At 44.9% G+C, this 57,141-nt stretch carries 57 protein-coding genes and 1 pseudogene (1 of these 58 only partly in view); 37 read left to right on the top strand and 21 right to left on the bottom strand.

The window, feature by feature from the left end; genetic code table 11:
* Positions 1 to 54: 54 nt before the first annotated feature.
* The gene (locus K5L93_RS05640; RefSeq protein WP_220718839.1) at positions 55 to 279 is read left to right on the top strand and encodes a DUF4115 domain-containing protein; all 225 of its coding nucleotides are present in this window, start codon (positions 55 to 57) and stop codon (positions 277 to 279) included.
* A 327-nt stretch (positions 280 to 606) separates the two neighbouring features.
* Here the strand turns inward: K5L93_RS05640 and K5L93_RS05635 are convergent, their stop codons facing one another.
* From K5L93_RS05635 to K5L93_RS05615, 5 genes are all read right to left on the bottom strand, one after another.
* Entirely contained in the window at positions 607 to 879 is a 273-nt protein-coding gene (locus K5L93_RS05635; protein ID WP_016401386.1) for an oxidative damage protection protein, read from the bottom strand.
* A gap of 46 nt (positions 880 to 925) precedes the next feature.
* Positions 926 to 1,984 carry an A/G-specific adenine glycosylase gene (gene mutY / locus K5L93_RS05630; RefSeq protein WP_220718838.1) on the bottom strand — a complete coding sequence of 353 codons (1,059 nt, stop codon included), beginning with the start codon at positions 1,982 to 1,984 and terminating at the stop codon, positions 926 to 928.
* A gap of 9 nt (positions 1,985 to 1,993) precedes the next feature.
* The gene (locus tag K5L93_RS05625) at positions 1,994 to 2,461 is read right to left on the bottom strand and encodes an Lrp/AsnC family transcriptional regulator (RefSeq protein ID WP_016401384.1); all 468 of its coding nucleotides are present in this window, start codon (positions 2,459 to 2,461) and stop codon (positions 1,994 to 1,996) included.
* Between the two features lie 68 nt (positions 2,462 to 2,529).
* Entirely contained in the window at positions 2,530 to 3,465 is a 936-nt protein-coding gene (locus K5L93_RS05620; protein ID WP_220718837.1) for a Gfo/Idh/MocA family oxidoreductase, read from the bottom strand.
* Between the two features lie 11 nt (positions 3,466 to 3,476).
* Complete coding sequence (locus K5L93_RS05615; RefSeq protein ID WP_220718836.1) at positions 3,477 to 3,968, bottom strand: cupin domain-containing protein; 492 nt, start codon at positions 3,966 to 3,968, stop codon at positions 3,477 to 3,479.
* Positions 3,969 to 4,091: 123 nt separating this feature from the next.
* Here K5L93_RS05615 and K5L93_RS05610 point away from each other — a divergent pair, with 123 nt between their 5' ends.
* Together K5L93_RS05610 and trmB are read left to right on the top strand one after the other, a co-directional pair.
* The gene (locus tag K5L93_RS05610) at positions 4,092 to 4,400 is read left to right on the top strand and encodes a DUF1272 domain-containing protein (RefSeq protein ID WP_220718835.1); all 309 of its coding nucleotides are present in this window, start codon (positions 4,092 to 4,094) and stop codon (positions 4,398 to 4,400) included.
* 144 nt (positions 4,401 to 4,544) lie between these two features.
* Positions 4,545 to 5,279 (top strand): tRNA (guanosine(46)-N7)-methyltransferase TrmB, encoded by a 735-nt coding sequence (gene trmB / locus K5L93_RS05605; protein WP_220718834.1) that lies wholly within the window; start codon positions 4,545 to 4,547, stop codon positions 5,277 to 5,279.
* A gap of 8 nt (positions 5,280 to 5,287) precedes the next feature.
* Here trmB and hemW read toward each other — a convergent pair whose 3' ends face one another.
* The 7 genes from hemW to K5L93_RS05570 all read right to left on the bottom strand — a co-directional run bounded on the left by hemW (position 5,288) and on the right by K5L93_RS05570 (position 10,452).
* A complete protein-coding gene (gene hemW, locus K5L93_RS05600; RefSeq protein ID WP_220718833.1) occupies positions 5,288 to 6,442 on the bottom strand; it encodes a radical SAM family heme chaperone HemW in 1,155 nt (384 codons plus the stop codon).
* On the bottom strand, positions 6,436 to 7,035 hold the full coding sequence (gene rdgB, locus K5L93_RS05595; RefSeq protein WP_220718832.1) for an RdgB/HAM1 family non-canonical purine NTP pyrophosphatase: 600 nt from the start codon (positions 7,033 to 7,035) through the stop codon (positions 6,436 to 6,438). The genes hemW and rdgB overlap by 7 nt, the downstream gene beginning before the upstream one ends.
* Positions 7,036 to 7,398: 363 nt before the next feature.
* Positions 7,399 to 7,833: a DUF4426 domain-containing protein gene (locus K5L93_RS05590; protein WP_220718831.1), complete on the bottom strand. Its 435-nt coding sequence runs from the start codon at positions 7,831 to 7,833 to the stop codon at positions 7,399 to 7,401.
* A gap of 58 nt (positions 7,834 to 7,891) precedes the next feature.
* Positions 7,892 to 8,182, bottom strand: a complete 291-nt coding sequence (gene yggU / locus K5L93_RS05585) for a DUF167 family protein YggU (protein ID WP_016401375.1) — start codon at positions 8,180 to 8,182, stop codon at positions 7,892 to 7,894.
* Entirely contained in the window at positions 8,183 to 8,728 is a 546-nt protein-coding gene (locus K5L93_RS05580) for a YggT family protein (protein WP_220718830.1), read from the bottom strand.
* A gap of 17 nt (positions 8,729 to 8,745) precedes the next feature.
* A complete protein-coding gene (proC, locus tag K5L93_RS05575; protein WP_220718829.1) occupies positions 8,746 to 9,567 on the bottom strand; it encodes a pyrroline-5-carboxylate reductase in 822 nt (273 codons plus the stop codon).
* Between the two features lie 186 nt (positions 9,568 to 9,753).
* Positions 9,754 to 10,452, bottom strand: coding sequence for a YggS family pyridoxal phosphate-dependent enzyme (locus K5L93_RS05570; RefSeq protein WP_220718828.1), 699 nt, complete (start codon positions 10,450 to 10,452; stop codon positions 9,754 to 9,756).
* 25 nt (positions 10,453 to 10,477) lie between these two features.
* Here K5L93_RS05570 and K5L93_RS05565 point away from each other — a divergent pair, with 25 nt between their 5' ends.
* The 4 genes from K5L93_RS05565 (at position 10,478) to K5L93_RS05550 (ending at position 15,030) form a co-directional block, all read left to right on the top strand.
* Positions 10,478 to 11,512, top strand: a complete 1,035-nt coding sequence (locus K5L93_RS05565; RefSeq protein WP_016401371.1) for a type IV pilus twitching motility protein PilT — start codon at positions 10,478 to 10,480, stop codon at positions 11,510 to 11,512.
* 8 nt (positions 11,513 to 11,520) lie between these two features.
* A complete protein-coding gene (locus K5L93_RS05560) occupies positions 11,521 to 12,639 on the top strand; it encodes a PilT/PilU family type 4a pilus ATPase (RefSeq protein WP_220718827.1) in 1,119 nt (372 codons plus the stop codon).
* A gap of 18 nt (positions 12,640 to 12,657) precedes the next feature.
* Entirely contained in the window at positions 12,658 to 13,434 is a 777-nt protein-coding gene (gene yaaA / locus K5L93_RS05555) for a peroxide stress protein YaaA (RefSeq protein ID WP_220718826.1), read from the top strand.
* 849 nt (positions 13,435 to 14,283) lie between these two features.
* Complete coding sequence (locus tag K5L93_RS05550; RefSeq protein WP_220718825.1) at positions 14,284 to 15,030, top strand: OmpA family protein; 747 nt, start codon at positions 14,284 to 14,286, stop codon at positions 15,028 to 15,030.
* 63 nt (positions 15,031 to 15,093) lie between these two features.
* Here the strand turns inward: K5L93_RS05550 and srmB are convergent, their stop codons facing one another.
* Complete coding sequence (srmB, locus tag K5L93_RS05545; RefSeq protein ID WP_220718824.1) at positions 15,094 to 16,350, bottom strand: ATP-dependent RNA helicase SrmB; 1,257 nt, start codon at positions 16,348 to 16,350, stop codon at positions 15,094 to 15,096.
* 97 nt (positions 16,351 to 16,447) lie between these two features.
* Between srmB and K5L93_RS05540 the strand changes: the two genes are divergently transcribed.
* Complete coding sequence (locus tag K5L93_RS05540) at positions 16,448 to 17,170, top strand: tRNA1(Val) (adenine(37)-N6)-methyltransferase (protein ID WP_220718823.1); 723 nt, start codon at positions 16,448 to 16,450, stop codon at positions 17,168 to 17,170.
* Positions 17,171 to 17,301: 131 nt separating this feature from the next.
* Positions 17,302 to 18,609 carry a branched-chain amino acid transport system II carrier protein gene (brnQ, locus tag K5L93_RS05535; RefSeq protein ID WP_246614994.1) on the top strand — a complete coding sequence of 436 codons (1,308 nt, stop codon included), beginning with the start codon at positions 17,302 to 17,304 and terminating at the stop codon, positions 18,607 to 18,609.
* Positions 18,610 to 18,642: 33 nt separating this feature from the next.
* On the opposite strand, the gene fldB is transcribed toward brnQ, so the two are convergent.
* The gene (gene fldB, locus K5L93_RS05530) at positions 18,643 to 19,167 is read right to left on the bottom strand and encodes a flavodoxin FldB (RefSeq protein ID WP_220718822.1); all 525 of its coding nucleotides are present in this window, start codon (positions 19,165 to 19,167) and stop codon (positions 18,643 to 18,645) included.
* A 100-nt stretch (positions 19,168 to 19,267) separates the two neighbouring features.
* Here fldB and xerD point away from each other — a divergent pair, with 100 nt between their 5' ends.
* The 5 genes from xerD to K5L93_RS05505 all read left to right on the top strand — a co-directional run bounded on the left by xerD (position 19,268) and on the right by K5L93_RS05505 (position 25,180).
* Positions 19,268 to 20,188, top strand: a complete 921-nt coding sequence (gene xerD / locus K5L93_RS05525; RefSeq protein WP_220718821.1) for a site-specific tyrosine recombinase XerD — start codon at positions 19,268 to 19,270, stop codon at positions 20,186 to 20,188.
* Positions 20,189 to 20,300: 112 nt separating this feature from the next.
* Positions 20,301 to 21,116 carry a bifunctional protein-disulfide isomerase/oxidoreductase DsbC gene (gene dsbC / locus K5L93_RS05520; RefSeq protein ID WP_220718820.1) on the top strand — a complete coding sequence of 272 codons (816 nt, stop codon included), beginning with the start codon at positions 20,301 to 20,303 and terminating at the stop codon, positions 21,114 to 21,116.
* 80 nt (positions 21,117 to 21,196) lie between these two features.
* Complete coding sequence (gene recJ, locus K5L93_RS05515; RefSeq protein ID WP_220718819.1) at positions 21,197 to 22,918, top strand: single-stranded-DNA-specific exonuclease RecJ; 1,722 nt, start codon at positions 21,197 to 21,199, stop codon at positions 22,916 to 22,918.
* 19 nt (positions 22,919 to 22,937) lie between these two features.
* Positions 22,938 to 23,369, top strand: coding sequence for a thioredoxin TrxC (gene trxC / locus K5L93_RS05510; protein ID WP_220718818.1), 432 nt, complete (start codon positions 22,938 to 22,940; stop codon positions 23,367 to 23,369).
* Positions 23,370 to 23,602: 233 nt separating this feature from the next.
* Positions 23,603 to 25,180 (top strand): PAS domain-containing methyl-accepting chemotaxis protein, encoded by a 1,578-nt coding sequence (locus K5L93_RS05505; RefSeq protein WP_220718817.1) that lies wholly within the window; start codon positions 23,603 to 23,605, stop codon positions 25,178 to 25,180.
* A 33-nt stretch (positions 25,181 to 25,213) separates the two neighbouring features.
* Here the strand turns inward: K5L93_RS05505 and K5L93_RS05500 are convergent, their stop codons facing one another.
* From K5L93_RS05500 to K5L93_RS05490, 3 genes and pseudogenes are all read right to left on the bottom strand, one after another.
* Entirely contained in the window at positions 25,214 to 25,441 is a 228-nt protein-coding gene (locus K5L93_RS05500) for a hypothetical protein (RefSeq protein WP_246614993.1), read from the bottom strand.
* 77 nt (positions 25,442 to 25,518) lie between these two features.
* The gene (locus K5L93_RS05495; RefSeq protein WP_220718816.1) at positions 25,519 to 25,896 is read right to left on the bottom strand and encodes a hypothetical protein; all 378 of its coding nucleotides are present in this window, start codon (positions 25,894 to 25,896) and stop codon (positions 25,519 to 25,521) included.
* Positions 25,897 to 25,942: 46 nt separating this feature from the next.
* Positions 25,943 to 26,679, bottom strand: a pseudogene (locus K5L93_RS05490) (SDR family oxidoreductase).
* 187 nt (positions 26,680 to 26,866) lie between these two features.
* Between K5L93_RS05490 and K5L93_RS05485 the strand changes: the two are divergent.
* From K5L93_RS05485 to K5L93_RS05475, 3 genes are all read left to right on the top strand, one after another.
* The gene (locus K5L93_RS05485; protein WP_220718815.1) at positions 26,867 to 27,262 is read left to right on the top strand and encodes a GlcG/HbpS family heme-binding protein; all 396 of its coding nucleotides are present in this window, start codon (positions 26,867 to 26,869) and stop codon (positions 27,260 to 27,262) included.
* A 367-nt stretch (positions 27,263 to 27,629) separates the two neighbouring features.
* On the top strand, positions 27,630 to 30,185 hold the full coding sequence (locus tag K5L93_RS05480; protein ID WP_220718814.1) for a DUF4962 domain-containing protein: 2,556 nt from the start codon (positions 27,630 to 27,632) through the stop codon (positions 30,183 to 30,185).
* A gap of 379 nt (positions 30,186 to 30,564) precedes the next feature.
* Positions 30,565 to 30,801 (top strand): ribosome alternative rescue factor ArfA, encoded by a 237-nt coding sequence (locus K5L93_RS05475; RefSeq protein ID WP_220718813.1) that lies wholly within the window; start codon positions 30,565 to 30,567, stop codon positions 30,799 to 30,801.
* On the opposite strand, the gene yjjG is transcribed toward K5L93_RS05475, so the two are convergent.
* Positions 30,767 to 31,444: a pyrimidine 5'-nucleotidase gene (yjjG, locus tag K5L93_RS05470; RefSeq protein WP_220718812.1), complete on the bottom strand. Its 678-nt coding sequence runs from the start codon at positions 31,442 to 31,444 to the stop codon at positions 30,767 to 30,769. The genes K5L93_RS05475 and yjjG overlap by 35 nt on opposite strands.
* Before the next feature lie 547 nt (positions 31,445 to 31,991).
* Here yjjG and rpsP point away from each other — a divergent pair.
* The 4 genes from rpsP to rplS are packed head-to-tail and all read left to right on the top strand — an operon-like array spanning position 31,992 to position 33,952.
* On the top strand, positions 31,992 to 32,237 hold the full coding sequence (gene rpsP, locus K5L93_RS05465) for a 30S ribosomal protein S16 (protein WP_016401327.1): 246 nt from the start codon (positions 31,992 to 31,994) through the stop codon (positions 32,235 to 32,237).
* Positions 32,238 to 32,261: 24 nt separating this feature from the next.
* Positions 32,262 to 32,792, top strand: coding sequence for a ribosome maturation factor RimM (gene rimM / locus K5L93_RS05460; protein ID WP_220718811.1), 531 nt, complete (start codon positions 32,262 to 32,264; stop codon positions 32,790 to 32,792).
* Between the two features lie 8 nt (positions 32,793 to 32,800).
* Positions 32,801 to 33,574 carry a tRNA (guanosine(37)-N1)-methyltransferase TrmD gene (gene trmD / locus K5L93_RS05455; RefSeq protein ID WP_373869967.1) on the top strand — a complete coding sequence of 258 codons (774 nt, stop codon included), beginning with the start codon at positions 32,801 to 32,803 and terminating at the stop codon, positions 33,572 to 33,574.
* A gap of 27 nt (positions 33,575 to 33,601) precedes the next feature.
* Positions 33,602 to 33,952: a 50S ribosomal protein L19 gene (gene rplS / locus K5L93_RS05450; RefSeq protein WP_220718810.1), complete on the top strand. Its 351-nt coding sequence runs from the start codon at positions 33,602 to 33,604 to the stop codon at positions 33,950 to 33,952.
* 58 nt (positions 33,953 to 34,010) lie between these two features.
* Here rplS and K5L93_RS05445 read toward each other — a convergent pair whose 3' ends face one another.
* Entirely contained in the window at positions 34,011 to 34,331 is a 321-nt protein-coding gene (locus tag K5L93_RS05445) for an isoamylase early set domain-containing protein (protein WP_220718809.1), read from the bottom strand.
* A 99-nt stretch (positions 34,332 to 34,430) separates the two neighbouring features.
* On the bottom strand, positions 34,431 to 35,099 hold the full coding sequence (mutH, locus tag K5L93_RS05440; RefSeq protein WP_220718808.1) for a DNA mismatch repair endonuclease MutH: 669 nt from the start codon (positions 35,097 to 35,099) through the stop codon (positions 34,431 to 34,433).
* Positions 35,100 to 35,737: 638 nt separating this feature from the next.
* Here mutH and rppH point away from each other — a divergent pair.
* The 8 genes from rppH to K5L93_RS05400 all read left to right on the top strand — a co-directional run bounded on the left by rppH (position 35,738) and on the right by K5L93_RS05400 (position 47,953).
* Positions 35,738 to 36,277: an RNA pyrophosphohydrolase gene (rppH, locus tag K5L93_RS05435; protein ID WP_220718807.1), complete on the top strand. Its 540-nt coding sequence runs from the start codon at positions 35,738 to 35,740 to the stop codon at positions 36,275 to 36,277.
* Positions 36,278 to 36,280: 3 nt separating this feature from the next.
* Positions 36,281 to 38,548: a phosphoenolpyruvate--protein phosphotransferase gene (gene ptsP / locus K5L93_RS05430; protein WP_220718806.1), complete on the top strand. Its 2,268-nt coding sequence runs from the start codon at positions 36,281 to 36,283 to the stop codon at positions 38,546 to 38,548.
* Positions 38,549 to 38,633: 85 nt separating this feature from the next.
* Positions 38,634 to 39,440, top strand: coding sequence for a prolipoprotein diacylglyceryl transferase (lgt, locus tag K5L93_RS05425; RefSeq protein WP_220721453.1), 807 nt, complete (start codon positions 38,634 to 38,636; stop codon positions 39,438 to 39,440).
* Entirely contained in the window at positions 39,437 to 40,288 is an 852-nt protein-coding gene (locus K5L93_RS05420) for a thymidylate synthase (RefSeq protein WP_220718805.1), read from the top strand. The genes lgt and K5L93_RS05420 overlap by 4 nt, the downstream gene beginning before the upstream one ends.
* A gap of 192 nt (positions 40,289 to 40,480) precedes the next feature.
* A complete protein-coding gene (gene nhaA / locus K5L93_RS05415) occupies positions 40,481 to 41,704 on the top strand; it encodes a Na+/H+ antiporter NhaA (RefSeq protein ID WP_220718804.1) in 1,224 nt (407 codons plus the stop codon).
* 65 nt (positions 41,705 to 41,769) lie between these two features.
* Positions 41,770 to 42,708 carry a transcriptional activator NhaR gene (gene nhaR / locus K5L93_RS05410; RefSeq protein ID WP_220718803.1) on the top strand — a complete coding sequence of 313 codons (939 nt, stop codon included), beginning with the start codon at positions 41,770 to 41,772 and terminating at the stop codon, positions 42,706 to 42,708.
* A gap of 555 nt (positions 42,709 to 43,263) precedes the next feature.
* Positions 43,264 to 47,520, top strand: coding sequence for a PKD domain-containing protein (locus K5L93_RS05405; RefSeq protein ID WP_220718802.1), 4,257 nt, complete (start codon positions 43,264 to 43,266; stop codon positions 47,518 to 47,520).
* A 139-nt stretch (positions 47,521 to 47,659) separates the two neighbouring features.
* Positions 47,660 to 47,953, top strand: coding sequence for an ArsR/SmtB family transcription factor (locus K5L93_RS05400; RefSeq protein ID WP_016401314.1), 294 nt, complete (start codon positions 47,660 to 47,662; stop codon positions 47,951 to 47,953).
* Positions 47,954 to 48,018: 65 nt separating this feature from the next.
* On the opposite strand, the gene rpsT is transcribed toward K5L93_RS05400, so the two are convergent.
* On the bottom strand, positions 48,019 to 48,279 hold the full coding sequence (rpsT, locus tag K5L93_RS05395; protein WP_152784499.1) for a 30S ribosomal protein S20: 261 nt from the start codon (positions 48,277 to 48,279) through the stop codon (positions 48,019 to 48,021).
* A 238-nt stretch (positions 48,280 to 48,517) separates the two neighbouring features.
* On the opposite strand from rpsT, the gene murJ reads away from it, so the two are divergent.
* The 8 genes from murJ to K5L93_RS05355 form a co-directional block, all read left to right on the top strand.
* A complete protein-coding gene (gene murJ / locus K5L93_RS05390) occupies positions 48,518 to 50,095 on the top strand; it encodes a murein biosynthesis integral membrane protein MurJ (protein WP_220718801.1) in 1,578 nt (525 codons plus the stop codon).
* Positions 50,096 to 50,137: 42 nt separating this feature from the next.
* Entirely contained in the window at positions 50,138 to 51,076 is a 939-nt protein-coding gene (ribF, locus tag K5L93_RS05385; RefSeq protein ID WP_220718800.1) for a bifunctional riboflavin kinase/FAD synthetase, read from the top strand.
* Positions 51,077 to 51,096: 20 nt separating this feature from the next.
* On the top strand, positions 51,097 to 53,928 hold the full coding sequence (gene ileS, locus K5L93_RS05380) for an isoleucine--tRNA ligase (protein WP_220718799.1): 2,832 nt from the start codon (positions 51,097 to 51,099) through the stop codon (positions 53,926 to 53,928).
* Positions 53,921 to 54,433 (top strand): signal peptidase II, encoded by a 513-nt coding sequence (lspA, locus tag K5L93_RS05375; RefSeq protein ID WP_220718798.1) that lies wholly within the window; start codon positions 53,921 to 53,923, stop codon positions 54,431 to 54,433. Before ileS ends, lspA begins: the two co-directional genes overlap by 8 nt.
* Positions 54,430 to 54,855 carry an FKBP-type peptidyl-prolyl cis-trans isomerase gene (gene fkpB / locus K5L93_RS05370; protein WP_220718797.1) on the top strand — a complete coding sequence of 142 codons (426 nt, stop codon included), beginning with the start codon at positions 54,430 to 54,432 and terminating at the stop codon, positions 54,853 to 54,855. Before lspA ends, fkpB begins: the two co-directional genes overlap by 4 nt.
* Positions 54,856 to 54,864: 9 nt before the next feature.
* The gene (gene ispH / locus K5L93_RS05365; RefSeq protein WP_220718796.1) at positions 54,865 to 55,809 is read left to right on the top strand and encodes a 4-hydroxy-3-methylbut-2-enyl diphosphate reductase; all 945 of its coding nucleotides are present in this window, start codon (positions 54,865 to 54,867) and stop codon (positions 55,807 to 55,809) included.
* 146 nt (positions 55,810 to 55,955) lie between these two features.
* Complete coding sequence (gene pilV, locus K5L93_RS05360; RefSeq protein ID WP_220718795.1) at positions 55,956 to 56,504, top strand: type IV pilus modification protein PilV; 549 nt, start codon at positions 55,956 to 55,958, stop codon at positions 56,502 to 56,504.
* Positions 56,501 to 57,141, top strand: the 5' portion of a protein-coding gene (locus K5L93_RS05355) for a PilW family protein (RefSeq protein ID WP_220718794.1). It continues 382 nt past the right edge of the window; 641 of the gene's 1,023 nt are visible here — the first part of the coding sequence; the start codon lies at positions 56,501 to 56,503; the stop codon falls past the right edge of the window. The genes pilV and K5L93_RS05355 overlap by 4 nt, the downstream gene beginning before the upstream one ends.

Below are 57,141 nucleotides of genomic sequence, written 5' to 3'. Positions count from 1 at the left end.
TATCCACATGACTATCCGCGCCATTACTATCGCCCGGCGACTATTAGCGTGCGGGTGAATGGTGAGCTTAAGCTACGTATTGTAGATAGCCAGCAGCGCACTTTAGTTAATCAAACCTTAGAAGCTGGCACTTACCAGCAATGGCAGGGACAAGCTCCATTTGCTGTCACTGTTAGTGAGCCGGCGCAGATAGCGCTGAGCTACCAAGGTAAAGAAGTGGATTTAAGCGCTTACCAAGACACTGAAAATGCCTATTTTCAAGTGCCGCCTAATCGTTAAACTGTAGGGTCTGTTGATCTTTGCTGATGGTTTTTGCAGCAATTTATTAGCCATTTAGGCAAGGCAGTGAGTGTGCAGTTAAGTGGGCTTAATAAACACACGCTAACGCTGAATAAATGGCTAAGAAATGCTGCCCGAAGGGTTCGGATATGCGAACTTTACTCTTTGTTAAGCACTTCTTGCTTAGCCCACTAGGCTTCTAAGTGCTCGCCGCGATTAAAGTGCGCTTATCTCGAGCAACATTTCAACACCAAAGATCAACAGACCCTAATTACTAGAAATAAAAAAACGAGCTGGTGCTCTGTTTTTTGGGTTCAACCTCGGCGTTTATTGGCTGGGTGGTGTGTAACCTTCAATATCCACTTCACCGTCTTCAAACAGGTACTTAACCATTTCTGCTTGCAATAGCTCGCGGTCATCTTGATTCATCAAGTTAAGTTTTTTCTCGTTGATGAACATGGTTTGTTTTTTTTGCCACTCGGTCCAGGCTTCTTTGCTGATGTTGTCAAAAACGCGCTTGCCCACATCACCAGGAATCAGTTGAAAATCTAAGCCTTCGGCTTCTTTTTTTAAACGTTGGCAAAATACGGTTCTAGCCATAATAGGTCCTTTTTGCTTGCTTTGCCTAAGGGAGGCAAAGGCTAAATTAAAGTGCTTGTTGCGCTATTTTTAACAGCTTTTCTGTAACGGCAGCTAAGCCAACTTTGGGTGCTTGTTGCATGTTATACCAAAGTTGTTGATTGTCTGCCATGACTTGTAAGTTAGGCGCTTCGCTAAGCTCGATGAGCGAAGGTTGAATGTCTAAATGGTAGTGGCTAAAGGTGTGCCTTAGCGGCGAGAGCTCATAAATGGCATCGGCGCTCATTTGCTGCTGATTTAGCCAATCACTAATGCTGTCTTCAATGTTAATTTCAGGGAAGCAATATAGGCCTCCCCAAAGCCCTTGCATGGGGCGTTGATAGAGCAAAAACTGCTGTTGCCAATGCAAAATCAGCATTTGAGTGGGTTTTTCTGGCAATACCTTTTTAGGCTTTTTGCCGGGGAAGTCGCCTTGACGCTGATACTTAAGCGCTTGGCAGTCTTCGGCTACAGGGCAAACCTCACAACGAGGTTTGCTGCGAGTGCAGACCATGGCGCCTAAATCCATCATTGCTTGATTGTATTCGGTGGTTTGTTGCTCTGGCGTATTGGCTTCGGCCAGTTCCCATAGTTGGTTTTCCACCGGCTTTTTACCTGGCCAACCTGCTATCGCTTGGTGACGAGCCAGTACTCGCTTTACGTTGCCATCTAAAATGGCATGGCGTTGTCCTAAGGATAAAGACAATACCGCGCCAGCGGTTGAACGACCAATGCCCGGTAGAGCGATAACTTGGTCGATATCTTCGGGAAATCGTCCATTATGTTGCTCGGCAATCACTTTAGCGGCTTTGTGTAAATTACGCGCTCGTGCGTAATAACCGAGGCCGGTCCAAAGGTGCAGCACTTCATCGGTATCGGCTTTAGCTAAGTCACTCACCGTAGGGAAACGTCGCATAAAACGTTCAAAGTAGGGAATAACTGTGGCCACTTGAGTCTGCTGCAGCATGATTTCCGACAACCAAACTTTGTAAGGTGTTTTGTCTTGCTGCCAAGGCAGGTGTTTACGCCCAGCTTGGTGATACCAAGTAACCACTCGGCTGGAAAAGTTTGCGAGATTGTTGGTCATTAAAAGTGCTTAGTTTAAATAGTGGGTTGGCAGCGAGGTGGTCGATTTCATGACTTCCATAGAAAAGGCAGAGCTTACATCGGTAAAGGCTAAGCGTTCGATCAGTTGCTTATATACTTTGTCGTAGTCGTCGATACTGGGCACTACAACCTGCAACAAGTAGTCGATACTGCCACTCATGCGGTGAGCTTCAATGATCTCCGGAATATCTTGAATGGCTTGCTTGAATTGATCCAACCATTGTTGGTCGTGCTGCGAGGTGCGCACACTGACAAACACGGTCACGCCTAAATTGAGCTTAGCCCTATCGAGTAAGGCGACCTTGTGGCGAATAAAGCCTGCTTGCTCTAGTTTTTGCACTCGACGCCAGCAAGGCGTTGCCGATAAACCTACCCGTTCGGCGATGTCGTTGAGCGGGATGCTTACGTCTCGTTGCAGCAAATCGAGTATTAACTTGTCTTTACTATCGAGTTTCATTTTTCACACTTTGCTCAAATAATGAAAGTTGCTGCTATTTTCCCGCGCTTAAGCTTAAGAAACAACCGCTATCTTTGTGTGGCTACTAGGCTTTGTTCTAACCAAAGCGCTTTGTTAGGGCTAAATCCGCCTGCAGCGAGTAGCTCCTGTTTACTTATGTGGCCACGTAAGTGCTCGATGATGGTAGATGTAGAGCGATGATTGGCTTGTAACCAACAATCCTGCGGATGATATTCCCCATTATTTTGCGCTACACCATTTAACAACACTGGCGCAAAACGCCAAGCTTGGCCGGGTACATATTCGCCTTGCAACTCAATGTTATTGTCGCCTTGGGTTAAGTTGATTTGATGAAAAATGCCGGGAGAACCTCCCAAACTAAAATCCACCTCAATCTGATGCTGCTTGCATGCCAGCTTTAAGCTCAAGTGTTGACTACCGTGCTGCCCCTGACGTGTTGTAGATGATAGCTGTTTGGGTTCGCCGAGTTGATGTAATAACCAAGATAGGGGATGGCTAGCTGTCTCTAAAAACCACTGTTCTAAGGTAAAGTTAAGCGGCAAGTTTACTTGTGAGCTTAAGCGAGCCTTAACTGGTTGTTCGGCCTCCAACAAGCTATTGATAAGCTGGGCGCTTGCTAAGTAATTAAAGGCATAGTTTACCCATAGGTTTTGTGGCCAGCTGGATAAGGGCTCAGCTGTGTTTAAGCCCATTAGCGGCTTTTCACAGATGATGGCAGTGTTTTTAAAATGCTCGATAAGTGCTAAATGCGAGGCTGCGGGGCTGGCAATAATCACTAAATCTACTGGAGGAATCTGCTCGATGTTGTTGCAAGCTGCAGCAATGCCATGTTGCTTTGCTAGGTGCTGGGCTTTGTTTATGTCTAAATCAAATAAAGCTTTAACCTCTACTTGGCTTTGCTGCAAAGCGCCTAAGTGCACTAAACCCCAGTTGCAGCCAATAATCGCTGCACTATTAATGGCGGGCGTGTTGTTAAAAAGCAATTTACGAAGTCCTAATTGTTAACTTTGGCGGCAACCACAATAAAGCGGGCGCCAGTAGAGCCAGCTTGCACAAAGTGACTTTGTCCAGGGTGAATACAGTGGGAGTCGCCAACTTTAAGGGTTTGGGTTTGCTGCTCTTCTCCTTCAACCACGGTAATAACAAGCTCGCCACTGAGCAGGTAATAAAGCTCTTCGGTATGAGTATGTTGATGCAAACCGATACTGCCATTGGCTTCTAGGCTTGAATCCATCACCAGCTCTATACCGCTGGCTAAAATACCTTCGGCTTTGTCTGGCTCTTCGCTATATATCCATGTGCCATCTAAACGTCCTTGCCCTTGCATGCCTGCGGGAGCTTGTGGGCTAAAATGGGCGGGTTGATAAATCACGGTGGCCATCGCTTGGGCTTGCTTAAAACTGTAGCCATCTCCGGTATATAGCGGGGCGTCTCCGCCATGGAATTCTTCATCGCTATATTGTCTAGAGCTGGGTTTGTGGGTCATTGCTATATCCTAGGCGTTTATTGGCAGTGTAATCTAGAGTTATTGTTAAGCTCAACTAGCCTAAGTGGTCAGTTTAGTTTCTTAAGCTGTCTTTATTATAGTGTAGTGATTGATGGAGTAATCATGTTAGAACTACGACCTTGTTGTGAGCACTGCGAAATACCCTTAGTAGCCAATGCAACCAACGCGATGATTTGTTCCTTTGAGTGCACTTTTTGTAAAGAATGTGTGGAAACAGTTTTAGCTAATGTTTGTCCAAATTGCGGTGGCGGGTTTTGCCCCAGGCCCATTAGGCCAGAAGCTGATTGGGTGAATGGTAATAACTTGAACCATTACCCGGCGGGTGAGCGAGTGGTGGCTAAAGCGGTAAACCTCAGGCAGCAACAAAGTTTAATTGAGCGAGTAGGCGGGCTAGCTCCAAATAAACGCTAGGGGCTGTTCACCTTTCGAGCTAATTTTTGCTGCAAAACATTGCAAGCTTTAGCGTGCAAAGCTTGCACAACGGCGAGATCTTTGGATAATGCCAGCCCTGTTCTACATTTAGAATGTCCCTGCAATATCTAGTCTGGAAATATCATGAGCGAGCAAGACCAAAACCAAGCACCTGAGGCTTCTCAAGAGCAAGTTGAAGATAAACGTCTTCGTAAAATTCGCAGCTTTGTTAAGCGCGAAGGTCGTTTAACTAAACGTCAAGAAAAGGCATTAACAGAGTTTTGGCCGCAAATGGGTCTAGACCACCAAGCCAGCAACTATTCACTGGCAGAGGTATTTGGTCGCGAAGCTAAAACCGTATTAGAAATTGGTTTTGGCATGGGTGCTTCTTTAGTAGAAATGGCCAAGGCTGCCCCAGAAACCAACTTTATTGGTATTGAAGTACACCGCCCTGGAGTTGGCGCGTGCATGGCAGATGCTGTTGAAGCGGGCATTTCAAACTTACGCGTATTTGAACACGACGCAGTAGAAATATTGAATGACAGTATTCCAGACAATAGTTTAGATACTGTTCAATTATTTTTCCCAGACCCATGGCACAAAGCGCGTCACCACAAACGCCGTATCGTGCAACTTGAGTTTGTTGAAGTGTTGCGTAAGAAGCTAAAGATTGGCGGCGTATTCCACATGGCGACAGACTGGGAAAACTACGCTGAGCACATGTTAGAAGTCATGCAAGCTGCACCGGGTTATAGCAATACCTCTGACACTAATGATTATGTGCCGCGTCCAGAATGGCGTCCATTAACTAAATTTGAAAACCGTGGCCATCGTTTAGGCCACGGTGTGTGGGATTTGATATTCGCTCGCGAGTCTTAATGACCCGCTTAATCAGTAAAGCAATTGAGAAGGTCGTTTAGAAATAAACGGCCTTTTTTTGTTACCGCCCAATGCTGATCATGTTCATCTAATAGCTCTTGTTGCCTTGCCTCTTTAAGCGATGACTCAAGCTTGCTAAGCGGCAAACCACTTAAGTTAATAAACTCAGCCTTGGGAATATCTTCAAACAAACGTAGGCGGTTTAAGAAATACTCAAAGGCTAAATCATCTTGCTCCACTGCCCAGTGCTTAAACATAAACTCGCGCTCGGGTGCTAAATAACCCTTAGGGTGTTTAACTTTTTCTGTTCGTATGATGGCTTGTTGAGTTAGGTCGCTTATTTTGCCGTGCGCGCCACAGCCAATGCCTAGGTAGTCGCCAAAACGCCAATAATTAAGATTGTGTTGTGAGCGGTCGCCATTTTTACAGTAGGCCGAGACTTCGTATTGCTCGAAGCCTGCTTGTTGCAGTAGCTGGTGGCCTTGCTCATAAATATCCCATAACAGATCCTCGTTGGGCAGTTTGGGAGGGCGAGAAGCAAAGGCGGTATTGGCTTCAATTGTTAGTTGATACCAAGATAAATGGCTTGGGCCAAGGGCAAACGCTTGTTGCAGGTCACTCATAGCTTGCTCGAGGCTTTGGTTTGGCAAGCCGTGCATTAAATCAAGGTTAATGCGCTTAAAACCGGCTTGCTGGGCAAACTCAAAGGCTTTGATGGCCTCGTCACCACTGTGAATGCGGCCAAGCTTGGTGAGGTGCTCAGCTTGAAAGCTTTGTACGCCAATGGATAAGCGGTTTACCCCTGCTTGAAAATAACCCGCGAAGCGCTCTGCCTCGGCGGTACCGGGATTGGCTTCCATGGTAACTTCGGTCTCAGGGCCTAAAACCAAGCGCTGTTTGATGCCTTGCAATAAATCGCTGATAGCTTGGGCAGATAGCAGGCTAGGGGTGCCTCCGCCAATAAAAATACTGTGCAAGGCGCGGCCATGTAAGGCAGGGAAGCGCGCTAAGTCGCCATCTAAATCGGCCAGCAGGGCTTGTATGTAGTCGGCTTCAGGTAAGTCTTGCTTAAGACCATGGGAGTTAAAATCGCAATAGGGGCATTTTTGCACGCACCAAGGCACGTGAACGTAAAGGCTAAGTGTTGGGCTAAGCCTTAGCATGCTTGCGCTTCCATTTGCGCTAACAACTGGCGTAACGCAATACCGCGATGGCTAAGGGCGTTTTTTTCTGCCTTGCTGATTTGAGCAGACGTTGCCTTATGTTGTTCAACCCAAAATACTGGGTCATAGCCAAAACCGCCTGCACCATGAATTTCTTCGGTAATGCTACCACGCCATTTACCGTGGCAAATTAGCGGTGCTGGGTCATCGGCATGGCGCAAGTAAACCAATACACAGTGAAACTCTGCGCCGCGCTGGGCTGGCGGTACCTGTTTCATTGCATCTAATAGTTTTAGCACGTTGTCGTGGTCATTCGCATCTTCGCCAGCGTAGCGAGACGAGTATAAACCGGGGGCACCATTTAAGTAGTCTACGGCTAAACCCGAGTCGTCAGCAATGGCAGCGAGCCCAGTAATTTGAGCCGCGTGGCGGGCTTTAATAATGGCATTTTCCACAAAGGTGGTGCCAGTCTCGGCGGCGTCTTCTATGGCAAATTCACTTTGGGCAATAATTTGCTTGTTTAGTGGTTTAAGTAATTCCGAAAGCTCGGCCACTTTGCCGGGGTTGCCGGTGGCAAGTACAACTTTTTGCATACTGAGTCCTAGAGTAACAAGAGGCTGGTGTAGTTTAATCGAAGGGGCTGTGCTGAAACAGCCTTAACTTAACAGCTAAGGCTGGGTATTTTAGATTGTTTAGGGGTTGTTGATCTTTGGTGTTGAAATTTTATTCGAGATAAGCGGGCTTTAATCGCGGCGAGCACTTAGAAGCCTAGTGGGCTAAGCGAGAAGTGTTCAACAAAGAGTAAAGTTCGCCTATCTGAACCCTTCGGGCAGCATTTCTTAGCCATTTATTGAGCGTTAGTGAGTGATTATTAAGCCCACTTAACTTCACACTCACTGCCTTGTTTAAATGGCTAATAAATTGCTGTAAAAACCATCAGCAAAGATTAACAGCCCCTAATCTACGTAGAACTTCTGTTGAAACTCTAGCAGCTGTTGGCTTTTGCCATCATCAATAGTGAGCTTGAAACGAAAGGTCTCTTCGTTGCTGTGGCGCAGTTCGGCAATGTAGTAAATCGACTCGCCTTCGCGAATTTCTTTAAACTCTAGGTTTTTTTGATTACCAATTAAGTTACGCGCTGTTCCTGATATGTTTACTGCAACTGGAGCCTTGTTAGCCGATTTGCTGTCGAGCACGGTGATGTTAATCAGGCCGTTATATCGGCTACGCTGCAAACCGTAAATTTTGGCGACTTCTGCTGGAATAAAGGTGGAGTTAAAAGCCACATAGTGCACTTCATAGTTACCCAGTTGAACTTTTTGTTCCGCCTGACTGGGTAGAGAAAATAGCATTATGCTGGCGATCAAGTTGACCAAGAAAAACTTACTCATGAGGACGACCTTTTTTACATGCATGGTTTAAGTATAGAAAGATTCTGCGCGATAAAAGTTACAGCAAACCAGCGATTATCTCAGGGATTTGTTTTGGCTGAGCAATGCTAATGGTTTTGTGGCGACCAAGTTCTCCGCGAAGGATAGAGATTTGGGATTTGGCCACCTTACATTGTTTCGCTAAAAACTTGCTCAAGTGCTGATTGGCTTTTCCATCAACCGGTGGAGCAGTAATGGCGATTTTAAGCTCTTCACCGTGCAGGCCAATAATCGCGTCGCGGCTGGCTTTGGGTTGCACGTAAACCTGCAACAGCAGGTTTACGTCATCAAAGCTAACCGGCTTAGGCAATTACAATGAGCTCCAGAATGGTACCCAGCCAGCGATTAACAAATTAAGAAAGTTAAGCGCAATAAATAGCACCAATACAGATAAATCCAATCCTCCCATGGAAGGAAGAATTCGGCGGATCGGTGAAAGTAGCGGTTCAGTTAATTGGCCTAATACATACTCTATTGGGCTGCGACCTTGGCTTACCCAGCTTAGGATAGCGCGCAGCAGTAATACCCAGAACAACAACATTCCTGCTTCTTTTAGCGTGCTAAACAAGGCCAGAATCGCTACCGCAGTTAAATCAAAACCGCCACGTAGCTGCATTAAAATAGCCCATTTGGCAAAGGATATGACTAATGCCAAGAACACTGCTGCCCAATCTATTCCAGCGAATCCTGGGATAACCCGGCGTAGCGGAACGACAATGGGGTTGGTTGCTTTAACCACAAATTGGCTAAGCGGGTTGTAAAAATCGGCGCGCGCCATTTGTAGCCACACACGCAGTAAAACCACCATCAAGTAGAGGTTGAATACAACTTCAATCAAGTAACTAAGCGCTTGCATAAGGTCCTCAGAATAAATTAAAACAAACTTTCCATTTCGCGTCCGCGTTCAACGGCGGCGTCCATGGCGTTGGCGACTACTTTACGTAAGCCTTGTTCTTCAAAAACACGAATCGCCTCGGCAGTCGTGCCTCCCTTAGAAGTAACATTGGCCCGAAGTGTCGCTAAATCAAGGTCTGGGTTAGCTGCAACTAATTCGGCACTGCCTAAGGCTGATTGCTGAACTAAGCTTCTAGCTTGTTCAGGGCTAAAGCCTAGTTGCTCTGCTTGCTGCTGCATAGCTTCCATAAACAGGAAAAAGTAAGCGGGGGCACTGCCTGCTGCTGCAATGATATGGTTGATATCATCTTCATTTTTTACCCAGCAGGTTTCACCTACTGCTTGCATTAGTTGCTCGGCGCTAGCAATTTGCTGTTCGCTAACATCCGCTGGAGCATATAAACCGGTCATACCGCGGCCAACCAATGCAGGAGTATTAGGCATGGTGCGCACAATGGCAACTTGTTCGCCCAGTAAACCTTTCAAGCGTTTAACGTTGACACCTGCAGCAATAGAGACAAACAGTTTGCTGCTTAAGTCATTGCCTGCATCGGCAATGGCTTGGCAAACCACTGCCATAAGTTGCGGTTTTACCGCCAATACAATCACATCGCTTTGGGCAATGGCTTGATTGTTATCGCCAGTTACATTTACCGAAAACTGCTGCTTAAGGTTTTGCTGCTGTTCAGTATTAGGATCACTAGCGGTGATGTTGCTTGGGTTTGCGCCATTAGCCAGTAAGCCACCAATCAAACTGCTGGCCATGTTACCACCGCCAATAAACGCAATTCGAGCTGTCATGTTCAATTTTCCTTATTATTGTTCTTATACCAATCGTACTAAGTCACTGTTCAGTCTAGCTGGTTAAAATACTCGATAATAGCGTTAGCATTTTTGATTGTAGAATAACTACTTATCGAAAAATCCTGTCTTATTCTCGAGTATTTTCCTGCGCTATTTCTGCTCACTTACTTAGTGTGATTGGTATTAGTTTCGTTGGCCAAATATCGCGCTGCCCACCCTAACCATGGTACTGCCGTTATTGATTGCCATTTGCATGTCGCCACTCATCCCCATGGAAAGAGTATCAACACTAGAATATTGTTGCTGTAATTCACCAAATTTTTGTTGCATGGCGGCAAATTGGGCAGCCAGTTCTTGGCCTTGCTCAAGCTTTTGCGGAATGGCCATTAAACCGCGCAGGGTTAAGGCTGGCTGTTTCGCAATGTGTGCAGCCAATGCAAAGACATCTTCCAGCAACACTCCTGATTTAGCCGGTTCTTGGCTAATATTGACTTGAATACACACTTGCAAGGGCGCCATGTTACTAGGGCGCTGCGCCGCTAGGCGGTCGGCGATTTTGGCTCGCTCTAGGGTTTGCATCCAATCAAAGTGTTCCGCCACGAGGCGAGTTTTGTTGGACTGCAAGGGGCCAATAAAGTGCCATTCTATGGGGTCTTTTAGCCAACTTTGCTGTTGGCTTTCGATGATTTTGTTAACGCCCTCTTGCACGTAATTTTCACCAAAGCTGCGTTGACCAGCCAAATAGGCCGCTGCAATATCACTTAAGGGTTTGGTTTTACTAACGGCTAACAATTCAACAGCATTGGCGGGGCGATGTGCTTTAGCTAACGCTTGCTGAATTTCTTGGTTAACAAATTGAAGTGCTTGGGTAATACTGCTCATAGACTCACATTGAGGAAACAATTAAATGGATGTTACTGAATTACTGGCCTTTAGTGTAAAACATAACGCGTCAGATCTACACCTGTCTGCAGAATTGCCACCGATGATTCGAGTAGACGGTGAAGTACGTAAAATTAATGTACCGGCACTAGAGCACAAGCAAGTTCATAGTTTGATTTACGACATTATGAACGATAAACAACGTAAAGAATACGAAGAAAACCTCGAGATTGACTTCTCGTTTGAGGTGCCAGGGGTAGCGCGATTTCGTGTGAATGCCTTCCAACAAAGTCGCGGCGCAGCGGCGGTATTTCGTACTATTCCTTCAGAAGTATTGAGCTTAGAGCAACTAGGGGCACCGGCCATCTTTAGGCAAATCGCTGAACACCCACGTGGTTTAGTGCTAGTAACCGGCCCAACCGGTTCTGGTAAATCAACCACCTTGGCGGCGATGATCGATTACATTAATGAGCAGCGCCATGAGCACATCCTTACCATTGAAGACCCGATCGAATTTGTGCACAAAAACAAAAACTGTTTGATTAACCAACGTGAAGTGCACCGCGATACCCATAGCTTTAACAATGCGCTACGTTCAGCGCTTCGTGAAGACCCGGATATTATTCTGGTGGGTGAATTACGTGACTTAGAAACCATTCGCCTAGCACTCACCGCGGCCGAAACCGGTCACTTAGTATTTGGCACCTTGCACACCACCTCTGCGGCTAAAACCATTGACCGTGTAATTGACGTATTTCCAGCTGCAGAAAAAGACATGGTACGCTCCATGTTGTCGGAATCGCTGCGTGCGGTAATTGCTCAAACCCTGCTTAAAAAACTGGGTGGCGGACGAGTGGCTGCTCACGAAATCATGACCGGTATTCCAGCTATTCGTAACTTGATTCGTGAAGACAAAGTGGCGCAAATGTACTCGGTTATTCAAACCGGTATGGCGCACGGTATGCAGACCTTGGATCAAAATTTAAAAGAGTTGGTGAACCAAGGCATGGTGTCGTATGAAGACGCTAAACTTAAAGCTGCAGATCCCAATAACTTTTAGGAGGGTTTATGTTACTCGATGAGCTATTAAGCGATATGTCGGAGCGTAAAGCATCCGATTTATATCTATCGGTTGGGGTGCCGCCTAGTGCTAAAGTGAGTGGCCGTTTAATGCCGTTAACTGAGCAAAAGCTAATGCCAGAGCATGTCATGGATATGCTAGCTGCCATTCGCACAGAGGCTCAGCTAGAGGCCTTTGTTACTGGCCGAGAGGCAAACTTTGCTATCGCTCGCCAAGGCTTGGGCCGTTACCGTGTGAGTGCTTTTTATCAACGCGAACAGCCAAGCATGGTGATTCGTCGCATTGAAACCGATATTCCAAGTTTTGAGCAGCTGCAATTGCCGCAAATTCTCAAAGAAGTAGGCATGTCGAAACGTGGTTTGATTCTATTTGTTGGTGCTACCGGTGCCGGTAAGTCAACCACTCAGGCCAGTATGATTGATTATCGTAATCACAATTCAAGTGGGCATATTCTTACCATTGAAGATCCGGTGGAATTTATGCACAAGCATGCGGGTTGTATTGTTAACCAGCGTGAAGTGGGCATTGATACGCCGTCGTTTGATGAGGCCTTAAAGAACTCATTGCGTCAAGCACCTGATGTAATTCTAATTGGTGAGATCCGTACCCGTGAGACCATGGAGTTTGCGTTGCAATTCTCTGAAACGGGTCACTTGTGTATGGCTACCTTGCACGCCAACAATGCTAACCAAGCCTTAGACCGGATTATGCATTTAGTGCCAGAAGAACGTCATCGCCAACTGTGTTTTGACTTGTCATTCAATCTACGTGCGATTGTGGCGCAGCAGTTGGTGCCTACCAAAGATGGTAATGGTCGTCGCGGGGTATTTGAAATTTTACTTAATACACCTTTAGCTGCGGATTTAATTCGTAAAGGTGATATGCATAAGCTTAAAGAGTTAATGAGTAAATCGCGCGAGCAGGGTATGTTAACCTTTGACCAAAGCCTGTTTGAACTATACGAAAGCGGTGTTATTGGTTATGCCGAGGCTATTGCCCATGCCGATTCACCTAACGATTTGCGCTTGATGATTAAATTGCATGGTACTGAAAAGTCGAATAATTTAGACAGTGGCATGTTAGACGGCGTAACCGTCGATTTTTAGAAAGGAAAAAGGAGCATTATGTTAGCGGTTATTTCACCAGCTAAAACCTTGGATTTTAGTTCTGAGTTAGCGAGTTACTCATCTTCTCGCCCTGAGCTGCTTGAGCATAGTGCCGAGCTAATCGATGTGGCTAGGCAGTTAAGCCCAGCCGACATCGCTAGCTTAATGAAAATTAGTGATAAGTTAGCAGGCTTAAACGCTGCCCGTTTTGCAGAATGGACCAAGGACTTACCAGAAGACTTGGCTCGCCCAGCGGTGTTTGCTTTTAAAGGTGATGTATACACTGGTTTAGATGCAGCCAGCTTAAGCGCTGAGCAATTAGACTATGCTCAGCAGCATTTGCGGATCTTGTCCGGTCTTTATGGTTTGTTGCGTCCCATGGATTTGATGATGGCTTATCGCTTAGAAATGGGCATTAAGCTCGCTAATGAAAGAGGGGCAAACTTGTATCAGTTTTGGGGAGATATTCTCACCGAGAAACTGAATCAAGCTTTAGCCGAGCAGGGCGACAATATCCTGGTTAATTTGGCCTCTAATGAGTACTTTAAGGCAGTTAAACCTAAGCTTTTAAACGGCACGGTTATTACCCCGGTGTTTAAAGATCAAAAGAACGGTCAGTATAAGATCATAAGCTTTTATGCCAAAAAAGCCCGTGGCTTAATGGCTCGCTATATGTTTGATAAGCAGGTCACCTGCTTAGAGCAACTGAGCCAGTTTGATTATCAGGGGTACTATTTTGATGAAAACAGCTCAGACTCTAGCACCTTAGTGTTTTTGCGCGACGAGGCTGAGTAAGTTTCATTTGTTCGGTTGGTTTGAAAAGAAAGTCACTCTGAGTTAGGGAATGCCGCTTACTTAAGGTGAGCGGCATTTTATTTCTAAAATGCTTCCGCGCCTCGGTTTAACGGTTTGAGACGATGCTCTCTTCTTCTGGCCAATATTACGCAGTCAGACAACAAGTCTAAGTTTTTGCTAACCCATAGTAGGTGTTTGACTGCTTATTTTCAGCTGGTTAAAACTGCTTGTAGTAGCTTGGCGGTAGGTAATAAAGCATAAACTCATCACGGACATTTAGTTGAGTTATTAAGCCTAAATAAAGCGCTGGCTTAGAGCTTATATTTACTACTTTTCATTTTCTTGAGAATAGTTGGTTAAGTCTAGTAGAGCTTGAACCTCGGTGTCGAATATTGTCACACAAGGTGTGATACCAATCGTACTAAGTACCTGTTCATTCTAACTGGTTAAAATACTCGATAACTGCGTTAGAATTTTTGATTGTAGAATAACTACTTATCGAAAAACCCTGGCTTATCCTCGAGCATTTTTCCTGCGTTATTTCTGATCACTTACTTAGTGTTATTGGTATAAATGAGCGTTTTTTGTTCATCAATGGTTGAGTTTTCGCAAGGCAATCGTTGTTACTCATCTGCAAATTAGCAGTAACGTTAATTTATATGGTTTTATTGGATGTACTATAATGGTGAAGTTGAATTTTTTAACTTTTTATTCACTTGAGTTTTTGCTCGAGCCTTGCGAATATTAAAAAAAACCTACTTAGAATAGGTTTTAATTGGTGAATAGGTAACTTATTTTTTACTCAAGGTAATCGACATGAATAGTCGAGTTAGGCCATACGGAGATAATATGAAAAATAAGATTGCAGTGGTATTTGCGCTAGTTGGCGCAGTTTCATTAACTGGGTGTTCTAGTGCTCCTCAAGGAGAAGCGGGAATTATTTGTCCTGCCATAGGTGCCGGTTTTGGTGGTATTCTGGCTGGTGGCGGTGGCGCTGTTGGTGGAGGTATTGTAGGTGCCTTACTTTGTGCAAACCCTGATCGTGATGGTGACGGTGTTGCTAATAGTGTTGATGAATGTCCTGATACACCTGCGGGCGCAATCGTTGATGAGCGCGGTTGTGAAATCGTAGAAGAAGTAATTATTGAAGAAGTTGTTGTGGTAGAGGAAGAGATTATTGAAGAAGTTGTAGTGGTGGCTGTAGCCGCTGCAGCACTAGTACCTGAATCTTGTGAACAATATGTGATGGTTGAGGATGACAAAGTGGTTGGCTTTGAACACATCTTATTTGGTTTTGATAAAGACAAATACAATGCTGATGAGCAAGAAAAATTAGATTGTATTGCCAAAACCATTATTGCTAATGAGCTAACCATTGATGCGGTAGGTTATACCGATAGCATCGGTAACGATGAGTACAATATGGCTTTAAGTCTTCGCCGTGCTGATAATGTTGCAGATGCACTATTAGCAGCAGGAGTGACTCCAGACCGAGTTATTGAGGAAGCAAAAGGAAAAGCCGCTCCAGCTGCTTCTAATGCTACCGAAGAAGGCCGCGCCCATAACCGCCGTGTAGAAGTGCGTGTTTATCACTAATACAGGCTAGTAACACCACTAACAAAAAAGCCACGCAATGCGTGGCTTTCGTTTTTTAGCTCATTATTTCTTAGCTTTTTTAGCTAGCTTCTTAGCCCGTCCTTTAGCCTTTTTCTTGGCGGCTTTTTTAGCTTCCACAGTTTTGGGTTTTTTCTTCTTAGCCGGTGGAGCTGCGACACGGTGAGTTGGGCGTAAGCCATCGATTACTCGGCGTTTAATTGGCTCATCGGTATAACGTTCCGCTTTGGCCAATGCACCCATATCATGCGCTTCTACTAGGTTAACTGCTATGCCTTTACGTCCAGCACGCGCGGTGCGGCCAATACGGTGAACATAAACATCTGGGGTACGTGGCATGTCATAGTTAAAAACATGGCTTATCTCCGGTACATCTAAACCACGAGCGGCTACGTCGGTAGCAATAAGTATCTTTACTTCGCCATCTCTAAAGGCTTGCATGGCTTGGTTGCGTTTATCTTGAGCCATTTCACCACGCAAATAAGATGCTTTAATCTCATCGCTTTGTAACTGCTCCGCGAGGGTATACAAACGCTCACGGGTTTTAACAAATACCACACAACGTTCTATTTCTTCATTAAGCAGGTAGTGACGCAATAATTGGTATTTATGGGCAGCATCATCACAAAAGTGCAATATCTGTAGAATCTTAGCGCGCTCACGGCGAGGTGGTTCTACTTCAATTTGCACCGGATCTTGCATTACCTTGTCGGCAAATCGCAATAATCCTGAGCCTTCTAAGGTGGCTGAAAACAAGGCAGTTTGACTACGCTCACTGGTAGCGTCGCTAATGGTTTCCATGTCTTTAATAAAGCCCATGTCTAACATTCGGTCGGCTTCGTCTAGAATCAATACCTCAATGGCTTGGGTATCAAACACCTTATAGGTGATGTACTCCATTAAGCGGCCAGGGGTAGCGATCACGATATCAATATTGCCCTTAAGCTGTTCAGCGTGAACATCGTATTTAACCCCACCAGTGATGTCGATGGTTGTGAGTTTAGTATGCGCTGTCGCTAAACGAGCCTGTTCGGCGACTTGCATGGCAAGCTCACGGGTAGGCGTCAGAATTAATACTCGACCGGGCCCGGCTTTGCGGCGAGGGTAGTCCAACAAATGTTGAATTGCTGGCAGCAAAAAGCCTAAGGTTTTACCTGTGCCGGTAGGCGCAGAAGCCAGTACATCTCGACCATCAAGCATGGCCGGAATGGTTTGCTGCTGAATAGTTGTGGCTTTTTGTAAGCTCATATCGCTTACTGCAGCTAGGATCTGCGGGTCTAGGTCGAGGTCTTCGAAGGTCATAAATCTACCAAGTTGTGAGGCGCCATCGACTTGAACCAAAAGCGCGGGTCATTTACATTCGCGGCATAGTATAGCGCCAAACAGAGGCAAGCAAGAAGTGATCGATCATAATCAGCGTCCTGGATTCACCTTTAAGCAGTTTCATGTAGCACATGATCAATGCGCAATGAAGGTGGGTACCGACGGGATCTTATTAGCGGCGTGGCTTAATCTGGCAAATGCTAAGCGCATATTGGATGTTGGAACAGGCACCGGATTAATTAGCTTAATCATGGCTCAACGCGGTGAAGGCAAGCTGAGTATTGATGCCATTGATATTGACGCTGATGCCTGTGAGCAAGCTAAATCTAATGTGGCGAACTCTCCGTGGGCAAAAACTATCAATGTAACTTTAAGTAGTATGCAAACCCACCTATCACCTTATGCCTATGATCTTATTGTTTCTAATCCGCCGTATTATCCAGCCGGACAGCAATTCGATGAAAAGCGCCAGCTAGCTAGACACAGTGGCTCGCTCAATGCGGAGCAGTTTTTTGCTGCCTTAAAAAAGTTATGCCATGCAAACACCGAACTGGCGTTAGTGCTCCCGTGTGATGTAGCAGAGTTGTGGCAACAGCAAGCCTTAAGCAACAATTGGTGTTTAATACATCAAGCTGAGGTGCAATCTCTCCCCAATAAACCAGCGATTCGTCGTTTGATGCGCTTCTCTCAACACGCTTCGTTATCACTTAAGCAAGAGCAAATCCTTATCTATCAGGAGGATAGAACTTACTCTGAGCAATATGTTGAGTTGTGTAGAGAATTGTACTTAAAAATGTAGATTTGTTTACTGTTGAGTTGGATCAATTATCCTTTATGTAGATTTATTCACTGGTTTTATGTTTTTAAACCATGCTATATACTTCACCGCTTAAAAATATAATCAATTGCAATCTACAACGGGGATAACACGTGACCAAACCTCTTGGATCATGGAATACAATCAGCTTAGGGATGATGGTTTTTGCCTTTTTTTTAGGCGCAGGTAATTTAATTTTTCCACCTATGGCAGGCATGTTAGCGGGCGATAATTTAGCGATGTCGATGCTTGGTTTTCTGGCCACTGCGGTAGGTTTACCTTTACTGGGTTTATTAGCGATTGCTAAAGCCGGTGGTGGTATTGTTCACTTAGGTCGCTATTTGCCCAGTAAAGTCGCCAACTTTATTGCGCTCGCCATTTATTTGGTATTGGTTCCAATGTTCGGGATTCCCCGTACATGTTTGGTAGCTTATGAGCTTGGCTTAGTTCCGCTGGTTGAAAGCGCTAGCCAACTCACTTTAATTGCTTACTCGTTGTTCTATTTTGTGGCGGCTTTGTTTTTTATTCTGCGCCGCGGTGGTTTAATCGATACTGTTGGCAAAATAATCACTCCTTTGTTGGTAATTTGTATTGCAGTTATCGGTGTAAGTGTATTTAGTAATCCTTTTGCAGAGATTGCTGAAGCCCAAAAAGGCTTTGCCGAGATGCCTTTTGGTCAAGGTTTTATCGACGGTTACAACACTATGGATGCACTTGCAGCATTGATGTTTGGTGTGTTGATGATCGATGCGCTTAACGGTAAGGGTGTAAGTGGTAAAGGCGAGCAATTTGGCTATTTGGTTAAGGCCAGCATAATAGCGGCAATTGGCTTAACCCTATTTTATGTCGTGCTGTTTTACCTCGGTGCTACCGCAACTGGCGTAGCGCCAGAGGCGCAAAATGGTGGCGAAATTATTGTTGCCTACGTAGCTGTATTGTTTGGCGCTAAAGGCCAACTATTGTTATCTACCATTGTAAGCTTGGCCTGTTTTACAACGGCTATTGGTGGTATCTCGTCGTTCTCAACGTACGTGAGTGATAACAGCAAGTTCTCTTATAAGCTTACCGCTATTGCTACTGCTGCCTGCTGTGCATTAGTGGCTAACATTGGTTTGAACCAACTGTTGGTGGTGTCTATTCCAATTCTTATTGGTATCTACCCGGTTGCAGTGGCATTGATTGCCTTTAACCTGCTAGTGGATTGGTTTAACCGGCCTCAAATGGCGGCTCGATTAATTATCGGTGTCGCTGCTATTTTTGGTGTGCTCGATGCAATAAAAGCGACTGGTGTGAACATGGAAGCCTTTAATGTATTACCGGGCTTCTCACAAGGTTTTGCTTGGTTATTGCCTACTCTAGCCGCAGTATTGGTTAGCGTGTTTGCTCGCTCAAGCAAGCAAACTGTTGCCGAAACCGCATAAGCTAAAATAGCGCCAACAGCATGTTGGCGCTATTTAAACTTGTTGCAGTTCGGCCAATTCCTGCTTTAACTGGCCACACCATTGTTGAATACGTTGGTCGCTTAATTCGTATTGGTGTTCATCGTCTAGCGCTAAGCCATAAAAGAATTCGCCGTCTTCGGTGAGAGCTTTAGAGGCTTCAAACTCATAACCTTGGTTTGGCCAAAAGCCAATAAAGTTAGCGCCAGAGGGCGCCAGTTGCTCAAACAATAATCCCATAGCATCTAAAAACCATTCGCTATAACCCACTTGGTCACCTAGGCCAAACAGGGCGATGGTTTTATTCTTAAAATCAAGCCCTTCAAGGTTATCCCATACGGCTTCCCAATCTTCCTGTAATTCGCCATAATCCCAAGTAGAAATGCCAAGAATAAGCAGCGAATAGTCGTGCATTTGGCTTATGTCGCAATCTTTAATATTGAACATGTCGATATCATGGTCGGCAAATTCAGCGAGAATTTTCTCTGCTGCCATTTCGGTGTAACAGGTAGACGAGCCAAAGAACAGGCCAATGCGCATGTAAAACTTCCTTAAGCGTTGCAGTGTGCGCGGGCAGTTTATCAAAAGCGTTAACTAACACCAATAAGCCAAGTGTTAGCCCGATTAATTAGTGAGAAATATGCCAAGCAAGCAAAGCAAACCTAAAGCCAGCGAGATTGATAATCCACATATCAATCGCTTTATTGAACAGTTGTGGTTTGAGCACAGCCTTGCAGAGAACACCCTTAATTCTTATCGCAATGATTTAAACCAGCTGGCGAGTTTTTTGTTGCAGAAAGAAGTCCCGCTAGAACAAGCTGAAGCCTTAGACTTGCAGGGCTTTATTGCTTATCGCTATGAGCAAGGGCAAAAGCCGGCTAGTGCGGCTAGACAACTTTCCACCTTGAAGCGTTTTTACCGCTTTTTAATTCAAGAAAAAAGCCGAGAAGATGATCCCTGTGCCTTGTTAGTTCAACCTAAATTAGAGAAAAAATTACCGGGCACCTTAAGTGAAGCCGAGGTAGAAGCCTTGCTAAATGAGCCGCAGTTGGATGATCCCATTCAGCATCGCGATTTAGCCATGTTAGAAGTTTTATATGCCACTGGGCTGCGAGTGACTGAGTTAGTTAGCCTGCAAATAGAGCAAGTGAGCTTGCGGCAAGGTTTGGTAAGGGTTGTGGGTAAAGGCGGTAAAGAACGTTTAGTGCCATTGGGTGAACAAGCGGTAGATGTACTAGAGTGCTATTTAAAGCAAGCGAGGCCATTGTTATTAAAACAAGAAAGCGATGTATTGTTTCCAAGCTCTCGTGGTAGCCAAATGACCCGGCAAACTTTTTGGCATCGAATTAAGCGCTATGCCAGCTTAGCGGGGATTAACAACCACTTATCACCGCATACCTTACGTCATGCTTTTGCCACTCACTTACTTAACCACGGCGCTGATTTAAGGGTGGTGCAAATGTTATTGGGGCATAGTGATTTGTCTACAACTCAAATCTATACCCATGTAGCTAACGAGCGTTTACGCAGTGTTTACCAGCAGCATCACCCGCGTGCTTAGGCGAGCTACTAAGCAGTTTGTAACTAAATTTTTTGCAATTACCGCCTATAGGCGGTAAGTTTTGCAAGCTTTGCACGGTCTGCTTGTATACCCCTAATTCGGAGAAAATTTAATGAAATTATCCAAGGCCTTATTGTTGTCGATGAGTTTATTCGGCCTAAGCTTAAACACTGCCTGGAGTGACGATGCCAGTGAGCAGCCTGAAACCAAGGTGGCTCAAGCAGACATGACCAACAAATTGGATACTGCAAAAACCAAACAGGTGATTGAAGCGCGTTTAGGTGTAAAAGTAGATGCAGTAGCCGAAACGCCATTAGCTGGTATTTATGAAGTGGCCACCAGCCAGGGCATGTTTTATGTGAGCCAAGACGGTCGTTATTTAATTCAAGGCAGCTTGTTTGATTTAGTTAATCGAGTGAACCTAACGGATGCCAGCATGGCTAAGGTGCGAATTAAGCAGTTAGCAAGTTTCGAAAACGACATGATTGTATTCAAAGCAAAAGATGAAAAACACGTTGTAACAGTGTTTACCGATACCAGCTGTGGTTATTGTCGCAAGTTGCATAACGAACTGTACACTTATAAAGAAAAAAACCAGCAAACTCAAAAAGTTGAAACCTTAGCGGGTTATACCGATTTAGGCATTACTGTGCGTTACTTGGCTTTCCCACGCGGTGGAGTAGATTCTCCCGTTTATGGTGAAATGCAAAGCGTATGGTGTGCAGATGATAAAGCCGGTGCCATGAGCGCAGCTAAAAATGGTGGCTCAGTAGCGAGCGCAAGTTGTGATAACACAGTGCTTAAACAGTACCAGTTAGGCGAAGCGTTCGGTGTACGTGGTACGCCAGCCATGGTGCTAGAAGATGGCACCATGTTGCCGGGATATCGCCCACCTGCTGCCTTGTTAGAGTTTTTAGAGCGTAGCTAGCTTTCACTGCTGTAAATAGGCTCCTACTTTTGTTAAAAAGGGGAGCCTTTTTTATTTCACCATCCTAGAGAAACCAATACGTGTTATTACGCCGCCGCGAAAATCTCGATACCCAAGCGCTACCAGCCGAATGGCCAGAGCTGATAAAACAAGTGTATGTGCGACGCGGAGTTAAAACCGCGGCCGATGTTGAACGGCGCGCTCAAGCTCTTTTGCCATTTCAAGGTTTGCAAGGCATGGATGATGCGGTCAACTTACTGATAAGCAATCTGCAGCAGCGAAAGAAGATCCTGATTGTTGGTGACTTTGATGCTGATGGCGCAACCAGCACCGCATTATTAATGGCTGGCTTGCCGCAGTTTGGTTTTCGGTCTGTAGATTTTTTAGTGCCTAACCGTTTTGAGTACGGCTATGGCTTAAGCCCAGAGATTGTAGAGCTAGCCGCTGCCAAAGGCGCAGAGCTTATTATTACCGTGGATAATGGCATTTCCAGCATCAATGGTGTTGATAAGGCGCAGTCTCTTGGTATTCCGGTACTTATCACCGATCACCACCTGCCAGGTGAGCAATTACCCAAAGCGGCGGCTATTGTTAATCCAAATCTGTCGGCCTGCGCTTTTCCAAGTAAAAATCTGGCTGGCGTAGGTGTAGCGTTTTACTTGCTTATGGCGCTGCGCAGCAAAATGCGTGAACAAGATTTATTTGCCCAGCAAGGCTTGGTAGAGCCCAATATTGCCAGTTTATTGGATTTGGTTGCACTAGGCACTGTGGCGGATGTAGTGCCGCTGGACAGTAATAACCGAATTTTAGTTCACCAAGGGCTGCAGCGTATTCGAGCTGGTGCCTGTAGGCCCGGCATTCAAGCGCTTATTGAAGTGTCTGGCCGCAATAAAGCCAGTATGGTGGCTAGTGACTTAGGTTTTGCTATAGGTCCGCGCCTTAACGCGGTTGGCCGCTTAGACGATATGAGCTTAGGCATTCACTGTTTGCTTAGTGACGATATTCACCACGCCCGCCAATTGGCCAGCGAAATGGACAGTTTGAATAGTGAGCGCAAAGATATAGAAGCCAGCATGCAGCAAGAAGCCCAGCAAAGCGTGAGCAAGTTGAGTTTAGATACTCAAAGCCTACCCAAAGCACTGTGTTTGTATCAGGCCGATTGGCATCAAGGGGTGGTGGGGCTAGTGGCTTCACGCATTAAAGAAAAATACTACCGCCCAGTGTTTGCTTTTGCTGATGGCGATAATGGCGAAGTAAAAGGCTCGGGACGTTCGGTGGCTGGAGTGCATCTTCGTGATTTACTGGAACGTATAGATACCCAAAACCCAGGTCTAATTGCTAAGTTTGGTGGCCATGCAATGGCTGCGGGTTTGTCCTTATCGCAATCGCGATTTAGCGAGTTTCAAGCTTGTTTAGAAAATACCGCCAAAGATTTTATCGATGAAGAATGCCTCACTCACACTTTACTTAGTGACGGGGAATTAGCACCAGAGCAATTGGTGTTGGAATTTGCCGAAATGCTGCGTGAATCGGGACCTTGGGGTCAAGGTTTTCCCGAGCCTTTGTTTGATGGCGAGTTTGAGTTGTGTGCCCAGCGAGTTGTGGGCGAAAAGCATTTAAAGATGAGTGTGAAGCTACCGGGCATGAGCCAAGAAGTGGATGCTATTGCTTTTAATGTGGATCGCAGCATTTGGCCAAATGCCAGCCTCAAGCATGTGCAACTGGTTTATAAGCTGGACGTAAATGAATTTAGAGGGCGGCGCAGCGTACAACTTATGGTTGAACACTTAGCCCCCTTATAAACCTTATAGGAGTAGATAGATGTCTGAATCACTGATTGTGGTATGCCCTAGTTGCCAAGCAGGCAATCGCTTACCTGTGGCGCGAGTTGCTGAGCAAGCCAAATGTGGCAAATGTAAGCAAGCCTTATTTAGTGGTGAGCCGATTGATGTTACCGAAACAAGCTTTAGTAAGCACCTAGGTGGCGAGTTACCGGTGGTTGTCGATTTTTGGGCATCGTGGTGTGGCCCTTGTAAAAACATGGCACCGGCCTACCAGCAAGCTGCTCAGCAGTTTGCTCATCGCGCACAGTTTTTAAAAGTGAATACCGAGGAGCAACAAGCACTAGCGCAGCGTTATCAAATTCGCTCTATTCCTACTTTAATGGTGTTCAAAAATGGCAAATTATTAAGCCAACAAGCGGGTGCATTGCCAGCTCAAGCTATGCAGCAGTGGCTCGAACAATATATTTAGCTAAATCCAATATATTTAAAACTTTAGGGCTTATTCTTAGCGCTAAAGTTTTTGCTCTATCCTTCGCATTTTCTACAGCCTAATATTGTGTTGCTTGTCCAAATAGAGATAATCCAAAAAGTTATGTTTTTTAAGTGTTTGTTGTTGGCGAGTTATCTATTTGTTGTCAATAATTTATAAGCACATCAAATAAAAATAAGCCAAACACACGGCTAGTGATTAAAGGATTGTTTATGCCTAGGGGAACCTCTCTTACTGGAAACGAGCGCAAGATGGTTGAGCATCAACACATCGTTTCAACTACCGATCCTCGAGGCGTAATTACCTACGCTAATCAAGATTTTGTCGACATTAGCGGTTATAGCAACGATGAGCTGGTGACTCATGGACATAACATTGTTCGCCATCCTGCAATGCCAAAAGTGGCCTTCAAGATGCTTTGGGATCGAATTGAAAGCGGCAAGCCGTGGATGGGGATTGTAAATAATCGCTGCAAAAACGGTGATAATTACTGGGTCGATGCTTTTGTCACTCCCATGCTCTCTAGCAAAGGTGAGATAGAGGGTTACCAGTCGGTGAGGGTAAAACCTAATGCCGAGGCAGTAAAACGCGCTGATCGTTTGTATCAACGCATCAATCAAGGTCAGGCACCTATTTCCCGCTTGGAGCGCGGGCTGAATATATTAAGCCGTTATAGCTTAAGTTTTGCCTTACCTGGATTATTGGTGTTGGCATTTTGCCTAGTTAACTCGTTATTGTCTTTTGGCAGTGGGCTTATCGCAGCCATGGTAATTATTGGGCTAAGCGTGTTGTTAGCCACTATGCTAAGTGCGTCGATCCGCAGTTTAGCCGCCAGCAGTAAAAAAACTATTGATGATCCCGTAGCGCAATGGATTTACACCGGGCGCTGCGATGAACTAGGGCAATTGCAATTAGCCAATATTTTATTGGATCATCAACAACAAACTTTAATTTGGCGAGTCAGTGATGCTGCTCAGCAACTGGATAAGGTGGCGGCTCAGGCATCTAGCGCAACCGAAGGTGTATACAGCGATATGGACTCGCAGCAAAACGAGGTTGAGCAAGTCGCTAGCGCCATTGGCCAAATGGCGAGTAGCGTTGAAGAGGTATCGTCCAGTGTCCAGCAAACCGTGGAGCAAACTAGCCAAGCCGATCAGCAGGTGCGCCAAGGCCATCAAGAAGTTAACGACACCATCGCCCAAATAAACCTGCTGGCTAAAGAAATTGATACCGCCAGCGAAGTGATCGCGTCGCTAGCTCAAGAAAGTGAACAAATTGGCTCCTTTGTAACGGTTATTCAAGGCATTGCCGAACAAACCAATTTACTGGCTTTAAATGCTGCTATCGAAGCAGCTAGAGCGGGCGAACAGGGGCGAGGGTTTGCGGTGGTGGCTGATGAAGTACGAACCTTAGCTAGCCGCACGCAAAGCTCAACCGAAGAAATTCAAAGCATTGTGGCAACGCTGCAAACCGGCGCTGAAAGAGCGGTGAAAGTGATGCAACAAGGTAGCAAGGCCGCTCAGGGCAGTGTTGATCAAGCTGCCCATGCCGGTGATGCAATTATGCAGATTACCCAAACAGTGGAAGAAATTCGCAGCCGCATTAGTCAAATTGCCAATGCGACTGAGGAGCAGGCTTCGGTTGCCAGTGAAATTGGTGGCAATGTTTCAGCCATTAGCCAGCAAACTCAGCAAACCTTGCAGCGTTGCCAGCATACTAGCGAAGCCAATCATCTGTTGGCTGAACAAAGTGGCAAGTTGCGGGCAATGGTCGAGCTGTTTGCTCGCTGATTTAGCTGATAAATCAACTACAGAACACTGGGCTTAATTTTTTGATTTTGCTTTCATCAGTATTAGGGTGAGGATAATTTTGCTGGGCACCATTAACAGCAAGCCTAAGCCGATGATACCAGCGATTATTTGTACCCCAGTTACGCCCATGGAAACGCTAATATTAGAGAACATAGCTAAAGCTACTCCTACTAGCACCAATAATAAACCTATGCATATAACGGCATATAATAGGTACTTTCCTTGTTGCTGAGTCATCATATAGCCCTTTTTAATAACGACTTAAGCCATTATTAAGCACATGCTTATATACAACCTTGCGTTGGCGCAGTTTATTGTCAATCTGCTGGTTGTTTGGTTGGGTTACTTGCTTGAGAAACGTTAAGTAAGGGGGCATTTTCAGGCCAGCTAAGTATGCCTTTTACCTGCCAAAAACTACCAATAGTGGGTGTTGGTTGTTGATTGAAGCTGATAGTGAGTAATTTTCCTTCAGCACTTTTAGCTAAGAGCTCTTGCTGGTTATTGGTGGTGCCAATAACCAGAATATTGCCCTCAACTAAAGCTGATTGTTGATGTGCTAGCGCGTGTTCTAAAGACAGGCTTTCTATCTGTTTAAAAGGGCTATTCGGCGCCCAGGTGTAGTAACAAAAAAGGCCAATAAGTAAAGCCATTACAAAGGGAATACGTTTGTCGATAATTCGAGGATCTTTGGCCATTTAATGGTCCTTATTTGTGTTGTTAAGCACTTGGCATTTCAGCGTTTTATCGCCCGCCAGCAACGTCGACAATGCTACCCGTGATATAAGAAGCTTGTTTTGAAAGCAGCCAAGCAATGGCTTCGGCAACTTCGCTGGGCTGACCGGCGCGCTGCATTGGAATGGCGCTGCGGATGCGTTCAATTCGGTTGGGTTCTCCGCCATCGGCATGCATGTCGGTATCAATAAAGCCTGGCCGCACCCCATTCACTCTAATCTTTTGCTCGCTAATTCTAAGGAAAGCCCTTTAGTGAGAGTATCAATGGCACCTTTACTGGCTGCATAATCGATGTATTCGAAGGGTGAACCTATGCGAGCTGCGGCCGAAGACACATTAACAATGGCACCGCCATAACGGCTGCCCATGCGCTTAATGGCGTATTTACAGCACAAAAAAGCACTGGTTACGTTGGTTGTGAGCAGCTGATTGATGCGAGCATGATTCATATTCACCAACGAGCTTTGTGGTAGCAACATGGCTGCATTGTTGACTAAGGCGGTAATTGGGCCGAGTTGTTGGTCAATGGCAGCGAACAGTTTATCAACTTGCTGCTCTTGGCTTACATCAGCAGCATACGCCATTGCAGGAACACTTAAGGCATGGATTTGCTTCAGCAGCGTGTTAGCAGCTGTTTGGTTTCGTTTGTAGTTAATACAAACGGCATAGCCTTGTTGCGCCAGCAGCAAAGCGGTAGCAGCGCCAATGCCACGACTAGAACCGGTGACGAGTGCAACCTTATTCATCGTTGTCCCTGCTAGGTGAAGAAAGACCATGCTAGCAATATCACCCGCCTACAGAAAGCCTTTATGTTACGAATTAAATGACTATATTCCATACTATAGTGCGACAAACTTGCGCCCTAAGCGTTGGCTTTAAGCGCTAATCTTTCTAGACTCTGGAATAACTTAACTATCACTTTTGAGATTATTTATGGATATTACCTTTGAATTCGCCAGTGCCTTAAATGTGCAAGCCTTACGTTTAGCCGACGAAAAACAAGTGAGCATTGCTGTTGCAGTGGTTGATGCTCACGGCGAGTTAGTGAGCTTTTCTCGAATGAACAATGTGGCTTTTCATGCAGCAGTACTAGCTCAGAACAAAGCGTATACCGCAGCGCGTGATCGCCAGCCTACAGCCAACTTAGCGGCTTGGGCAAAAGAAACGGGTAAAGACATGGGGTATTGGACGGATCCTCGTTTTACCGGTATTCAGGGTGGGGTGCCGATTTACCAAGATGGTAATGTGATTGGCGCCATTGGTATTAGCGGCATGAGTGAGCAAGACGATGCTGCTCTAGCGCAAGCTGCAATAGATGCTATGGTATAACCAAGATCAAATTTTCATCACTGGCGTAAACCTTTGGTTTGCGCTATTGACTTATCTCTCATATCATCCCTGTTCACCTCGATATTAGTGGCTAGCATGTATTTTAGTGCTCACTAATAGTTATCAGTTCATCTGAAAGTTTTACGATAAAAGTTCCGTCTATCGTTCGGTAGCAACAGAGTGTTTTTTAATATTTTGTTTTTATCAACGATTAATGTTTGAAGGGCTTAATGTTGCTATGGGAAGGCAAAAAGGCTTGGTCTCTAGAGTTTTAGTTACTGTTAGCATTCATTCAATATTTTGGGCCCCAAAATAGGCTTCAACTTTTGACATCAGCTTAGTTATAAAAAGTAAACAGGGAAGTAATATGATATTTAAAGTAGGCAAGCCAATGGCACGTTGGGTAAAGTTAGCCGTGTTCGCTTGCTCACCACTGTTGCTATTGGGGTGTGGGAGTGGCGGAGGCGAGCCCTCTGGGCAAGAGGCTACTCCCGATAAAGCGCCTGCGGTATCTGCTAAAGCGATCGTGTTAAGAGCTGGTGATACAACCTTATCCGAGGGCTCCAATAGCCAATTGGAATTGGACCTAGTTTACGACAATGGTGTTACTCGAAACCTCACCCCATTCAAGCTTAACTGGCAATGTAACTCTGAAGCAGTAAGCATTAGTGAATCTAGTTATGTGACAGCAAATTCAGAAGGTGAAGCAAACTGTAGCCTTGCTTGGTCATCATTGAGTTTGGTAGTGGATTTTACGGTTCGCTCTGATGAGATTATTGCTGAAAGCCTTACTATTTCCCCAGTAAGTCCGGTTGCTCTAACGCTTAACGATCAACAAGCTTTAGAAGTTATCGCCAGTTTTAATGACGGCTCTCAACAAGTTGTGAGCAGTGATGTGCAGTGGCTTTGCGATAGCAATGTGGTGAGCATTAATGCTCAGCAGCTTACCGCCGAACAAGTTGGACAAGCCACGTGCAGCGTTACTTGGCAAAACCTGAGTGCTGATCTTGAGGTCGTAGTGTCTGCGCCCGCTACCTTAAGCAGTATTAGCATTAACCCTGCAGGACCCATTGATATTCCTTTAGCATCGAAGCAAAGCTTACAAGTTAACGCCAGCTACAGTGATGGCTCTGTGAAAGCGTCACTAAGCGATGTGCAGTGGGCTTGCGATAGCAGTGTAGTATCAGTAGATGCTCAACAGCTTCTAGTCACCAATCAAGTTGGCCAAGCCATTTGCACTGCCAGCTGGCAGGACCAGCAAGCAGATATTCAAGTTGAAGTATTGGCCCCTACCGCCACTAATCACAAATTGTCTCTGGCATCGATAGAACACTTACGTTTTGCCGGGCAGGATTATAGCCGCTTTGCAAGTTGGGTCGACCAAGCGGTTGCTGGCAGCCCTGGGTATGGGTTCTCGCCTACCGATGCGGTTTATATGTATTACCTGACTCAAGATAAAAAATACATTGAGTTGGCGATTGAAGATGTAGAAAAGCAAGTTGTTGAAGCAGAAGCTCTAATTGCAGCTAACCAAAAGCCAATAACAAGCAAAGATTCTTATCTTCATGTAGGTGACTTTATCTCTGAGCTGGCTTACGTTTACGACTATGGTTATGACTTACTTAGCGATAGCCAAAAAACGCGTTGGAAAAACTACGCTGAACAGGCCATTTGGAATGTGTGGAACCATGCAGATGCACAGTGGGGCGGTAATCGTTTCCCTTGGAGCGGCTGGGCAACCACTAATCCTGGCAACAATTATCACTTCAGTTTCTTAAAAGCCACCATGACTTGGGGTTTAGTGGACGAAAACGAAGTTTGGCTCAATCTACTCAGAGATGACAAACTGCCAAAGCTAGTGGAGTATTATGCGCAGTTTGCTGGTGGTGGTAGCCGTGAGGGGACTGGCTATGGAGTAGCTCAGGGTAAGCTATTTGAGCTGTACATCATTTGGCGAGACTCTACCGGCGAAGACCTATCACTTGAGTCTTTGCATACAAAACAAACCATCGATTACTGGATCCACGCTACTACTCCAGACTTAACGCATTTTGCGCCAATTGGCGACCAATCTCGGGTATCTTTGCCGGTATTGTTTGATTATCACGAAAGCTTAATACAGCGGGCTGCATCGTTAAATATTGGCAGTGACGCAGCGAAGCGAGGCAGTTGGTGGTTAGCTAATAATTCAGTTAACCCGATGCGCTATGGTTTCAACCTGCATACTACTTTGTTGCAACAAGAGCTAAATCAAATAGTGCCAAGTGATTTGCTGTATTACTCTTCTAGCGCTGGTCACCTGTTTGTGCGTTCTTCTTGGGATGCCGATGCAAGCTGGTTATCTGCCGTAGCGGGTATTTACGATGAATCGCATGCTCATCAGGACCAAGGCTCATTCACCTTGTTTAAAAATGAGTTTTTAGCGGTAACCCAAAATATTTGGTCACACAGTGGGATTCATCAACTTAGTGATCAGCACAACATCCTACGTTTTGAAGAGGCTGGAGAAATCATTCCGCAGAAGCGCGGTACCGAGGGCAGTATGACTCATCAGGTTAATGGTGATGTTACTACCATCAACATGGATCTAACTGGCGTTTATCCCGCCTATGATTCAATTACCTCGTGGCAGCGTGAGATTCGATTTAGTGCCGATCAAGTTATGGTCACTGACCAATGTCTTGTAGCCGACACGGTTTCTACTATTTGGCAAATTAACCTGCCGGAAGAGCCGATTGTACAAGCCGACGGTTCAATTATTGCGGGTAACTTAAAAATCACCTCAATAGTGCCTGCAACACCAAGTATTAGTATCATTAACTGGAATGATATTGATGCGGTTGAATACAAGGAAGACCGTTATAGATTAGATCTAGAGGGTGGCGCTTGTAACTATCAAGTGCAATTGGATGTTTTAAACTAGAGCTGTTAACAGATTTAAAAAGTGAGCTTTGTGCTTCAATACCACTCGCTCTTAAGCGAGTGGTATTGAAGCCAAGGCTAGGTTTTTTTTAGCAGTTAAGTTCTATCTGTGGTTGCTTGTTTGTAGATCTAAAGCATTAGTTGGCGAAGCGAAAACATATAAAGTGATTCTGTTCAGATATTGGCTTTATTCTTGGCTTTGATTAGCTCTAATTTTGTCACTATTTTGCTAAAACATTGATTGCTCATTTCATCCTATACTAAAGCTTGCTGCTTATTTGCAGAGTTTGAAAAATATACAGTGTGTATTTGGCTTAACTTGGTTTACACTAGCCACCCCAAGTGGCTATTGGAGCTGCTGGGCAAATGAGAGAAAGATTATGGCTAAGAAAAAAGGCGCTAAGTTGTTAGCGCATGAGCACGGTCGTGGGCAAATTAACGACAATGCAATTAAAGCGCTGGTTACCAGCCAGTTATTTAAAGCAAAAGTTGAACGGCCGAAAAAAGGCAAAGGTTCATACACTAGAAAGGGGCATAAGCTGAAGGGCAATGCCCCTTTCGACTTTTTGGGATTAACTCAAACTAAGTGGCTTCTAACAGGGTTTGCAGTTGCTTAAGCGAACTCACCTCATAGTGCGGCTCTATTCCCTCAGGCCTTTCTTGTCCGTGGCGATTTAACCAGCAAGTTCTAATCCCCGCATTAATACCACCTTGTATATCTGAATGTGGATTATCTCCCACCATTAATACCCGATGTTTCTCTGGTTGCTGCATTTGAGCAAAGGCATGCTCAAATATATCTTTATGCGGTTTTGCAACGCCCACTTGCTCAGAGATAACCAAAGGTGAGAAATAGCCGCTCAAACCGGTGCGTTCTAAACGGATTTCTTGTAGCGCGGTAAAGCCGTTGGTAATAATGCCCATCTTCACTTTGCTCTTAAGTGCATCTAGCAAGTCTTTAGCGCCAGGTAATAGGCTGCATATATCTGCCATTGCCTCTAGGAAGGCGTCATTGAGCGCTTGCGGGTGTTGTTCAAGCTGCTTAGCCCAATACTCAAAGCGTTGCTGTTGAAGCTGCTCTGCATTCACCTGGCCGGCTTGATAGGCTTCCCACAAGGGCCGGTTGCGGGTTTGGTAATGTTGATAGTCTTGTTGCTCAAATTTAACCCCATAGCGAGAGAACATTAACTGTAAGCCGGCAAAGGCGTCAAAATGAAACAAGGTCTCATCGGCATCAAACAATATCCATTGGTACTTCATAAACAAATGGCCTCGGGGCTGTTTATCTTTCGAGCTGATTTTTGCAGCAACTTGTGGCTTATTTATACAAGGCAGAAGCTTAAATGTGTAGTTAGCCTACATGAGAAGCTGATAACGCAGTAGAAATAAGCTTCAAACGCTGCCCGAAGGTTTCGGCTAAAATCGTTTTATGCTTTGTTAAGGCGTATTTACCTAGAATGCTAGGCTACACAGCCTTGCCGCGCTTAAAACGATTTTTTCACGAACAAAATTTAACCGCGAAAGATATACAGCCCCTAATGATTAATATAGTTAAGCGTCTATGTTGGTAGAAGCTTGCAGCTAAGTCAAAGCGTGCGTTAGTAGCTTGAGTCACTTAGCTTTTTTAGCAGTAAAAACAAGCATTGAAAATATTGGCCATTTAGCGCCGATAAGCACTAGCCATTTAGATGCTCGCCAAAGCGGGTTATAGCTTGCAATTAAGCAAAAAAGGAGTACAATTCCGCGGCTTCAATTAGCGGGGATCCCATTTTGGGACCTTAAATTTTTTAACTAGTATGAGGACGATATGGTTACCATTCGTTTGCAACGTGGCGGCGCTAAGAAGCGTCCATTCTATCAAGTAGTTGTTACTGATAGCCGTAATTCACGTGACGGTCGCTTCATTGAAAAATTAGGTTTTTTCAATCCGATCGCAAAAGGTCAAGAAGAGCGTATTCGCTTGGAACAAGACCGCATTGATCACTGGGTTGGCCAAGGCGCTGCGGTTTCTAACCGTGTAGCTAAGCTAATCAAAGATTCAAAAGCAGCTTAATTTAGCCTTTTTAGTGGAGTTAAGATGAGCAATAAAGAACAGCCCATCGTACTGGGTCGCCTCGGTGCCGTTTACGGTATTAAAGGATGGCTAAAAGTTAACTCATTCACTGAAGATGCAGAAGCTGTATTTAACTATCAACCTTGGTTGATAGGTCGTTCTGGCGAATATACTTCAATTGAAGTGACAGAATGGCGGCGACACAGCAAATCTTTCATCGTTAAGCTTGAGGGCTACGATGTAAGAGAACAAGCACAGAGTTTAACCGGAATGGATATTGCGGCTTTGCCGGAAGTTCTACCGGAGCTTGCAGAAGATGAATATTACTGGCGTGACCTAATGGGCATGCAAGTGGTTAATCGCGGCGGCTATAACTTCGGGCATGTGACCGATTTAATGGAAACAGGCTCTAATGATGTTTTGGTTGTGAAAGCCAATTTAAAAGATGCCTTTGGCAAAAAGGAACGGTTAATCCCGTTCATAGAGTCTCAGATAATTGATAACGTCGATCGCGAGTCTCAAACTATTACTGTTGATTGGGACCCTAGTTTCTAGGTTCCTTTATGGCTGAGCAAACACCACAATTGTGGGTGGGAATAGTGAGTCTATTTCCAGAAATGTTTTCTGCCATAAGCGAGTACGGTGTAACTGGGCGTGCGGTAAAACGCGGCCTGATTAAGATTGAGTGTTGGAATCCTCGTGATTTTACTCATGACAAACATCGTACGGTGGACGACCGACCTTACGGCGGTGGCCCTGGCATGCTAATGATGGTGCAACCTTTACGGGATGCGATTCATGCTGCTAAACAGGCTGCTGGTGATGGGGTTAAGGTGATTTATATGTCACCGCAAGGGCGTACCTTGAAGCAAGATGGAGTAATAGAGTTAGCTCAACAGCAAAAGCTGATTATTGTTGCTGGTCGCTATGAAGGCATTGACGAACGCTTGATTCAAGCGGAAGTTGATGAAGAATGGTCGATTGGTGATTATGTGTTAAGTGGTGGTGAGCTGCCAGCAATGAATATGATAGACGCCGTCTCGCGGTTAATTCCGGGAGTTCTGGGGGATAAAGCTTCAGCTGAGCAGGATTCATTCTCTGATGGATTGTTGGATTGTCCACATTATACTCGTCCAGAAATTTTGGATGGGCAAACAGTACCCGAGGTACTGTTAAGTGGTAACCATAAAAAAATTGAAGAATGGCGCTACAAACAAGCACTTGGGCGAACCTATTTGAGGCGACCGGAGTTATTGGAGAATCTAGCTCTGACTGACAAGCAAGAAAAGATTCTTGCTGAGTTTATCCAAGAGCAAACGTCCTTGGATAGTAAATAAAGATTCAGTTAATTCTAGGAAATAGTAATGAGCAATATCATTAAACAGCTCGAAGAAGAGCAATTGAAGCAAGACGTACCTGCGTTCGCACCTGGTGACACAGTTGTAGTTCAGGTAAAAGTAAAAGAAGGTAACCGTGAGCGTCTACAGGCGTTTGAAGGTGTGGTAATTGCTAAGCGTAACCGTGGTTTACACTCTGCATTTACTGTACGTAAAATTTCAAGCGGTGAAGGCGTTGAGCGTGCATTCCAAACTCATAGCCCGCTAGTTGAGAGTATTACTGTTAAGCGTCGTGGTGACGTTCGTCGCGCTAAGCTTTACTACTTGCGTGAACTTTCTGGTAAGAAAGCACGTATTAAAGAAAAATTGGCTAAGTAAGCCCTTTTCTTCGAGAATAAAAAAGCCCGCAGTAGCGGGCTTTTTTTATGTTTGTGGTTTAAGCCACTTCAAGTACAGAGTTGTCACCATCCACACCATTTGGCTGGTAGCTGTCTGCTGCCCAGTCATTGTCATAGGCTTCTGCACCGTCGCTCAAGCAAAGTTTGTATTTAAACTGGTAGCTGCTTTGTTGATCGGTTGGCACGTTTACCACTACTTTGAACTTACCGCTTTTTAGTTTGGTAAGTTCTATAGGTTGCCATTCGTTAAACTCAGCTAGCAAGAAAATTTGCTCTGCATCTTGAGTTGCTTCTTTCTCAATTTCAAAGGTAACTTTTACTTCAGGCTTCGATTTTAGGTATTGCTTCTTCAACGGCATGGTTTTCTCCTCCGAGAGATAATATAAATCCGTGTACTATGTGACCACTATCGATTCTTTCAAAAAAGTGAGAGCTTGGTCAACAGTTGATTAATTTTTTTACAGCTGAAAGTAGTCTTGAAGAAGCGCTGCGGTAAATTTAGTTCTTAAATAATAGCCGCGAGGAAGGGTTTGAATGAGCTGTCCATTTGGGCCAATCGCACTGGTTCGAGCCTTGTTATTAGCGGCTTTAGGGCGTAATTGTAAAACTTGGCCATGGCGCGCGGTGATTTGATCTATTTGGCCAAAAGCGATCATTTCCATAATTTCTTCCCAATCGGAGCGTAATTGCTGCTCTTGTTGGGCATTTGGGCTCCACAAGATCGGATTAGCAATAATGCGTTGATCCAAAGGAATGTGTCGTTCAGCTAATATCGGGATCCACAATACCCGTGACAGCTTGTTATACACATTGCTTTTATGCCAAGTTGAGCCGGTAATATTGCACAGAGGAGTTATGCACACATAGGTACTTTCTAGCGGTTTGCCTGATGCATCAATGGGAATGGTTTTTAGCTCTATGCCTAGCTCGGGGAAATCTTGAATAGGTTTGCTGCCGGCGCTGGCGCCTAAACACCATTCGAGTAATTGGCCGCTCCAGCCTTTTTCTCTTTTTAGATCTTTGGGAATGGCAAAACCTTCACGATGTGCAAGTTCGCCTAAGCTTAATCCAGCTAAAGACTGGGCGCGTTGGAACAGTTCAGTTTCACTTTGAGGCTTGGGCGTCATGAGTGTTTGTTGTCAATAAAAACACTATTGTATAGAAGCTGTTCGATAATTGCAGTAACAGCACTAAACTTAGCTAATTTAGTTTAACTATATGATAAAAAAGAAATTTTATTATCTAGTAGTGTGGTTATTAAGCAGTTGATGGGCTTATTCATAAGTAAATGTTATTTACTAACAGCTTTGCCCACATATTTTATGGATAACTCAGTTTAGTTGTTATTAACTTTGTTTTTATTCACAGATTTTTACGATTTAATCAAAAGTGGTTTATTTTTGTTCAGAAAATTTCGCCGTTCGGCTAAAAATTTAGAACTGTGTGTTTTTTAAACGCTATAACTTATAAACAGTTTTAACTTGCTAAAAATAACGCTTATTAAAATATGTTATTTTTAAGTTGTTGTTTATTAGGTGTTTTTATTTTTATTGGTGGTGTGTTTTTTGTTCGGGCTTGAACTGTGATTTTGTCTTTAGGGGGTTTAACCCAAGTTATGCACAGGATTTCTCACAGGTAAGTTGAATAACTTTAATTAAGCCTGCATTATTACAATTTATTCCCTTTGTGATAGGCGTATTTGCCGCGCTTGTGATTCTGTGAAAGAATCAGTTTATCTATAGTTTTTTAGCTGAAGGTTGTTTCAGTGATTGATGGGGATGGTTATCGTCCCAACGTAGGCATCGTTATTTGTAATCAGCGTGGTCAAGTTTTATGGGCACGCAGATATGGTCAACATTCATGGCAGTTCCCTCAGGGAGGCGTGGACGAGGGAGAGTCTGCTGAACAAGCGATGTATCGTGAGTTACATGAAGAAGTCGGCTTGTTGCCGCAAGATGTAAAGATTGTAGCAACAACTAGACATTGGCTGCGTTATAAATTACCAAAGCGCTTAATTCGTTGGGATAGTCCGCCGGTTTGTATCGGACAAAAGCAAAAATGGTTTCTGCTCCGTTTAGTGGGTAAAGAATCTAATATAAAATTTGATCGCTGTGGCCACCCAGAGTTTGATGATTGGCGTTGGGTGAGTTATTGGTATCCCGTTCGGCAGGTTGTCTCTTTTAAGCGGGAGGTCTACCGTCGAGCATTAAAAGAGTTTGTAATGGCAGCAATGCCATTCAACCGATCGGAACAAAGCCAAGGCAAAGATAAACGACGCCGTTTTAAAAAGCGAAAAGGAGCTTAGTTAGTGTTAGGAGAGTTACGTGCCATTGTTGAACAGGTAAGCAATGCCGATACTCTCGACAGCGCTTTGACGATTTTAGTTGAGAAAATTCGTTTAACGATGAATACCGACTGTTGTTCGGTTTATGTGATGGACTCGCAGCAACAGAATCTTGTTCTGCGAGCCACCCACGGCCTTGCCAGTGAGGCGGTGGGTAAAGCAATGATGCCTTTGGGAGAAGGGGTTGTTGGTCAAGTTGCTGTTCGCGAAGAGCCCATTAATTTAGCTGATGCGCGTTTAAACCCTCATTTTAAATATCTACCCGAAACCGCAGAAGACGGTTTCTTTTCATTTCTCGGAACGCCAATTACTCACCAACGAAAGGTGTTGGGAGTATTAGTGGTACAACAGTCCGAAACCCGCAGTTTTGATCAAAGTGAAGAGTCATTTTTAGTCACACTGGCTGCGCATTTAGCTGGGGTATTAGCCAATACCGATTTTCAAACGGTGCTACAAGAACCTACTAAGCATAAGTGGACTGAAGCGATTAAAGCGGGTTCTAGCTCTAGTGGAATAGCCATTGCCAAGGCTTGGATAAATCGCTCTACCGGTGCCTTAGAGCAGCAAGTTGTAGAAAAAACTGAGGACAGCGAACATCAATTACAGCGCTTCGATGTTGCCTTAGAAATTACTCGTGAAGAGTTCCATAGTTTAGCGATTAAGCTGTCTGAACAGTTGCCCAAAGATGTTGCCTCTATCTTCGATGTTTATCAACACATGTTGGCTGATGCAAGTTTAGCTGGCGATATTCGTCGCAAGATTAGTGAGGGTTATCAGGCTGAAGGTGCGCTGCGTTTAGTGATAGAGCATTACGTGCAGCAGTTTGAAGAAATGAACGACCCCTACTTAAAAGAGCGGGCGGTGGATGTAAAAGATGTCGGTTTACGTTTGCTGCATGCCTTAGAATTAGGCCCTAGTGCTGAAATCATTCCTAGTGAGCCGGTGATAGTGGTTGCTGAGGAAGTTACTGCCACTATGTTTGCAAAAATCCCGCGTAAGTTTTTGGCTGGGGTTATTTCTCAGCGGGGGGCCGCAAACTCACATGCAGCCATTTTGGCACGTGCCATGGGCATTCCAGCCTTAATGGGCTTAAGTTTTAACGTTAATAAGTTACGCGGCTGCGAGCTTATTTTAGATGGTTACTCCGGCGAACTATTTGTTGAGCCAGACAAAATAGTTCGTGATGAGTACATTGCTTTATTGGCGCAAGAGAGTGAGCTAAATAGTTTAGTTCAGCAAGATTTAGATAAACCCGCCGTTAGTATCAACGGTGAAAACGTCGAGATGTTGATTAATGCTGGCCTTAGTGCCGACAGCGACATTGCAATTAATGCGGGTGCCGATGGCGTGGGTTTGTATCGTACCGAAGTGCCGTTTCTGATGCAGGACCGTTTTCCCTCTGAAGACGAACAATATACGCGTTACCGCGACATTTTAAACAGCTATCGTGGTAAAGAAGTGTGTATGCGCACCCTTGATGTGGGTGGCGATAAACAGCTTCCTTATTTCCCCATAGTGGAAGAGAACCCATTTTTAGGTTGGCGTGGTATTCGCTTAACTCTGGATCATCCCGAGATATTTTTGGTGCAGGCAAGGGCGATGTATCGCTCGGCTATCGAGTGTGGCAATTTATGCATTATGTTGCCGATGATCAGTTGCCTTAATGAGGTAGATGAAGCCTCGCGCTTGCTCGAGCAAGCTTGGGCGGAAGTGGTTGATGAATTAGATTTAACCGAACCACCAGAGCGGCCTAAACATGGGGTGATGTTAGAAGTGCCCTCGGTATTATTTTTGTTGCCAGAATTAGCCCAGCGAGTAGATTTTTGGTCGGTGGGCAGCAACGACTTAACCCAGTACTTGTTAGCCGTAGACCGAAACAATACCCGCGTTGCGGAGTTGTTTGATACTTTTCACCCGTCTGTTGTGCGCGCATTAAATCAAATTATTGAACAAGCTAATCTGCACAATACTCCCGTTAGTTTTTGTGGCGAGTTAGCGGGCGAGCCGGTGGGGGCCTTGTTGGTATTAGCCTTAGGTTACCGTCGTTTAAGTATGTCTAGTTTTAACTTAGCTAAAATTAAGTACATTATACGCCATGTGAACCTGAGTGAATTAGCGGCTTTGCGTGAGCAGATCCTACAAAGTCAAAGTGGTTCAGCGATATACAGCTTGTTGTATGAATATTTGCAGCAACAGAACTTGTCGCAGTTGGTTCGTGTTAGTAAACATTAATCAATTTGCCATGAGTCAGAGCTTGTTTCATGGCTGATTTAACTGCAAAATGCCCATTCTTTTTATTCCCTAAATAGAGCAAATTATCGTGTCTACACCTTTGCAATTTCCTGAAATTGATCCGATTGCGATTAGCATCGGTCCATTGGACGTACGTTGGTACGGTTTAATGTATTTGTTTGGCTTTTTATTTGCGATGTGGTTGGGTAACCGTATGGCCGATAAGCCTGGCAGCGGTTGGACACGAGCCGAAGTGAGTGATTTGCTGTTTTATGGATTTGTAGGGGTCATCATTGGTGGCCGAATTGGTTATGTGTTGTTTTATCAGTTCCCACAGTTTTTAGATGACCCCTTATATTTATTTAAAATTTGGACCGGCGGAATGTCGTTCCATGGCGGCTTGTTAGGTGTAATTGCGGCGATGATATGGTTTGCACGCCGAACCAAACGCCATTTTTTCACCGTAGCCGATTTCATTGCGCCACTCATTCCATTTGGTTTAGCCACGGGACGCTTAGGTAATTTTATGAATGGCGAGCTGTGGGGGCGCGCAACCGACATGCCTTGGGGAATGGTGTTCCCAACAGGTGGCCTAGTAGCAAGACACCCTTCACAGCTTTATGAGTTTGCTCTAGAAGGCGTACTGTTGCTGGTTATATTGTTGGTTTATGCCAAGCGTAAGCCGCCAATGGGGGCTATCTCTGGTGCCTTTTTGTTAGGCTACGGTAGTTTCCGCTTTATTATTGAATTTTTCCGAGAGCCCGACAGCCACTTAGGCTTGTTAAGTTTAGGTATGAGCATGGGACAGATTCTGTCTTTGCCTATGATTATATTTGGCGTTCTATTTATTCGCTGGGCTTATCGACGCAACACCAAAGAGAGTAACGCATGAAACAGTATTTAGACCTATGCCAACGCATTGTTGATGAAGGCACTTGGATTGAAAATGAACGCACCGGTAAGCGTTGTTTAACCATTATTAATGCTGATCTTGAATATGATGTTGCCAACAATGAATTCCCTCTAGTTACAACACGAAAAAGCTATTGGAAAGCCGCTATTGCCGAGTTACTGGGTTACATTCGTGGCCTAGATAATGCGGCTGATTTTAAAGCGCTAGGCACGCCTACGTGGTTGGCTAATGCAAATGAGAACGAAGCGTGGTTAAACAACCCGGCACGTAAAGGCGACAACGACATGGGTCGGGTATACGGCGTGCAGGGGCGTTCTTGGCGTAAGCCAGAAGGCGGGTCGGTTGATCAGCTGAAGAAGATTGTAGATGACCTATCAAAAGGTATTGATGATCGCGGAGAAATTTTGTCGTTCTATAACCCGGGTGAGTTTCACTTAGGCTGTTTACGACCATGTATGCATACTCATACTTTTTCTTTATTGGGCGATACGCTTTACCTTACTTCGTCACAGCGCTCGTGTGATGTACCGCTGGGGCAAAATTTTAACCAAATTCAAGTGTTCACGTTTTTGGCCTTGATGGCGCAAATAACCGGCCACAAACCGGGTAAGGCTTACCACAAAATTGTTAATGCCCACATCTATGAAGATCAGTTGGAATTGATGAGAGATGTTCAGCTTAAGCGCGAACCGTTTGCCGCCCCTAAGTTACATATCAATCCAAAGATTAAGTCTTTAGAAGACTTAGAAACCTGGGTGACCTTAGACGACTTTGAAGTAACTGATTACCAATATCACGACCCTATCGCTTACCCATTCTCGGTATAGCTATTCAATTAACCCTGCTAGAAAGTGTGATTTCTAGCAGGGTTAAATATTTGACCCTTCTGTTAATCGATGGTTAAACCATTGCTTTTCTAGTGTATCATCGGTTTTCCCGATGATAAGTTCAGCTACAAGTGAATATGTTTTGTTCACACTCTCAGTAAAATGACTTTTTATTTTTCTCAGTGAGCTGTTATGAAATCATTTCTTGAACGTTTTTTAAGAATGGAAGCTGCTGGCGGTATCTTGCTAATGCTTGCCGCTGTGGTGGCACTGTTTATGGCAAACAGTGCGTGGTTGTCTCCTGCATATTTCGCGTTTCTTGATACGCCGTTTCAAGTTCGTATCGCGGAACTAGATATTAATAAACCATTATTGCTGTGGATTAACGACGGCTTGATGGCCATCTTTTTCTTAGTGATTGGCTTAGAAGTAAAGCGCGAGATGGTAGAAGGCGCGTTGTCTTCTAAAGAGCGAGCGTTATTGCCGGTAGTTGCCGCTATTGGTGGCATGGTTGTGCCTGCTGCTGTTTACCTATTATTTAACATCGGTGATGGAGAGCTCGCCAAAGGTTGGGCTATTCCTGCTGCTACTGATATTGCATTTGCACTAGGCGTTATGGCCTTACTAGGCAAACGTGTTCCAGCTAGTTTAAAGGTGTTCTTACTGGCTCTTGCTATTGCTGATGACCTAGGCGTAATTGTTGTTATTGCGCTGTTCTATACCAGTGAAGTTGCGATTATGCCGTTGGTGTGGGCGGTTGCGGCTACCATTGGTTTATGGATGCTAAATCGTCGAGGCCACGCTGGCTTAAGTGCATATATGTTACTTGGCTTAGTGCTTTGGGTAGCGGTACTTAAATCTGGCGTTCATGCTACTTTGGCCGGCGTAATTGTAGGATTCATGATCCCTATTAAAGCTAAGCTAGGTGGGTCACCACTTAAGAAGTTGGAGCATGCTTTACACCCTGCTTCTAGCTTTATCATTGTGCCAATTTTTGCTTTTGCCAATGCTGGTGTTCCGTTAGACGGCATTAGCTTCGAGAGCTTCCAAAGCCCATTAGCTTTAGGTGTTATCCTTGGTTTATTGGTGGGAAAACCATTAGGTATTTACACTTGCAGCCGTTTAGCTATACGTGCTGGCTGGGCTAAGTTACCTGAAGGATCTAATAACACGCAATTATTAGCAACCTCCATGTTGTGTGGTATTGGTTTCACTATGTCTATTTTCATCTCGTCGTTAGCTTTTGCGGGGCAAACGGATTTGATAGGCTTGTCGCGATTAGCTATATTGGCGGGGTCGGTAACTGCAGCCCTTATTGGCTATGGTTTACTTCATTGGTCTACCCGTGAAGAGGCGGCAAAAATTGCTGAGCAAGAGCAAGGCAAAACCAATACATTGAGTACGTCTTCGGTTTAACCATTAAGTGAAGGCTGTACCCTGTTTAAGCAAACCCCGTAAAGGGGTTTGCTATTAGGTAAGGCATGTCACACTTAAACTACAACCACCTTTACTACTTCTGGATGACCTACAAGCGCGGTTCTGTAACCGCTGCAGCAGAAGCATTATTCCTTACTCCGCAAACTGTGACAGGCCAAATTAAGCAATTAGAGCAGCGTTTAGCTGGAGAATTGTTTATTCGCCGTGGCCCAAAAATTACTCCTACCGAATTAGGCCAATTGGTCTACAAATATGCTGACCGCATGTTTAGCCTTAGCTACGAAATGCTAGATATTGTGAATTACTCTCAGCAAGAAAAACTGCTGTTTGAGGTTGGGGTAGCCGATGCTTTATCAAAGCGTTTAGCGAGCCGTATTTTGTTGTCAGCTGTGCCACCCGACGGCAATATTCGCTTACGTTGTGTTGAGTCAACGCATGAACTGTTGTTATCTCAATTGGCCGAACATAAGCTCGATATGATTTTATCCGATTGTGGTTTAGATAATGCACAGCAAGATGGCGTATTAAGTAAAAAGCTAGGCGAGAGTGGCATAGCTTTTTTTGCCAATGAGCCAATGTCGTTGCTGCCCTTTCCTGCATGTTTAGAGCAGCGCAGCTTACTATTACCAGGACGACGCAGCTCCTTAGGGCGGAAGTTATGGACTTGGTTTGATGAGCTGGGGCTAAAAGTATCGGTACTTGGGGAGTTTGATGACGCTGCCTTAATGAAAGCGTTTGGCGCATATACCGATGGTATTTTTGTTGCGCCAGCCATTTATACCGAAGAAATCTTGGCTAACCCTAATACTCGCCTGCTTGGGGTTACTCACGACTTATGCGAAGAATACCATGTATTATTTGCTGAGCGAATGATTCAACACCCCTCTGTTAAACAGCTCTGTAACAGCGATTTTTCTCCTTTGTTTTCTGGAGAGCAACAGCTGCAAAATGTTGATGCTATTTTAAATTTCAATTCAAAATAAGCACTAAGGCTAAGCAGTGAGATTCATAATATTTAACTATTTAGTGTGGATTTTATGTTTATTTGCAGATTAGCTTTCTTGTTGTGATTTATATCAAAAAAAACGGTTTGACCACGCATTTAGTTTGAACTGACGCATGTTTACCGCTCTGGTTGCTTAATTATTCATCGGGTTAGCGCTACGCTATCTCTCATAGATTACAGAATATCATTCTGAGCTAAAGCAAATATCAAAAATTATCTTTAAGTTCAGCATGTAAACAATAATAAGGGTTAGCAAGTACTAACCTAATAAATGTTTCTGGTAACTCTTTGTCGCGGTAGCAAAAATAAGCCTCCTTTCATCGAGCTGTTGTACAGAAGCCTCGTTAAACCAGATCATCTCAACTGTGTTTGGCGAGTGATGCTATTTAGCATCTGAGCGCAGAAACAAACGGTAGTAGGGCAATATAAATACGGTTAACACTAAACTTCCCATGTTTGGCTTCTGCATTTTTATCAGCGAGTAAAGCGTATTAGTGGCTTGAGAGCTACGAGTGCGGGAAAGGAAGCAATCATGAAAAAGGTGTTCGCCTTAAGTATGGTGGCTGCGTCGATCTCTGCGCAAGCGGAAATTGCAGCAACTCATATTTACCATAATCACATGCCAAACTTTTGGCCTTACTACGACGTAAGCAAATACGAAGGTCTAGCAGTAGGTGACCCAATTCGTTATACCTACGACGGCCAAGTTATTAACCTTAAGAATAACCCTCCAGCAAATTACACATTCTATATTCCTGGCAGCGGTGCGCCGATGCCGCATGATGACTTGGTATCTTATTATCAGCATCATGCCAAAAAAGGCGCTTACTTAAGCTGGCCAATGGATACGGCTAGAAACAACAATGGTAATCATCCACAAAGCCAAACGCATGTCACCATGTCGGCATCGGTTATTAACAACGTGCAGAGTTTCGGCGAGTTAGGTAATTTGGATGGTTACAATTTAGGGTGGGGCGCTTATTGGCGCGATACCCAAAACGGTACAAAAACCAGCGGTGGTTTTAACGCTTTAGACACGATTCACTTCTCTGGTCACCATACTATGGGGCCATTGGTGGGTAATGACTATTTCTTAAAAGATTTGATTTATCAAAATGTTACTTTGGCACAAGATTACTTCTTAGGTGACTCATTTAAGTCATCGAAAGGTTTCTTCCCAACAGAGCTTGGTTTTTCAGAGCGGATTATTCCAGTACTTACCAAGTTAGGTATTGAATGGTCGGTACTTGGGAACGTGCACTATTCACGTACTTTGCGTGACTACCCTTACTTGAATGATCCCGGCAAAGATACTTTGATTTCTCCACCTAACCGCGCAGATTTACAAAATGTTAGCGACATAGGTGCCTGGACCGAGTTACATATGTTCAATGAGCAACAGGTGACTTACAACAAGTTCCCGTTTGCTTCGATTCCTCACTGGGTTCAATACGTTGACCCAGAAACCGGTGAGCAGCACAAAGTTGCCGGTATTCCTGTTGAGCAAGCTAGCTCTTGGGAAGAAGGTTACCAAGGCTCAATTACTGCTGACGTACTAAAAGCTTTTGAAGGCGACGCTGCATCTTTAGGCCGTACCCAGTATTTCACCATTGCGCATGATGGTGATAACTCGTCAGGTCGAGCGGGCGATGGTGGCACTTGGGCTAACTCGGGCAATGTTACTTATGCCGATAGTTCGGTGCGTGGTATGGGCGTGGACGAGTACCTAAAAGCTTATCCAATTCCAGAAGACGACATTGTGCACGTACAAGATGGGTCATGGATTGATACACGTGATTCATCGGCCGATCCTACGTGGTACCACTGGCATATTCCAATGGGTGTTTGGCGTGGTCAGATGGCAGACTTTAACACGGTAAATGGCACCGATTTTGTGGCTACACGTGAGCACATGGTATCGCTTGAGTTAGGCTATCACTACCTAGAGCGTAACTTTGCTTTATTGCAAGCTGCCGAGAACTATGCAAAAACCGCTGAGCAGATTTGGTTAGACAACAACCCTAATTACTGGAGCCCAACTACCGCGCGTGATAACGAGGTAACTTACCCGGGTAACCAGCTTAATCCGTGGATGATGTCTTTCCCGGTTAAGGGTGATGCGAACAACAACTATGCTGGCGGTGCAAACCCTGCAGAGTTAGGTTGGTACTTCCTAATGGCCTCAATCGATTCTGGTTTTGGTTATTACGATGAAAACGTTGATGACGGGGTTAAACCTACTATTTCGTTTAACCAATCTTTGCACTTTACCACGCCTTATGTTGAAGCGAATAAAGCCCAAGATAAAACGGGTCCTTCAGTTTGGTGGCCACAGCGTTACCCATACAACCCTGGTAGTGCTAACTCAAGTAAAGCGGAAGGTTGGGCTACGGTATATGCCGATACTAAGTTTGCGATTTATACCTACGGTTATGACGTAAGCGGTATTCAAGATATTAAGGTTAAAGTACGTGTTCACAAGGACAAGTGGGCAACCGCTACCGATAAAACCTTTAAGCTCTATGACCCAAGCGCGCATGCTAGCGATCCTGATGTCGATCCTTCACGGGTTGGCGAATGGCAAACCTTTAGCATGACTGAGCGTGACTTAAACGGTGATATGAATGGTGTAGATTGGCAGCCATCTGGCAAAGAAATGTTCGAAGTCGTGCCTGCTGAAAAAATCGGCAATATGTACTTCACCTACATTGACCAATACCAAGAGCAGCTGTTGGATTACTATATTGAAGCAACTGATAGTAAAGGCAACGTAACTCGTTCTGAGATTCAACAAGTTTACGTAGGCGCTGGTCAGTTTAGTAGCGTTGGCGGTAAAACCGTTGAAGACGTGAACGGCGCAATTGCTGGCGAAGCGATGTTCTTTACCGACAATGTTGTAGTAGGCGATAAGCGACCAACGGCACATATTAATGCCGCAGGTGGCGAAGTAGAACTGGGCACTGTAGTAACTTTGAGTGCTGCTGGCTCAACTGACGAAGAAGGCCCAATCGCGAGCTATTTATGGAGCACTGGTGAAACCAGCCCGTCGATTACGGTTACTTTGAACGAACGTACCACTATATCGGTAACGGTTACTGACAGTGTTGGTCAGCAAGATTCTACCAGCGTGACTTACCGAATCATCGGTCAATCTGTTACTAGTACCTTGTATTACCAAGATACAAATGGTTGGGGACAAGTATGCTTACATTATTCCGTTGATGGAACAGTGACTTGGACCACAGCACCAGGCGAGCCAATGCAAAGCTTGGGCGACAACTGGTATAGCTTAACCGTTGATTTAGAAGACGGTAACCAGCTGGAGTTTGTGACGAACAACTGTAGTGGTGCTTGGGATAATAATGGCGGTCAAAACTATCAAATTGATGAGGGTAGTTGGAATGTAAGCAGCGGTGCAATTGCTGCAGGTATTCCAGACGGTTTAGACGGAAACAGCGCACCCGTTGCCGCGATTAGCCCAGGAAGCCAGTCTGTGGCTAAAGGGTCACAAGTTGTGCTAAGCGGTGCCGGTTCAAGTGATTCTGATGGCTCTATTGCTAGTTACAGCTGGAGCACTGGTGAATCGAGTGAGTCAATCAGCGTTACTGTGAATGAGACTCAAACGATTAGCCTAACAGTCACCGATAACCAAGGGAAAACCGCAACTACTTCGGTAACTCTAACGGTTATTCCAAATAAAGCGCCAGTTGCAAACATCTCTCCAGCTACTCAAACGGTAGCTGCCGGAACAACAGTAAGCTTAGATGGTTCAGGCTCTAGTGATGAAGATGGTTCTATTGTTAGCTACCTATGGAGTACCGGTGAAACAACCAGCTCTATCTCTGTAGTTGTAGATGCCAGCCAAACTATTAGCTTAACCGTTACCGACAACGAAGGTGCGACTGCAACAGCAGAAGCCGTGCTAAGTGTTGAAAGTGATGAAAAAGCGAAGAACTTCAATCAGCTTTACTTCCGTGGTACTGCCAATGGTTGGGCGACAACTTCCATGGACTTAGTGGCTGATCATACTTGGCAAGTTGAGGTTGATTTTGATGGTCAAGCAGAGCAACGCTTTAAGTTAGATGTTAATGGTGATTGGACCCAGAACTACGGTGATACCAATAGTGATGGTGTGCTAGAGCAAACCGGTGGGGATATCTTCACTGATGTGGTGGGATCTTATTTGATAGAAGTGAATGATCAAACTTTGGCTTATAGCATTACCGAACTTAACGCTAACCAAGCTCCTACTGCAATTATTGGTGCATCGGCAACTCAAGTAGATGTAGGCCAAAGCATCACTTATAGTGCAGCGGGCTCAAGTGATAGTGATGGCGTTATTGCCAGTTACCTATGGAGCAATGGTGATACGAGTGAAACTACAACGGTTACCTACAATACTGCGGGGTCACACAGTATTAGCTTAACCGTGACTGACGATGGCGGTAAAACTGCACAAGCGTCGGTAGTGGTTGAGGTGATTGATCCAAATGCTAACTTTACAAGTAATTTTGAGCAGTTGTATTTCCGCGGCACTGCTAACGCTTGGCAGACCTCGGTGATGTCATTAGTGGCAAACAATACTTGGCAAGTTAGTGTGGACTTTGATGGTCAGGATAATCAGCGTTTTAAGTTTGATCTAAACGGTGATTGGTCTACTAACTATGGTGACAACGATAATGATGGCATTTTGGAGCAAACCGGTGGTGACATTTTCACTGGTATTGTTGGAAGCTACATTGTTGAAGTGAATGATGCCACGATGCAATATCGGATTATTGCTCAGTAAGGTAGTGGTTCAGTGACGTTAAAGCCGCTTAATTGCGGCTTTTTTATGTTTGGCTCCAAAACCTTGTACTCAGCTTTAACCTAGCGAGCTATAGCCATTTCACGTATAGTTTGGCTTAAGTAAGTTAGTAGGTAGAAAGATGAACATTCAAGACATGCAAAAAAATGCTGAACCTGCATTAAAATTGTTAAAGGCGCTAGCAAACGAAAGCCGCTTAATGATTTTATGCCACTTAGTGGAAGGTGAGTTAACGGTAGGAGAACTAAACCAACGGGTCACTTTAAGTCAGTCTGCGTTATCTCAGCATTTAGCATGGTTACGGAAAGATCAGCTTGTGAGCACGCGTAAGGAGTCTCAAACCATTTACTACTCAATCGCTAGTGAAGAGGCTAAAGCCGTGCTAGGGAAGCTACATGAGCTTTACTGTAAGTAATTAGCACTAAATAGCAGACATAAAAAAACCGGCTTAGGCCGGTTTTTTTCATCAAGCGCTTTAAATTAAAGTGCGTTGATTTTTGCAACAATGCGGCTCTTATGACGAGCTGCTTTATTTTTGCTGATCAAACCTTTAGACGCGTAACGGTCTAAGATAGGTTGAGCTGCTTGGTATGCTGCTGTAGCTGCTTCTTTATCGCCTGCTTCGATAGCTGCAATAACTTTTTTCAAATTAGTGCGCATCATAGAGCGACGGCTAGCGTTATGTTGACGACGCTTTTCAGCTTGGATAGCGCGTTTTTTAGCTGACTTAATATTAGCCAAGTGTAACTCCTGAACTTTGTCTTGGAATTATGAATTTAAAGGCCGTGGAATATGCCCGTTTTTCATGTTTATGTCAAACAATTTTTAACCAAGTATAAATATCAAAGCAAGGAAAACCTAACTAAACGTCATGACCGTAGCATCGATCTTTATAGGCGGTTAAACTGTGCCGCGATTCTACCAGCATTTTTAATGTTAGGGCAGAGGAATTTGTGTAATTTAGCAACAGGACAGTGCATTGAGTAAAACTTTGTTAAAATCTGGCGCCATTGTTAGCGCTATGACCCTGATTTCCCGCATATTAGGTTTGGCTCGGGATGTGGTCATTGCTAATTTAATGGGAGCGGGTGTTGCTGCCGACGTATTTTTCTTTGCTAACAAAATTCCTAACTTTTTGCGCCGCTTATTCGCCGAGGGCGCGTTTGCCCAAGCCTTTGTACCGGTACTTACCGAATACAAGCAAAAGAGTTCTGAAGACGAAGTAAGAGAGCTTATTGCCAAAGTTAGCGGTACGCTGGGCTTAGCCGTTACCATAGTTACCTTGTTTGGCATTATTGGTTCGCCTTTAATCGCAGCACTATTTGGCACGGGGTGGTTTATATCGTGGTTAAACGAAGGCCCCGATGCTGCTAAGTTTGAGCTGTCGGCCTTTCTACTTAAAATCACCTTTCCCTACTTATGGTTTGTCACCTTTACCGGCTTATCGGGCGCGATTCTTAACGCATTTGGTCGTTTTGCCGTGGCGGCATTCACGCCTGTGTTGCTAAATGTGGCAGTGATTAGTTTTGCGATATTTGTTTCCCCAAACCTAGCACAACCTGAAGTTGGCTTGGCCATGGGGGTTTTCTTCGGCGGGTTAATTCAGTTTCTATTTCAATTACCTTTCTTGTTTAGGCTTAAGTTGTTGCAAAAGCCAAGTTGGGGCTGGAAACATCCTGGTGTGGTAAAAATTCGCACCTTAATGATCCCTGCATTGTTCGGTGTATCGGTCAGTCAAATAAACTTGCTGTTGGATACCCTAATCGCCAGTTTCCTAATCACCGGCTCTATATCATGGCTGTACTACTCCGACCGCTTGTTGGAATTTCCCCTAGGTTTGTTTGGTATCGCCATTGCAACCGTGATTTTGCCAAGCTTATCGCAGCGTCATGTTGATAAAAGCCCGCAGCAGTTTCAGCAAACCATGGACTGGGCAGTGCGCATGGTGTGTTTTTTGGGCATACCCGCCACCGTAGGTTTGGCCTTACTTGGTCAGCCTATTTTACAAGTGTTATTTATGCGTGGCGCCTTTGATCAACAAGATGTGCTAAACGCCTCCTACAGCTTAATGGCTTATAGCGGTGGCTTGTTGTTCTTCATGCTAGTGAAGGTGTTAGCGCCAGGGTATTACTCGCGCCAAGATACCAAAACGCCGGTGAAAATTGGCATTATCGCCATGGTGAGCAACATGGGCTTTAACCTTATCTTCGCGATTCCTTATGGTTATATTGGTTTAGCTATTGCCACAGCTTTATCGGCGTTGCTTAATGCCAGCCTGCTTTATCGCGGTTTACACAAACAAGGTGTTTACAAACTCGGCTCTCCTACCTTGGTATGTATTGTTAAAATTTTAGTGGCATCGACATTGATGGGGGGGCTCATTGTGTGGCTTTCTCCCCTTGCTGAACAATGGTTTGCGTTGACGTGGATAGACAGTGTTTGGCAACTTTTAATCTGTGTAGCTGCGGCCGTGACTAGCTACTTGGTTTTGCTATTTTGCTTGGGGATAAGATTAGCTCACTTGAAAAGCAGTTTCGGGGCTGTAACTGCGGACTAAACAAGCTATAATCCGTCGGTTTTTGACGAAATAGGCGCGGGAATGGAGTTAATTCGCGGAATACGCAACATTAAAGCGCGTCACTATGGCTGTGCATTAAGTATTGGTAATTTTGATGGCGTGCATTTAGGCCATCAACAAGTAATTAAGCGTTTAGTTGAACAGGCTCGCCAGCGGAGTTTACCCGCTGTGGTGATGATTTTTGAGCCACAACCGCTTGAGGTGTTTACTAAAGATAAAGCACCCGCTCGAATTAGCCGATTTCGCGATAAGTACCAGCAACTAAAAAGCTTAGGTGTAGACCGCTTGTTGGTGGTGCGTTTCAGCCATGAGTTTGCTCAACAAAGTGCTGACTATTTTGTTCGCCAGTTATTGGTTGAATTGCTGGGAGTAAAATACCTAGCAGTGGGAGATGACTTCCACTTTGGTAAAGGCCGAGAAGGTAATTTCGCAAGCTTACAAGCGGCCAAAAAACAGTACGGTTTTGAGCTTACAGCAACCGATTCGTTTTGCTTAAATCAGCAGCGTGTGAGCAGCACCTTATTACGTCAGCATTTAGCCGAGGCCGATTTCTCAACGGTGGCTCAATTGCTAGGCAGAAAATTTAGCTTTAATGGCAAAGTCATTCATGGCCAAAAGTTGGGGCGTCAATTGGGCTTTGCTACGGCAAATTTAAAAGTTGCCCGCCATGTATGCCCCTTGCATGGAGTGTTTGCAGTTAAAGCCTATATACAAAATCAGCCAGAGCATCGCTTTTCAGGCATTGCTAACATCGGCTGGCGGCCAACCGCCGCAGGAAAAGATTTATTGGTAGAAGCTCATTTGTTTGAGTTTGACGCCAATCTGTATGGCCAACGATTAGTGGTTGAACCGCAGTTAAAAATACGAGATGAACAAAAATTTGATTCGCTTGATGCGCTAAAAGCTCAGGTGAATCTCGATATTAAGCGTGCAAAAGCCTACTATGGCCTTGCAGAGTAATTGACTGGAAAAGTGATTCGATGAGCGACTATAAAGATACTCTTAATCTACCTGATACTGAATTCCCGATGCGTGGTAATTTAGCCAACCGCGAACCTGCAATGCTTAAGCGTTGGAGCGAAAAGGATCTGTACGGCCAAATTAGACAGGCCAAAAAAGGTAAGAAGAGCTTTATTTTGCACGATGGCCCTCCATACGCCAACGGCAATATTCACCTTGGCCATGCGGTTAACAAGGTGCTTAAAGACATCATTATCAAGTCGAAGACTTTATCTGACTACGATTCTCCTTATGTGCCTGGCTGGGACTGTCACGGTTTACCTATTGAGCTACAAGTAGAAAAGAAAGTTGGCAAGCCGGGCAAAAAAGTGACCGCTGCTGAATTTCGTCAAAAGTGTCGTGATTACGCCGCTAAACAAATTGATGGTCAGCGCAACGACTTTATCCGCATGGGCATTTTAGGTGATTGGCAAAACCCTTACCTAACCATGAACTTCGATACTGAAGCAAACATCATCCGTGCCTTGGCAAAAATCATCGATAATGGCCACCTATTGCAAGGTTCTAAACCTGTGCACTGGTGTACCGATTGTGGCAGTGCTCTTGCTGAAGCTGAAGTTGAATACGAAGATAAAACCTCTCCTGCCATTGATGTGCGTTTTACCGCTGTTGACGAAGCCGAAGTTTTAGCCAAATTTGATCACCCAGAAGGTGTGACCGGTGAAGGGCCAATCTCTGCAGTTATTTGGACCACTACACCGTGGACTTTACCTGCTAACCGTGCGGTAGCCTTAAATGCTCACCTTGAATATGTGTTAGTTCAAATCGAAACTGAAACGGGCAAAGAGCGTTTAATTTTGGCGCGTGACCTAATGGAGGAGTGTGTAGAGCGCTTTGGTGCAACTCACTACCATGCTTTAGGTTACTGCCAAGGTGATGCCTTAGAGTTAGTAAAACTTAAGCACCCATTTTATGACTTTGAAGTGCCGGTTATTTTAGGTGACCACGTAACGACAGAGTCGGGTACTGGTTGTGTTCACACTGCTCCTGGCCATGGTCAAGAAGATTTCGCGGTAGGCCAAAAGTACAACTTAGAAGTGGCTAACCCGGTTGGTGACAATGGTGTTTACCTTGCCGATACTGAATTTTTCGGTGGTCAGCATGTATTTAAAGCTAACGACAACGTAGTTGAAAAACTAAAAGAGACGGGCGCGCTGCTGCATCATCACGCTTACCGTCATAGCTACCCACATTGCTGGCGCCACAAAACCCCTATTATTTTCCGTGCTACGCCGCAGTGGTTTGTGAGCATGGACCAAAATGGTTTGCGTAAGCAAGCGATGCAAGAAATCGAGAAAACCCAGTGGATCCCAGATTGGGGCCAAAGCCGTATCGAAAGCATGGTAGAAAATCGCCCAGATTGGTGTATCTCTCGCCAACGTACTTGGGGTGTACCGATTGCGCTGTTTGTGCACCGCGAAACCAACGAACTACACCCACGTGCAGTAGAGCTGATGGAAGAGGTGGCTAAACGTGTTGAGCAAAGTGGTATTCAAGCATGGTGGGATTTAGATGCTACTGAACTACTGGGCGATGAAGCCGAGTTGTACCGCAAAGTAGAAGACACGCTAGATGTATGGTTTGACTCTGGTTCAACTCACTCAAGTGTAGTTGCAGCACGTGAAGAGTTTAACGGTAAAGCTGCAGATATGTACTTAGAAGGCTCTGACCAGCACCGCGGTTGGTTCCAGTCATCACTAATGATTGCTACTGCAATTAACGGCAAAGCGCCTTACCAGCAAGTACTTACTCACGGTTTTACCGTAGATGCTAATGGCCATAAGTTCTCTAAATCTTTAGGTAATGGTATCGCTCCGCAGGATGTTTGGAACAAATTGGGTTCAGACATCTTACGGTTGTGGATTGCATCTACCAACTACACCGCGGAAATGAGCGTATCGGACGAAGTATTCAAACGCAGCGCCGATGCTTATCGTCGTATTCGTAATACCTCGCGCTTCCTATTGGCTAATTTAGCTGGGTTTGAACCTGAGCAGCATTTAGTGGCAAGTGAAGACATGGTAGAGCTTGACCGCTGGGTAGTGGGTCGAGCAGCCGCTGTTCAACAAGAAATTGTCGAAGCTTACGAGCAATACCAGTTCCACGTTGTTTATCAAAAGCTTATGCACTTCTGTTCAATTGAACTGGGTAGCTTCTATTTAGACATCATTAAAGATCGTCAGTACACCGCAAAAACTGATGGCCTAGCAAGACGCTCTTGTCAAACTGCGCTATTCCACATCGCCGAAGCGCTAACCCGCTGGATTGCACCTATCTTAAGCTTTACCGCTGACGAGATTTGGCAAGCATTACCTGGTGAACGTAGTGAGTTTGTATTCACTGAAGCGTGGTACGAAGGCTTAACTGCGCTATCACAAGATAGCAAAATGAATGATGCATTCTGGGCTCAACTGATCACTATTCGTGATGAAGTGAATAAGAACCTCGAGCAAGCACGCCGCGACAAGAAAATTGGTGGCACCTTAGAGGCTAAAGTAACGCTGTATGTAGATAGCCAGCTAGAGCAAGTGTTAAGCCAGTTGGGTGATGAGTTACGCTTTGTATTGTTAACTTCAGATGTAAGCTTACAGGCTTTAAGTGAAGCGGGTGATAATGCCGCTGCTACTGAGTTGGATAACCTTAAAGTTACCGTAGAAGTAGCCGAAGCCGCGAAATGTGACCGTTGTTGGCACCACCGCGAAGATGTTGGTCAAAACGCTGAGCACCCAAGCTTGTGTGGTCGCTGTGTAACCAACGTCGCGGGTGAAGGTGAGTCTCGTAGCTATGCATAACGACGCTGTAGTAAGTAAAACAAATAGCACTGGTTTACGTTGGTTGTGGTTAAGTGTGGTGGTATTCATTGTTGACCAAGTTACCAAGTTTGCCATTGCTAAAACCTTCGATTTATATGAGTCGGTAGCAGTAACGCCATTCTTTAATTTGGTTTCGGCTCGAAACTACGGTGCTGCTTTTAGCTTTTTAAGTGATGCCGGTGGCTGGCAACGTTGGTTTTTTACTGCCATAGCGCTTTTGGTGAGTGGTTTGCTGGTGTGGTGGATGAAAAAAACACCGGCCGAGCAAAAGTGGCCAGCCATTGCTTACGCCTTAGTATTAGGCGGAGCAATTGGTAACGTTTTTGACCGCGTAGTGTTTGGCTATGTTATCGACTTTCTCGATTTTTACGTGGGCAGTTACCATTGGCCATCTTTTAACGTTGCTGACTCAGCCATTTGTGTGGGTGCGGTATTGTTAGTGTTAGATAGCTTTTTGTCGCCGCAAGCCAAGGAAACTAAATGATTCAGCAAGGAAGCAAAGTAGAACTTCATTTTGTATTGAAGTTAAACGATGGATCGATTGCCGAAAGTACTTATAACTATCCAAAGCCAGCTCAACTGGTAATGGGAGATGGTAGCCTAACCGAAGGCTTTGAAGCGTGTTTATTGGGTTTGAAAACGGGTGATAAAAGCCAATTTGAACTTAATGCCGAGCAAGCTTTTGGCCAAAGCAATCCGGATAATATTAAGTACTTTGAGCGCAGTAAGTTTGGTGATGAAGCACCTGCCGAAGAAGGCAGTATTATTGCATTTGCTCAGCCTGATGGCAGTGAAATTCCGGGCATTGTGCGTGAAGTAACCGGTGATTCAGTAACGGTAGATTTTAATCATCCGCTGGCTGGCCAAACGGTTATTTTCGAAGTAGAAATTTTAGCGGTTAATTAAGGAGCGATAGTGGAAATACTGTTAGCTAATCCTCGCGGTTTTTGCGCTGGTGTTGACCGCGCTATTTCTATCGTCGAGCGTGCTTTAGAAATGTTTGGTGCGCCCATTTATGTTCGCCATGAAGTAGTTCATAACCGCTATGTAGTAGATGGCTTACGTAAACGTGGTGCTGAGTTTGTTGATGAGCTTAGCGATGTGCCAGAAGGCAGTATTTGTATCTTTAGCGCTCATGGCGTGTCTCAAGCTGTGCGTGCAGAAGCCAAACAACGTGACCTTAAAATCTTCGATGCTACTTGCCCACTCGTAACTAAAGTGCACATGGAAGTTACTCGCGCCAGCCGTAAAGGCATTGAGTGTATTTTAATTGGTCATCATGGTCACCCAGAAGTGAACGGCACCATGGGCCAATACGACAACGTCGACGGTGGTATTTACTTGGTAGAAACCGTAGAAGATGTTGCTAAGCTAAAGGTTAACAAACCTGAGCAGTTGTTTTACTGTACTCAAACCACTCTGTCGGTTGACGATACCTCCGCGATCATCGATGCATTACGTGCGACCTTCCCTGAGATTCAAGGACCTCGTAAAGACGATATTTGTTACGCTACCCAGAACCGCCAAGATGCGGTGAAAGATCTGGCAGAAAAATCAGACGTGGTATTGGTGGTAGGGTCAAAAAACTCTTCTAACTCTAATCGCTTACGAGAAAAAGCTGAGAAGTCAGGTGCAGCAGCATACCTTATTGATGGTGTTAGTGACATTAATTGCCAATGGTTTAAAGCTGATAGTCGCATTGGTGTTACAGCTGGCGCTTCGGCCCCCGAGGTACTCGTTCAAGAAGTGGTATCTGGTTTAAAAGCGATGGGGGGAGTAACAGTTGTAGAAAACCCTGGCCGCGAAGAAAATACCATTTTTGAAGTCCCCGCAGAGCTTAGAGTTACTCAAACCAGCTAACTGAGCCGGCTCTCAATTCCCCTAAAAAAGAAGGCATAGCCTTCTTTTTTGCGCTATACCCTAATTATCTTGTCGATTCGAAAGGCAGAACTATCGGACGCTAACCAAGCATCAAGGACGGGTAGGTAGGGATGCAAGCAATATCATTGTCATCTGTCAGAGGGTTTACTCTGATTGAAGTTATTATCACCTCTTTTATATTGGCGGTAGGCCTGCTGGCGGTTGTGGCTATGCAAGCTGTTGCCAAGCGTTCTAGTTTTGAATCTCACCAACGTACTGTTGCCATGATTTTAGCTGAAGACATGGTTGAACGGGTTCGGCTTAATCATATTGCTTGGCAAGCAAATAACCCCGCCACTGTTATTGTAGGCGATGGACAACCAGCCAGAGCCAAACCCGCATGCGCCGAGGACAGTGGTTTGATGACCGCTTGTAGCCTTGCCGATCTAGTGAATTATGATCTTTACCATTGGGAGTATGGTCTTTATGCCAAAGCGGCCGGTGCTAAGGGCGGTTTGGTTAAGCCTAATGGTTGCGTATTGTTAAGCGCTAATGGCGAGCTTACGGTGGTGGTTACTTGGTTGTCGAGGCAGTCTTTTAGTGGCATTACCAGCAGCAATACGGTTACCGCCAACTGCGGAGCACAGTCAGATAAACGCCGCAAAATGGCCTTAACGACGCGGGTGGCCTCATGAACAGGCATTCTCAGCAAGGCTTTACCCTTATTGAATGGCTAATTGCCATTGTTATAGGGCTATTCTTAACTGCGGGGATCAGTAGTTTTTTGGTCGCTTCACAGCGCAGTACTGAATCAACCTATCACAGTGAACAATTAATGGAGAGTGGCCGTATCGCCATGCATTTGATCACTCGAGATTTAAGAATGGTGGGTTTTTTTGGTGAATATACCGGTAACCCAATGGTTCGTGGTTCTGGCGTGGATTTAGTCGCTGACGATATTGTTGCTGCCAATGATTGCACAATAGACTGGATTGGTAGTACTCCTGAGGGCTCATTTCCCTCTGTGGATGGCCGATTTAGCTCGTTATTTGTAGGCCAGATTAATAGCGCGAACTCTCTTAATGGCCAGTACAGTTGCGTAAGTAGCCGCAGTAATTTGGTTGTGGATTCTGATGTTATTGGCATCAAAAGAGTGATTGGTTCACCCATCCAATCTGCGGGTGAGTTGGATCCTGAGCGCTTCTACTTCGCTGCTAACGCCGCTAGCGCTCAGATATTTACTTCAGCCGATCCTTGGCCTACCGAAACAGCTATGCCTGGCAGACAGATATGGGAATACCAACATATTGTTTACTATTTGGATGTGAGTGC

The organism is Agarivorans litoreus (genome assembly GCF_019649015.1).
GTDB lineage: Bacteria > Pseudomonadota > Gammaproteobacteria > Enterobacterales > Celerinatantimonadaceae > Agarivorans > Agarivorans litoreus.
Note: the sequence above shows the minus strand (reverse complement) of the source record. Positions and strands in the feature narration are given on the sequence as shown.

Coding starts and splice junctions, on each gene's coding strand:
- ileS (WP_220718799.1), top strand. CDS start 51,097: ATGAGCGACTATAAAGATACTCTTAATCTACCTGATACTGAATTCCCG.
- yjjG (WP_220718812.1), bottom strand. CDS start 31,444: ATGAAGTACCAATGGATATTGTTTGATGCCGATGAGACCTTGTTTCAT.
- fldB (WP_220718822.1), bottom strand. CDS start 19,167: ATGCGCATTGGCCTGTTCTTTGGCTCGTCTACCTGTTACACCGAAATG.
- nhaR (WP_220718803.1), top strand. CDS start 41,770: ATGTCACACTTAAACTACAACCACCTTTACTACTTCTGGATGACCTAC.
- nhaA (WP_220718804.1), top strand. CDS start 40,481: ATGAAATCATTTCTTGAACGTTTTTTAAGAATGGAAGCTGCTGGCGGT.
- trmB (WP_220718834.1), top strand. CDS start 4,545: ATGAGCGAGCAAGACCAAAACCAAGCACCTGAGGCTTCTCAAGAGCAA.
- rimM (WP_220718811.1), top strand. CDS start 32,262: ATGAGCAATAAAGAACAGCCCATCGTACTGGGTCGCCTCGGTGCCGTT.
- K5L93_RS05445 (WP_220718809.1), bottom strand. CDS start 34,331: ATGCCGTTGAAGAAGCAATACCTAAAATCGAAGCCTGAAGTAAAAGTT.
- K5L93_RS05560 (WP_220718827.1), top strand. CDS start 11,521: ATGTTACTCGATGAGCTATTAAGCGATATGTCGGAGCGTAAAGCATCC.
- K5L93_RS05615 (WP_220718836.1), bottom strand. CDS start 3,968: ATGACCCACAAACCCAGCTCTAGACAATATAGCGATGAAGAATTCCAT.
- trxC (WP_220718818.1), top strand. CDS start 22,938: ATGTCTGAATCACTGATTGTGGTATGCCCTAGTTGCCAAGCAGGCAAT.
- K5L93_RS05580 (WP_220718830.1), bottom strand. CDS start 8,728: ATGCAAGCGCTTAGTTACTTGATTGAAGTTGTATTCAACCTCTACTTG.
- K5L93_RS05400 (WP_016401314.1), top strand. CDS start 47,660: ATGAACATTCAAGACATGCAAAAAAATGCTGAACCTGCATTAAAATTG.
- mutY (WP_220718838.1), bottom strand. CDS start 1,984: ATGACCAACAATCTCGCAAACTTTTCCAGCCGAGTGGTTACTTGGTAT.
- proC (WP_220718829.1), bottom strand. CDS start 9,567: ATGACAGCTCGAATTGCGTTTATTGGCGGTGGTAACATGGCCAGCAGT.
- K5L93_RS05635 (WP_016401386.1), bottom strand. CDS start 879: ATGGCTAGAACCGTATTTTGCCAACGTTTAAAAAAAGAAGCCGAAGGC.
- K5L93_RS05550 (WP_220718825.1), top strand. CDS start 14,284: ATGAAAAATAAGATTGCAGTGGTATTTGCGCTAGTTGGCGCAGTTTCA.
- ribF (WP_220718800.1), top strand. CDS start 50,138: ATGGAGTTAATTCGCGGAATACGCAACATTAAAGCGCGTCACTATGGC.
- K5L93_RS05475 (WP_220718813.1), top strand. CDS start 30,565: ATGGCTAAGAAAAAAGGCGCTAAGTTGTTAGCGCATGAGCACGGTCGT.
- srmB (WP_220718824.1), bottom strand. CDS start 16,350: ATGACCTTCGAAGACCTCGACCTAGACCCGCAGATCCTAGCTGCAGTA.
- K5L93_RS05485 (WP_220718815.1), top strand. CDS start 26,867: ATGGATATTACCTTTGAATTCGCCAGTGCCTTAAATGTGCAAGCCTTA.
- K5L93_RS05610 (WP_220718835.1), top strand. CDS start 4,092: ATGTTAGAACTACGACCTTGTTGTGAGCACTGCGAAATACCCTTAGTA.
- trmD (WP_373869967.1), top strand. CDS start 32,801: ATGGCTGAGCAAACACCACAATTGTGGGTGGGAATAGTGAGTCTATTT.
- rplS (WP_220718810.1), top strand. CDS start 33,602: ATGAGCAATATCATTAAACAGCTCGAAGAAGAGCAATTGAAGCAAGAC.
- K5L93_RS05590 (WP_220718831.1), bottom strand. CDS start 7,833: ATGAGTAAGTTTTTCTTGGTCAACTTGATCGCCAGCATAATGCTATTT.
- dsbC (WP_220718820.1), top strand. CDS start 20,301: ATGAAATTATCCAAGGCCTTATTGTTGTCGATGAGTTTATTCGGCCTA.
- rpsP (WP_016401327.1), top strand. CDS start 31,992: ATGGTTACCATTCGTTTGCAACGTGGCGGCGCTAAGAAGCGTCCATTC.
- K5L93_RS05495 (WP_220718816.1), bottom strand. CDS start 25,896: ATGGCCAAAGATCCTCGAATTATCGACAAACGTATTCCCTTTGTAATG.
- rdgB (WP_220718832.1), bottom strand. CDS start 7,035: ATGCAAAAAGTTGTACTTGCCACCGGCAACCCCGGCAAAGTGGCCGAG.
- K5L93_RS05570 (WP_220718828.1), bottom strand. CDS start 10,452: ATGAGCAGTATTACCCAAGCACTTCAATTTGTTAACCAAGAAATTCAG.
- K5L93_RS05405 (WP_220718802.1), top strand. CDS start 43,264: ATGAAAAAGGTGTTCGCCTTAAGTATGGTGGCTGCGTCGATCTCTGCG.
- lspA (WP_220718798.1), top strand. CDS start 53,921: ATGCATAACGACGCTGTAGTAAGTAAAACAAATAGCACTGGTTTACGT.
- xerD (WP_220718821.1), top strand. CDS start 19,268: ATGCCAAGCAAGCAAAGCAAACCTAAAGCCAGCGAGATTGATAATCCA.
- yaaA (WP_220718826.1), top strand. CDS start 12,658: ATGTTAGCGGTTATTTCACCAGCTAAAACCTTGGATTTTAGTTCTGAG.
- K5L93_RS05420 (WP_220718805.1), top strand. CDS start 39,437: ATGAAACAGTATTTAGACCTATGCCAACGCATTGTTGATGAAGGCACT.
- K5L93_RS05480 (WP_220718814.1), top strand. CDS start 27,630: ATGATATTTAAAGTAGGCAAGCCAATGGCACGTTGGGTAAAGTTAGCC.
- mutH (WP_220718808.1), bottom strand. CDS start 35,099: ATGACGCCCAAGCCTCAAAGTGAAACTGAACTGTTCCAACGCGCCCAG.
- K5L93_RS05505 (WP_220718817.1), top strand. CDS start 23,603: ATGCCTAGGGGAACCTCTCTTACTGGAAACGAGCGCAAGATGGTTGAG.
- K5L93_RS05625 (WP_016401384.1), bottom strand. CDS start 2,461: ATGAAACTCGATAGTAAAGACAAGTTAATACTCGATTTGCTGCAACGA.
- K5L93_RS05500 (WP_246614993.1), bottom strand. CDS start 25,441: ATGATGACTCAGCAACAAGGAAAGTACCTATTATATGCCGTTATATGC.
- hemW (WP_220718833.1), bottom strand. CDS start 6,442: ATGCTAAGGCTTAGCCCAACACTTAGCCTTTACGTTCACGTGCCTTGG.
- fkpB (WP_220718797.1), top strand. CDS start 54,430: ATGATTCAGCAAGGAAGCAAAGTAGAACTTCATTTTGTATTGAAGTTA.
- K5L93_RS05565 (WP_016401371.1), top strand. CDS start 10,478: ATGGATGTTACTGAATTACTGGCCTTTAGTGTAAAACATAACGCGTCA.